The sequence below is a fragment of the Leptolyngbya sp. FACHB-1624 genome, from assembly GCF_047649235.1.
Taxonomy (GTDB): Bacteria; Cyanobacteriota; Cyanobacteriia; order Leptolyngbyales; family Leptolyngbyaceae; genus Leptolyngbya; species Leptolyngbya boryana.
In genome coordinates, this window is record NZ_CP180258.1 from 6082898 (window position 1) to 6140568 (window position 57671).

The 57671-nt window shown below is 46.7% G+C and carries 52 protein-coding genes and 5 pseudogenes (2 of these 57 running past the window's edge); 27 read left to right on the forward strand and 30 right to left on the reverse strand.

Annotated features, from left to right (window positions below):
• The 10 genes from ACMUEV_RS28915 to ACMUEV_RS28960 form a co-directional block, all read left to right on the forward strand.
• Positions 1 to 580, forward strand: partial view of a glycosyl transferase gene (locus ACMUEV_RS28915; protein ID WP_190649214.1) — the 3' portion only. Its footprint begins 407 nt before the window's first position; 580 of the gene's 987 nt are visible here — the last part of the coding sequence; its start codon lies off the left edge, out of view; its stop codon occupies positions 578 to 580.
• 51 nt (positions 581 to 631) lie between these two features.
• The gene (locus ACMUEV_RS28920; RefSeq protein ID WP_190649215.1) at positions 632 to 1630 is read left to right on the forward strand and encodes a glycosyltransferase family 2 protein; all 999 of its coding nucleotides are present in this window, start codon (positions 632 to 634) and stop codon (positions 1628 to 1630) included.
• A 2-nt stretch (positions 1631 to 1632) separates the two neighbouring features.
• Positions 1633 to 2937: a glycosyltransferase gene (locus ACMUEV_RS28925; protein ID WP_190649217.1), complete on the forward strand. Its 1305-nt coding sequence runs from the start codon at positions 1633 to 1635 to the stop codon at positions 2935 to 2937.
• Positions 2938 to 2947: 10 nt separating this feature from the next.
• Entirely contained in the window at positions 2948 to 3955 is a 1008-nt protein-coding gene (locus ACMUEV_RS28930) for a glycosyltransferase family A protein (RefSeq protein ID WP_190649219.1), read from the forward strand.
• Positions 3956 to 4022: 67 nt separating this feature from the next.
• Entirely contained in the window at positions 4023 to 5426 is a 1404-nt protein-coding gene (locus tag ACMUEV_RS28935; RefSeq protein WP_242044292.1) for a hypothetical protein, read from the forward strand.
• 27 nt (positions 5427 to 5453) lie between these two features.
• Entirely contained in the window at positions 5454 to 6992 is a 1539-nt protein-coding gene (locus ACMUEV_RS28940; RefSeq protein ID WP_190649221.1) for a hypothetical protein, read from the forward strand.
• Positions 6993 to 7013: 21 nt separating this feature from the next.
• Positions 7014 to 8231, forward strand: coding sequence for a glycosyltransferase family 4 protein (locus tag ACMUEV_RS28945; protein ID WP_190649223.1), 1218 nt, complete (start codon positions 7014 to 7016; stop codon positions 8229 to 8231).
• A gap of 102 nt (positions 8232 to 8333) precedes the next feature.
• On the forward strand, positions 8334 to 9380 hold the full coding sequence (locus ACMUEV_RS28950) for an MraY family glycosyltransferase (protein WP_190649225.1): 1047 nt from the start codon (positions 8334 to 8336) through the stop codon (positions 9378 to 9380).
• Positions 9381 to 9424: 44 nt separating this feature from the next.
• Positions 9425 to 10606, forward strand: coding sequence for a glycosyltransferase (locus ACMUEV_RS28955; RefSeq protein ID WP_190649227.1), 1182 nt, complete (start codon positions 9425 to 9427; stop codon positions 10604 to 10606).
• Positions 10607 to 10635: 29 nt separating this feature from the next.
• Positions 10636 to 12672: a glycosyltransferase gene (locus ACMUEV_RS28960; protein ID WP_242044293.1), complete on the forward strand. Its 2037-nt coding sequence runs from the start codon at positions 10636 to 10638 to the stop codon at positions 12670 to 12672.
• A 102-nt stretch (positions 12673 to 12774) separates the two neighbouring features.
• Here the strand turns inward: ACMUEV_RS28960 and ACMUEV_RS28965 are convergent, their stop codons facing one another.
• From ACMUEV_RS28965 to ACMUEV_RS28975, 3 genes are read right to left on the reverse strand one after another with little or no spacing between them, the layout of a single operon-like run.
• Complete coding sequence (locus ACMUEV_RS28965) at positions 12775 to 13431, reverse strand: cyanoexosortase A system-associated protein (RefSeq protein WP_190649229.1); 657 nt, start codon at positions 13429 to 13431, stop codon at positions 12775 to 12777.
• On the reverse strand, positions 13428 to 14291 hold the full coding sequence (gene crtA, locus ACMUEV_RS28970; protein WP_190649231.1) for a cyanoexosortase A: 864 nt from the start codon (positions 14289 to 14291) through the stop codon (positions 13428 to 13430). Before crtA ends, ACMUEV_RS28965 begins: the two co-directional genes overlap by 4 nt.
• Before the next feature lie 4 nt (positions 14292 to 14295).
• Positions 14296 to 15165, reverse strand: a complete 870-nt coding sequence (locus ACMUEV_RS28975; RefSeq protein ID WP_190649234.1) for an HpsJ family protein — start codon at positions 15163 to 15165, stop codon at positions 14296 to 14298.
• Positions 15166 to 15356: 191 nt separating this feature from the next.
• Here ACMUEV_RS28975 and ACMUEV_RS28980 point away from each other — a divergent pair, with 191 nt between their 5' ends.
• The 5 genes from ACMUEV_RS28980 (at position 15357) to ACMUEV_RS29000 (ending at position 20965) form a co-directional block, all read left to right on the forward strand.
• Positions 15357 to 16004, forward strand: coding sequence for a YdcF family protein (locus tag ACMUEV_RS28980; RefSeq protein WP_348251648.1), 648 nt, complete (start codon positions 15357 to 15359; stop codon positions 16002 to 16004).
• Positions 15991 to 16617 carry a WcaF family extracellular polysaccharide biosynthesis acetyltransferase gene (locus ACMUEV_RS28985; protein ID WP_190649237.1) on the forward strand — a complete coding sequence of 209 codons (627 nt, stop codon included), beginning with the start codon at positions 15991 to 15993 and terminating at the stop codon, positions 16615 to 16617. Before ACMUEV_RS28980 ends, ACMUEV_RS28985 begins: the two co-directional genes overlap by 14 nt.
• A 36-nt stretch (positions 16618 to 16653) precedes the next feature.
• Positions 16654 to 17445 (forward strand): DUF4114 domain-containing protein, encoded by a 792-nt coding sequence (locus ACMUEV_RS28990; protein WP_190649239.1) that lies wholly within the window; start codon positions 16654 to 16656, stop codon positions 17443 to 17445.
• Positions 17446 to 17571: 126 nt separating this feature from the next.
• Positions 17572 to 20085, forward strand: coding sequence for an EAL domain-containing protein (locus tag ACMUEV_RS28995; RefSeq protein ID WP_190649240.1), 2514 nt, complete (start codon positions 17572 to 17574; stop codon positions 20083 to 20085).
• Positions 20086 to 20173: 88 nt separating this feature from the next.
• Positions 20174 to 20965 carry an IS5 family transposase gene (locus ACMUEV_RS29000; protein WP_415354614.1) on the forward strand — a complete coding sequence of 264 codons (792 nt, stop codon included), beginning with the start codon at positions 20174 to 20176 and terminating at the stop codon, positions 20963 to 20965.
• Positions 20966 to 21193: 228 nt separating this feature from the next.
• Here the strand turns inward: ACMUEV_RS29000 and ACMUEV_RS29005 are convergent, their stop codons facing one another.
• Positions 21194 to 22093, reverse strand: coding sequence for a transposase (locus ACMUEV_RS29005; protein WP_415354616.1), 900 nt, complete (start codon positions 22091 to 22093; stop codon positions 21194 to 21196).
• Between the two features lie 929 nt (positions 22094 to 23022).
• Here ACMUEV_RS29005 and ACMUEV_RS29010 point away from each other — a divergent pair.
• From ACMUEV_RS29010 to ACMUEV_RS29020, 3 genes are all read left to right on the forward strand, one after another.
• Positions 23023 to 25521 (forward strand): NACHT domain-containing protein, encoded by a 2499-nt coding sequence (locus tag ACMUEV_RS29010; RefSeq protein ID WP_190647055.1) that lies wholly within the window; start codon positions 23023 to 23025, stop codon positions 25519 to 25521.
• 297 nt (positions 25522 to 25818) lie between these two features.
• Complete coding sequence (locus ACMUEV_RS29015) at positions 25819 to 26097, forward strand: IS1 family transposase (protein WP_190647056.1); 279 nt, start codon at positions 25819 to 25821, stop codon at positions 26095 to 26097.
• A gap of 52 nt (positions 26098 to 26149) precedes the next feature.
• The gene (locus tag ACMUEV_RS29020) at positions 26150 to 26353 is read left to right on the forward strand and encodes a hypothetical protein (RefSeq protein WP_190647057.1); all 204 of its coding nucleotides are present in this window, start codon (positions 26150 to 26152) and stop codon (positions 26351 to 26353) included.
• On the opposite strand, the pseudogene ACMUEV_RS29025 reads toward ACMUEV_RS29020, so the two are convergent.
• Positions 26310 to 26468, reverse strand: a pseudogene (locus ACMUEV_RS29025) (IS1 family transposase); the annotation flags it as partial. The gene ACMUEV_RS29020 and the pseudogene ACMUEV_RS29025 sit on opposite strands and share 44 nt — an antisense overlap.
• A gap of 421 nt (positions 26469 to 26889) precedes the next feature.
• On the opposite strand from ACMUEV_RS29025, the pseudogene istA (ACMUEV_RS29030) reads away from it, so the two are divergent.
• Positions 26890 to 27945: pseudogene (gene istA / locus ACMUEV_RS29030) on the forward strand (IS21 family transposase); the annotation flags it as partial.
• Positions 27946 to 28324: 379 nt separating this feature from the next.
• On the forward strand, positions 28325 to 29122 hold the full coding sequence (gene istB, locus ACMUEV_RS29035; protein WP_415354657.1) for an IS21-like element helper ATPase IstB: 798 nt from the start codon (positions 28325 to 28327) through the stop codon (positions 29120 to 29122).
• A 353-nt stretch (positions 29123 to 29475) separates the two neighbouring features.
• Here istB (ACMUEV_RS29035) and ACMUEV_RS29040 read toward each other — a convergent pair whose 3' ends face one another.
• Together ACMUEV_RS29040 and ACMUEV_RS29045 are read right to left on the reverse strand one after the other, a co-directional pair.
• Positions 29476 to 29823: an IS4 family transposase gene (locus ACMUEV_RS29040; RefSeq protein ID WP_190651118.1), complete on the reverse strand. Its 348-nt coding sequence runs from the start codon at positions 29821 to 29823 to the stop codon at positions 29476 to 29478.
• A gap of 15 nt (positions 29824 to 29838) precedes the next feature.
• Entirely contained in the window at positions 29839 to 30882 is a 1044-nt protein-coding gene (locus ACMUEV_RS29045; protein ID WP_190651121.1) for an IS4 family transposase, read from the reverse strand.
• A 1320-nt stretch (positions 30883 to 32202) separates the two neighbouring features.
• Between ACMUEV_RS29045 and ACMUEV_RS29050 the strand changes: the two genes are divergently transcribed.
• Positions 32203 to 32715: a hypothetical protein gene (locus tag ACMUEV_RS29050; RefSeq protein WP_190651124.1), complete on the forward strand. Its 513-nt coding sequence runs from the start codon at positions 32203 to 32205 to the stop codon at positions 32713 to 32715.
• 382 nt (positions 32716 to 33097) lie between these two features.
• Here the strand turns inward: ACMUEV_RS29050 and istB (ACMUEV_RS29055) are convergent, their stop codons facing one another.
• From istB (ACMUEV_RS29055) to ACMUEV_RS29105, 11 genes and pseudogenes are all read right to left on the reverse strand, one after another.
• A complete protein-coding gene (istB, locus tag ACMUEV_RS29055; RefSeq protein ID WP_415354657.1) occupies positions 33098 to 33895 on the reverse strand; it encodes an IS21-like element helper ATPase IstB in 798 nt (265 codons plus the stop codon).
• 379 nt (positions 33896 to 34274) lie between these two features.
• Positions 34275 to 35330 (reverse strand): annotated as a pseudogene (gene istA / locus ACMUEV_RS29060) (IS21 family transposase); the annotation flags it as partial.
• A 163-nt stretch (positions 35331 to 35493) separates the two neighbouring features.
• The gene (locus tag ACMUEV_RS29065) at positions 35494 to 36357 is read right to left on the reverse strand and encodes an IS256 family transposase (RefSeq protein WP_415354712.1); all 864 of its coding nucleotides are present in this window, start codon (positions 36355 to 36357) and stop codon (positions 35494 to 35496) included.
• A gap of 31 nt (positions 36358 to 36388) precedes the next feature.
• Positions 36389 to 36529 carry a hypothetical protein gene (locus ACMUEV_RS29070; RefSeq protein WP_190647058.1) on the reverse strand — a complete coding sequence of 47 codons (141 nt, stop codon included), beginning with the start codon at positions 36527 to 36529 and terminating at the stop codon, positions 36389 to 36391.
• A 399-nt stretch (positions 36530 to 36928) separates the two neighbouring features.
• Entirely contained in the window at positions 36929 to 37897 is a 969-nt protein-coding gene (locus tag ACMUEV_RS29075; protein WP_199329183.1) for a DUF362 domain-containing protein, read from the reverse strand.
• Positions 37898 to 37990: 93 nt separating this feature from the next.
• Positions 37991 to 38736 (reverse strand): IS1 family transposase gene (locus ACMUEV_RS29080; protein WP_415354656.1). Its coding sequence is split into 2 segments (ribosomal slippage): positions 37991 to 38481 and positions 38481 to 38736, totalling 747 coding nucleotides; the frame shifts between segments, so codons are not numbered across the junction.
• A 315-nt stretch (positions 38737 to 39051) separates the two neighbouring features.
• Positions 39052 to 39828, reverse strand: coding sequence for a hypothetical protein (locus ACMUEV_RS29085; protein ID WP_199329718.1), 777 nt, complete (start codon positions 39826 to 39828; stop codon positions 39052 to 39054).
• On the reverse strand, positions 39809 to 40219 hold the full coding sequence (locus tag ACMUEV_RS29090; RefSeq protein WP_199329719.1) for a hypothetical protein: 411 nt from the start codon (positions 40217 to 40219) through the stop codon (positions 39809 to 39811). Before ACMUEV_RS29090 ends, ACMUEV_RS29085 begins: the two co-directional genes overlap by 20 nt.
• Positions 40220 to 40494: 275 nt before the next feature.
• Positions 40495 to 40674 carry a hypothetical protein gene (locus ACMUEV_RS29095; protein WP_348251658.1) on the reverse strand — a complete coding sequence of 60 codons (180 nt, stop codon included), beginning with the start codon at positions 40672 to 40674 and terminating at the stop codon, positions 40495 to 40497.
• Positions 40675 to 40960: 286 nt separating this feature from the next.
• Positions 40961 to 41302 carry a hypothetical protein gene (locus ACMUEV_RS29100; protein ID WP_190653338.1) on the reverse strand — a complete coding sequence of 114 codons (342 nt, stop codon included), beginning with the start codon at positions 41300 to 41302 and terminating at the stop codon, positions 40961 to 40963.
• A gap of 5 nt (positions 41303 to 41307) precedes the next feature.
• The gene (locus tag ACMUEV_RS29105) at positions 41308 to 41706 is read right to left on the reverse strand and encodes a hypothetical protein (RefSeq protein WP_199329720.1); all 399 of its coding nucleotides are present in this window, start codon (positions 41704 to 41706) and stop codon (positions 41308 to 41310) included.
• A 14-nt stretch (positions 41707 to 41720) separates the two neighbouring features.
• On the opposite strand from ACMUEV_RS29105, the gene ACMUEV_RS29110 reads away from it, so the two are divergent.
• The 3 genes from ACMUEV_RS29110 to ACMUEV_RS29120 all read left to right on the forward strand — a co-directional run bounded on the left by ACMUEV_RS29110 (position 41721) and on the right by ACMUEV_RS29120 (position 43642).
• Entirely contained in the window at positions 41721 to 41888 is a 168-nt protein-coding gene (locus ACMUEV_RS29110; protein WP_415354713.1) for a DUF4058 family protein, read from the forward strand.
• Between the two features lie 82 nt (positions 41889 to 41970).
• A complete protein-coding gene (locus ACMUEV_RS29115; RefSeq protein ID WP_415354714.1) occupies positions 41971 to 42828 on the forward strand; it encodes a peroxiredoxin-like family protein in 858 nt (285 codons plus the stop codon).
• Positions 42821 to 43642: a class I SAM-dependent methyltransferase gene (locus ACMUEV_RS29120; RefSeq protein WP_190653339.1), complete on the forward strand. Its 822-nt coding sequence runs from the start codon at positions 42821 to 42823 to the stop codon at positions 43640 to 43642. The genes ACMUEV_RS29115 and ACMUEV_RS29120 overlap by 8 nt, the downstream gene beginning before the upstream one ends.
• Before the next feature lie 26 nt (positions 43643 to 43668).
• Here ACMUEV_RS29120 and ACMUEV_RS29125 read toward each other — a convergent pair whose 3' ends face one another.
• Both ACMUEV_RS29125 and ACMUEV_RS29130 read right to left on the reverse strand, forming a co-directional pair.
• Complete coding sequence (locus ACMUEV_RS29125) at positions 43669 to 43980, reverse strand: hypothetical protein (RefSeq protein WP_190653340.1); 312 nt, start codon at positions 43978 to 43980, stop codon at positions 43669 to 43671.
• Positions 43981 to 43995: 15 nt separating this feature from the next.
• On the reverse strand, positions 43996 to 44919 hold the full coding sequence (locus tag ACMUEV_RS29130) for a hypothetical protein (protein ID WP_190653341.1): 924 nt from the start codon (positions 44917 to 44919) through the stop codon (positions 43996 to 43998).
• A gap of 146 nt (positions 44920 to 45065) precedes the next feature.
• On the opposite strand from ACMUEV_RS29130, the pseudogene ACMUEV_RS29135 reads away from it, so the two are divergent.
• Positions 45066 to 45890, forward strand: a pseudogene (locus ACMUEV_RS29135) (IS5 family transposase); the annotation flags it as partial.
• A gap of 12 nt (positions 45891 to 45902) precedes the next feature.
• Here the strand turns inward: ACMUEV_RS29135 and ACMUEV_RS29140 are convergent.
• A pseudogene (locus ACMUEV_RS29140) lies at positions 45903 to 46142 on the reverse strand (IS701 family transposase); the annotation flags it as partial.
• Between the two features lie 52 nt (positions 46143 to 46194).
• Here ACMUEV_RS29140 and ACMUEV_RS29145 point away from each other — a divergent pair.
• Positions 46195 to 46398, forward strand: a complete 204-nt coding sequence (locus ACMUEV_RS29145) for an NB-ARC domain-containing protein (protein WP_190650336.1) — start codon at positions 46195 to 46197, stop codon at positions 46396 to 46398.
• A gap of 18 nt (positions 46399 to 46416) precedes the next feature.
• On the forward strand, positions 46417 to 46788 hold the full coding sequence (locus ACMUEV_RS29150) for a hypothetical protein (RefSeq protein ID WP_190650334.1): 372 nt from the start codon (positions 46417 to 46419) through the stop codon (positions 46786 to 46788).
• An 85-nt stretch (positions 46789 to 46873) separates the two neighbouring features.
• On the opposite strand, the gene ACMUEV_RS29155 is transcribed toward ACMUEV_RS29150, so the two are convergent.
• The 9 genes from ACMUEV_RS29155 to ACMUEV_RS29195 form a co-directional block, all read right to left on the reverse strand.
• Positions 46874 to 48070, reverse strand: coding sequence for a cupin domain-containing protein (locus ACMUEV_RS29155; RefSeq protein ID WP_190650332.1), 1197 nt, complete (start codon positions 48068 to 48070; stop codon positions 46874 to 46876).
• 33 nt (positions 48071 to 48103) lie between these two features.
• On the reverse strand, positions 48104 to 49570 hold the full coding sequence (locus ACMUEV_RS29160; RefSeq protein WP_190650330.1) for an MBL fold metallo-hydrolase: 1467 nt from the start codon (positions 49568 to 49570) through the stop codon (positions 48104 to 48106).
• Positions 49567 to 50703: a quinone oxidoreductase family protein gene (locus tag ACMUEV_RS29165; protein WP_190650328.1), complete on the reverse strand. Its 1137-nt coding sequence runs from the start codon at positions 50701 to 50703 to the stop codon at positions 49567 to 49569. Before ACMUEV_RS29165 ends, ACMUEV_RS29160 begins: the two co-directional genes overlap by 4 nt.
• A 27-nt stretch (positions 50704 to 50730) precedes the next feature.
• On the reverse strand, positions 50731 to 52506 hold the full coding sequence (locus ACMUEV_RS29170; RefSeq protein ID WP_190650326.1) for a hypothetical protein: 1776 nt from the start codon (positions 52504 to 52506) through the stop codon (positions 50731 to 50733).
• Between the two features lie 32 nt (positions 52507 to 52538).
• Positions 52539 to 54299 (reverse strand): 2OG-Fe(II) oxygenase, encoded by a 1761-nt coding sequence (locus ACMUEV_RS29175; RefSeq protein ID WP_190650324.1) that lies wholly within the window; start codon positions 54297 to 54299, stop codon positions 52539 to 52541.
• 64 nt (positions 54300 to 54363) lie between these two features.
• Positions 54364 to 55314, reverse strand: coding sequence for an FkbM family methyltransferase (locus ACMUEV_RS29180; RefSeq protein WP_190650322.1), 951 nt, complete (start codon positions 55312 to 55314; stop codon positions 54364 to 54366).
• Positions 55315 to 55326: 12 nt separating this feature from the next.
• The gene (locus tag ACMUEV_RS29185) at positions 55327 to 56781 is read right to left on the reverse strand and encodes an MBL fold metallo-hydrolase (RefSeq protein ID WP_190650321.1); all 1455 of its coding nucleotides are present in this window, start codon (positions 56779 to 56781) and stop codon (positions 55327 to 55329) included.
• A 213-nt stretch (positions 56782 to 56994) separates the two neighbouring features.
• Positions 56995 to 57327: a Nif11-like leader peptide family natural product precursor gene (locus ACMUEV_RS29190; protein WP_190650319.1), complete on the reverse strand. Its 333-nt coding sequence runs from the start codon at positions 57325 to 57327 to the stop codon at positions 56995 to 56997.
• 11 nt (positions 57328 to 57338) lie between these two features.
• On the reverse strand, positions 57339 to 57671 hold the 3' portion of the coding sequence (locus tag ACMUEV_RS29195) for an FkbM family methyltransferase (RefSeq protein WP_190650317.1). It continues 384 nt past the right edge of the window; the window shows 333 of its 717 coding nt (coding positions 385-717); its start codon lies off the right edge, out of view — the gene reads right to left on this strand; its stop codon occupies positions 57339 to 57341.

Genomic DNA, 57671 nt, shown 5'->3' on the forward strand with positions numbered 1-57671 from the left:
TGAAGATCAACTAGATCAAGCATTACCGACACAAACATTTCCTACGTTGAGATCGCGCCGACTAGAATACTTCAACCTGCGGAAACTTACAGATATCCATGCAGGTTCTCAGGGCTGGAAGCTCGTTTTAGATTCAGACATGCTGTTTTTCCGTCGTCCCGATTTTCTGCTCGATTGGCTAAAAGCTCCCGAAAATCCTTGCTACATGGTAGATATTGATAATGCATACGGATATTCCGATGCATTGATGACTCAATTAGCAAGAGCAGCTATTCCGGATCGGGTGAATGTTGGAATTTGTGGACTCAATAGCACATCGATCGACTGGGAGGAACTAGAATATTGGTGCAAAACGTTGATCGACACAGAAGGCACGAACTACTATCAAGAACAAGCATTGACTGCAATGCTCATCGCACGCTTTCCAAATGAGATCGCTCCTGAGAAAGAGTATGTATTGATGCCCAACCGATCTGAAGTGCAGACTCCTCAAGCGGTGATGCACCATTATGTTGCAGACTCAAAGTTCTGGTATTTCCGCTATGGCTGGCAGCAAATTGTCCCTACTAAAGTTGCTTGATCTTCTCAAGAGCTACTTTGCTATAAATTCACTCTGATTGATAAAACGCTTATGTCATCCTTAGTTTCTATTCTAATTCCTGCTTACAATGCTGCGGATTGGATTGCTCAAACGATTCAATCTGCTCTTGAGCAAACTTGGTCAGATACTGAAATTATCATTGTGGATGATGGCTCAAGCGATCGTACGTTAGAGATTGCAAAAACATTTGCGAGTAGCAAAGTTCGTGTTCTGACTCAAGCCAATCAAGGAGCCGCCGCCGCCCGTAATCATGCTCTCCGTCTCGCGCAGGGAGATTATATTCAATTCCTGGATGCTGATGATCTAATCGCTCCTGACAAAATTGAGCAGCAACTCAAACTCTTGCAAACAAGCCCACCAAACTGCATTGCTTCTGGGAGCTGGGCACGGTTTTATCGCGATCCCGCTACCGCAACCTTTAAGCCCGAACCCTTGTGGCAAGACATGGAACCCGTTGATTGGTTAGTTTGTGCCTGGAATGGGCATTGGATGATGCATCCGGCTGCATGGCTTGTGCCTCGATCGATTGCCGAAGCCGCTGGGTTGTGGGATGAAACTTTATCCCTCAATGATGATGGGGAATACTTCTGCCGAGTGGTTTTAGCCAGTCGATTTGTCAAGTTTTGTGCTGAAGCAAAAAGCTATTATCGCTCTGGTATTCCAGGCAGTTTGAGCGATTGGAAATCTGATGCTGCTTATGCTTCAGCTTATCGAGTGATCGAACAATGCAGCCAGCAGATTTTGCACTATGAAGATAGCTCTCGTACCCGTGAAGTCTGTGCAACTTTGTTCCAACGGTTTATCTACGAAACTTATCCTGCTGTTCCCATTCTGCGGCAACAGGCACAACAGCAGGTACAAAACCTCGGCGGTACGCCGTTAAAGCCAACAGGCAGCCCAATGTTTCAGCGCTTATCTAGCTTGATGGGTTGGCGAATGGCGAAATGGATTCAACAATTGCTTTATCAAAGCGGTTATCGTCTTCAGAAACGCAATTCTACCGCTATCACTCAACCCTCTGTATCGTAATCATGGCTCGAATTCTGATTTTAATTAGTGGACATTTGTGTAATGCTCCTCGTCCTCAGAAAGAAGCTGATGCTTTAGCGGCAGCAGGTCATGAGGTAATGATTGCGGGGATGTGGTTTGATGACAAGTTTGCCGATCGAGATCGACAATTGCTCTCAGGCAAATCCTGGTCGTTTCATCCGATTGTGGATTTTCGCGGTGTGACGTTCGCACAAAAGCTTCAACGTTTAAGAATGCGCTTACAAGCGAAGCTAGCGCGAGAATTGTTTCAAAAAACGGCGATCGCATTACCAGACCTGCTGGGATATGGAGCAAAAGCAATGTTGCAGTTTGCCAAAACCCATCGAGCAGATCTCACGATCGTTCACTCGGAAGTCGGACTTTGGGTTGCTCAGCAATTGCGACAGCAGAGCTATACCGTTGGCGTTGACTTTGAAGATTGGTTTTCGGAAGATCTCCTGCCATCCGCGAGAGCAAGTCGTCCAATTGCTTGGATTCGAGCTTTAGAAGCAGAGTTAGCTCGCCACTGTACTTACTGCTTAGCTCCTTCTCAAGCACTGGCAACTGCGATCGCGAATGCGTATCAAAGTGCTCCGCCCGTCGTGATTTATAACTCGTTTCCTTGCGGAGAACACCTTCCAAATCAGCTGCAATATCACGATCGAGAGAATTTACAGAACCCCTCCTTGCATTGGTTTTCTCAAACTATTGGGCCTGGACGGGGGCTAGAAACTTTACTCGCAGCGCTCCCTCATTTGAAAGCAACCGTAGACATCCATTTGCGAGGAAATTGCCCTGCGGTGTATCGAGACTGGCTGAAAGCCAATATTCCTGACGGATGGCAAGATCGCATCTGGATTCATGATACGGTTGCCAACCATTTGTTACCCGCTCGAATTGCTGAGCATGATATCGGTCTTGCCCTAGAAACCAGTACGATTCCCAGTCGTGATCTTACTGTCACCAATAAACTCTTTCAATATCTACAAGCGGGACTCGCTGTCATCGCAACGGATACTGCCGGACAGCAAGAAATATTACGCCATGTTTCTCAAGCCGGACATCTGATTCCTAGCGATGACACGATCGCGCTCGCTACTGCAATTAATCAATGGGTACAGCAGCCCGAACAATTAGCGATCGCAAAAGAAGCGGCTGTCCAAGCCAGTATGGCTCTCGCCTGGGAGACCCAAGCCCCTAAACTAGTTCGTCAAGCAGAAGTCGCGATTCGCTCAGAGCACAACTCTGAAAAAAATGCGGCACAACCAGGGTGTACTTCACTGTCTCAATCTTCTCCAACCGTATAACGATTCTCTTATGTCCAACATTACTCTTCAAATCAATCTCGCGCCAAGCGATTGGCTTCATGCTTGTCACATCTTGCCGCACCAACTTCGCCAATTTGCGGGGCAAGTTGATGAAGTTCTACTTACGTTGGATTTACATCGTAGTATTGGCAGATTTTCCGAAGGTTGGGAAGAGCGACTGCCTAAGATTGAAGCTTTAATTCAGGAATGCTGTCAGCAATATACCCATGTGCGATCGCTGACAGTCGATTATTCTCCTGAAGCGATCTCAGCCGTGAGTCAGGCATTCTTTGGCGATCAGTTGATTCCTGCTAAGGACTTTCGAGGAGGGCCATTCTATTCATATTTCTATGGTCTTTATTCTGCGAGTCATGACTATGTTTTTCATATTGATTCGGATCTAATGTTTGGGGGCGGGAGCCAAACCTGGATTCAAGAGGCAATCCAGTTTCTGCAAAACCATCCCAACGTGTTAGTCTGTGGGCCTTTACCGGGTGCACCCTCGGGTAGTGAAACGCTGTACTCCCAATCTGCACACCGATTCCCCTACTCTTCTCTCGCGTTTCAACTCGATGAGATGAGTACTCGCTATTTTCTATTCGATCGTGCTCGTTTCCGGCAGCAGATTGGGGCTTTGCCGTTGCCTTATGCTGCACCTTGGGGTTTTATAAAAGCCATTTTAGAAGGCAATCCTCCTTATCGCTTGCCTGAGGATATTTTGAGCAAAATGATGGCAAAGCAAGGGCTACTGCGGGTGGAATTTCTAGGGCAGGAGCAAGGCATGTGGTCGCTGCATCCGCCCTACCGTTGCGCTGATTTTTACGATCGCTTACCAGAACTGATTCAACGCATCGAGACGGGTAACATTCCTGATGAACAGAGGGGCTATCATGATGTCAATGAAAGCCTCATTGATTGGAGTATTGCTCGCGAAGCGTTAAAGCAAAATCGCTGGTGGAAGCGTCTCGCTAAACGATGGCAGCAATCCCAATTACAAATCAGTCAAGCGAAACAGTAAATAGACGAAGACATTTGCGTATACGCGATCGCAATATCGATCGCAAGCAAAGCCTACGGATAGTGGAATGAAGAATGCTATTGTTCAATTCACTATGCAGATCAGCGATCGTAGCCCTTCCGATTCTACAGTCAGTCAATCTCCACGGCGACGAGTTCTGATCGTCAGTCCCCACTTTCCCCCGACAAATGCCCCCGATCATCAACGGATTCGGGTGGCTTTGCCTTATTTAAGTGAATTGGGTTGGGAAGCAGAAATTCTCGCAGTTCAACCCCATCATGTTCCTCATCCCGTTGATCCAAAATTAGCTGAGGCATTGCCCACTGACTTACCGATTGTCCGTACCGAAGCCTTACAGCGACAACATACAAGTTGGATTGCACTCGGGAATGTGGGCTGGCGTTGTTTACCCTATTTTCAGCAGCAGGGCGATCGCCTTCTGGAAACTAAAGCCTTCGATTTAGTATTCTTCTCTACAACTATTTTTCCAGTCATGACGCTGGGAAAACGCTGGCATCATCGCTTTGGTATTCCTTATGTGCTCGACTTTCAAGATCCGTGGCGTAGCGATTACCACCTGAGCGGCAATCCAAAAAAACAACAAGACAAGCCTCCTGGTGGATGGCTCAAGTATGGTATGACCCAGTTTTTAGCTCGCCTCTGTGAACCCCAAGCGATGCAAACTGTGAATCACATCATTAGTGTTTCTCCCACCTATCCACAAATCCTCCAACAACGCTATCCTTGGCTCCAGTCAGATCAGTTCACCGTATTGCCCTTCGGTGCGCCGGAGCATGACTTTGCCCAACTACCCCAACTCAACATTCGCCAATCGATTTTTGATCCCAATGATGGCAAGAAACATTGGGTTTACGTCGGGCGTGGGGGAGCAGACATGGCAACAGCCCTTCGTATTCTGTTCTTAGGAATTCAAACTTCGCGTCAAAGTTGTCCGGAGCTATGGCAAGACGTTCAGTTGCACTTTGTGGGGACAAGCTACGCGCCGGATCACCTGGCAGTCAAAACGGTTGAAGCGATCGCTCAAGAATACGACGTTGCAGATCTGGTAACTGAACATACTCGTCGCATTCCTTACTTTGAAGCACAACAGTTACTTGTAGACAGTGATGCCATCCTGATGATTGGCTCCGACGATCCTAGCTATACTGCTTCAAAACTTTATCCCTGCATTTTGGCAAAGAAACCCATTCTAGCCATCTTCCATGAACAAAGTTCTGTAGTTAATATTCTGAATCAGTGTCAGGCTGGACAGGTCGTAACCTTTGCCCAAGATATTGATCCAGTCACCCGCTGCTCGGAAATGGCAGTTTGTTTAAACGAATTACTCAAATTACCTCGCTACTATCAACCATCGACCTGCTGGGATGCCTTTCGTCCCTACACAGCAAGAGAAATGACACGCCAGCTCTGCGAAGTATTTGAGCAAACCGTGCAGCGCGCAGCGGCATAGAGCTACATAGCGGAGAGTAATCTGAGAATGGCACAAGTCCAGCAAAAAAATCAGATGAAGATCGTCTTCTGGATCGGCATTGGCGCACTCGTCATGGCGAACTTTAAGGCACTGCGACAGGTTGCGCCAGCTACCGCATTAGGAGCAGTCTTCATCGGAATTGCCTGCATGTTTCCCATGTATCTATGGTGCGCGGGAAAGGTGCGTGGGATGCCGATTTTCCCATTTTTTACCCTGACCTACCTATGGACATTTTGCCTCCCACTGCTGAGCTCAAATCCTAATGTGCTCATGTATTCGCCAGCGGATCACCTATATGCCAGCATGACAACTGTTACCTTCTTAGGCTGCGGTACGTTTATCTGGTGGCAATTTGTCAAAGCGCCAAACCAAAATAGCCAGCCAATTCTTGCACTGCCCGCTAAAGGTGCTGAAACCTTCTTTTTCTGGATGCTAGGTGTTCAGCTACTCTTCAATATGTACTTTTTAGGGGCTTGGTTTAGTATTCCTGGTAGTTTGTTTTCGTTGGTGCGAGGAATTATTTTAGGACTCAGCACATTAGGAGTTTTTGTCCTGTGCTATCGCAGTGGTAGGGGGGATTTGTCTAAATTTAGAAATAGCTTACTCTTTTTTCTGATTGCTGCGATTATTTTGACCAGTGCTGCGACTTTGATTCTCAAAACCGCTCTGACTCTCTTTCTGATGAGCATTGTCGCTTATGTGATCGGTGGGCGTAAGTTACCTCTGCTTGCATTAATCATCGGCTTAGTCTGCATTATCCCCTTGCACTATGGCAAGCACCCAATGCGCCATCAATACTGGAACGGTCCTCCCCGTCATGTTCAGCCGTGGGAATATGCTGCCTGGTTTCAAGAGTGGCTGGGACATTCTCAAGGTGAACTCTTTGCCAAACCTCAACGCTGGGATCCACCGAAAGAAAAAAAGGAATCGTTTGTCGATCGCTCTAGTGTGATTCACATGCTATTAATGGCGCAGAATAAAATTCCACGGCTGTATCCTTACATGAATGGTGCAACCTATGCCATCATTCCACAGTTAATGTTACCTCGCTTTTTGAGTCCGAATAAGATTCGCAGTCATGAAGGAACGCACATGTTAAATGTGCATGTAAAACGTCAAACCTATCAAGAGACGTTTAAGACCGTAATTGCCTGGGGACTTTTGCCAGAAGCTTATGCCAATTTTGGGTTTATAGGGGCGTTGCTAATCGGTGGTATTCTTGGCTCCTTCTACGGATTCGTAACTCGTGTAGGAATTGACGCTCCCACGTTTTCTTTTCGGACATTGTTTTGCATTTTAGTCATTAGTTTTGCTCTGGCATCGACTGAATGGACAGCAGGCGTGTACTCAGCGACTCTCCAGCAATCCTCGATGCCTTTAATTGGAATGCGCCTAGTCCTGATGAAACGGTATCGCCTCCGCCCACCTGAAAAATATCAATCGAGTGAAGCTTCATTGTTATCGAGGTTGCAATCGCTCAATGAGCAGGAGCGACAATATCTCCTTCAGTACTTAGATCAACCTCTGCCTCAACAGAAACCTTAAAGATATTGACCATCCTTTACCATGAAAAAACTAGCCATCATCACTTCTCATCCAATTCAGTATTATGCTCCGTGGTTTCGTTATCTTGCAGCATTGTCTGATCTCTCGATTCGAGTGTTTTATCTTTGGGATTTTGGTATTACTCAAAAAGCAGATCATGGCTTCCAACAAGCGATTCAGTGGGATATTCCTCTCCTCACAGGCTATGACCATGAATTTGTCCCAAACATAAGTTCAAGTCCGGGTACTCATCATTTCTGGGGACTCTACAATCCGACACTCAATTCCCGAGTTAGAGCCTATGCACCGGATGTGGTGCTCTTGATGAACTATAACTATGTCAGCCTCTATCAGTTCTTGGCAAGCTGGCACGATACTCCGATTCTCTTTCGTGGAGACTCTCACCGCTTAGTTCCCGAACGGGGCTTAAAAGCGTGGTTGCGGCAACAGTGGATTCGCCAAGTCTTTCGCCGATTTGATGGAGTGCTTTATGTAGGGCAGGCGAATTATGACTATTTTCGCGCTCACGGTGTGCCTAGCGATCGCTTATTCTTTTCTCCTCATGCGATCGACAATGAGCGCTTTAGCAGCGAACATGCCACTGCACACGAACAAGCTCAACAATGGAAACAAGAATTGGGAATTCCATCTCACCACCGTGTGATCTTATTTGCAGGTAAACTGATTCCGAAAAAACGTCCTAATGATTTGCTAGAGGCTTTTTTAGAAGCAAAATTACCAAATACTTCTCTACTCTTGGTTGGTTCAGGAGCATTAGAATCCGAACTGCGATCACGAGCTGCTTCCCACGATCATGTTTTCTTTGCTCCCTTTCAAAATCAGAGTTTGATGCCACGCACTTATGCGATCGCAGATGTGTTCGTTTTACCCAGCTATGGAGGTGGCGAAACGTGGGGCTTGGCAGTGAATGAAGCAATGTGTCTAGCGAAACCCATTATCGTAAGCAATCATGTGGGATGTGCAAGTGATCTGGTAGAGCAAGGGCAAAACGGCTGGATCTTTCCAGCAGGAGATACGGGGGCATTGAAGCGTTGCTTGCAGGAAGCTTTGAGCGATCGTAATCTTCTTATCCAACAGGGTGAACAAAGCTTGCACAAGATTCAACACTATAGCTATTCGCAAGTGACGACAGGACTCAGACAGGCATTGTCTCAACTTGGGATTCTATCAAAGCCTGAGGATGAACATAAGTTATACATTCAGCAATCCTATTCGTAAACTTCATCGTCAACGTCCGAAACGCAAATTGGAACTATCAATCAAATTGCTTGAGTCTTCACGATGATTGTTCTTCTGAGTTTCTCCTTTTCTCTTTGCTTCGTGTTACTGATCACGCCATTTGTTAAACGCTTAGGATCTCAGTGGGGGATTTTAGATCAGCCTGATGCCCGGAAGCTTCACCAAATCCCGATGGTGCGGGTCGGTGGTTTGGCAATTCTTCTGGGAACATTGCTCTCCTGTGGCTTGAGCCTAGCTCTCAGTATTCCATCCACATCTCAAGAGTGGTTGCCAGTGATGGGAGTGTTACTGGCAAGTGTCGGTTTTTTTGGGATTGGGTTTGCTGACGATCGCTGGCAGCTTTCGCCCTATTGGCGGTTGCTCTTACAGGCAATTGTTGTCGCCGTCGTCTGGCTGATGGGCGTTCAAATTCACACGCTACCTATTCCTCTGGTTGGGACAGTACCATTGGGAATGTTGAGCTTTCCCATCACCTTTTTGTGGTTGGCAGGTGTAGCAAACGCCATTAATTGGATGGATGGCATGGATGGATTGGCAACCGGAATTACAGCGATCGCCGCGGCGATGTTTGCGCTACTCGCTTGGCAACATCAAGACATGCCTGTATTGATTCTAGCTTTATCACTAGCAGGAGCCGCTCTCGGTTTTTGGCAATATAACCGCAAACCTGCTCAACTCTATATGGGAGATGGGGGTTCGTTTTTTATGGGGGGCATGCTAGCTGGAATTGGGCTGTTAAGCATGAACAATTCAGGATTTATAGCAAATGCCGTTCCTTACATTGTCCTTGCTGTACCCATTGTGGATATGGTGCTGGTCATGCTAGCTCGCATTATGAACCGCAGGTCTATTTTCTTCCCAGATCAACGCCATATTCATCATCGGCTACTGCGCTTAAATCTGTCTCAATCAATAGTGGTCTGGACAATTTACAGCTTGGTGCTGTGGTCTGGTTTAGGTGCAAATTATCTACTCGTCAGTGCTTGGGGTTGGAGTAGTGTGATAGGTGTTCTATCAATGCTTGCATTCGTCAACCGTACTAGCTTAAAGCTTCTTCCACTTAGCTTTCTGGAATCCTCAGGCATCAATAAAGAACTGAATCTTTACAGCCAGAACAAATCCGTTTAGAGCAATTCCCTTCGGTATTACCTTCTGTCTTTTTTGAGTTCAATATGAGCGCTTCTTCACTGCATTCTTCTCGGTCGCTCTTACATTTCTGGGCTCCCGGTTTATTTGATTTCAAAGGTGGAATTCAGGTTTTTTCCCAATTCCTATTAGCAGCCTTGCAGGATCTTTATCCTCAGATGCAGTGCCATACGTTTCTGATGCACGATTGCCTCCATGAGCCGATTGATTCAGAACAAACCCAATTCCACTACTGCGGGCATTTTCCTTTGAAATTAAGAACCCCCGCCTTTGGAGCACAGGTGTTAGCATCAGGATTATGGCAAATGCCAGATTTAGTGCTGACGACTCATCTCAATTTCACCGTAGCAGCTTACCGACTGAAGCAAATTGCGAGAGTTCCTTACTGGACGATCGCGCATGGGTTTGAAGCTTGGGACATTGATCGCCCTCACGTTCTTCAAGCGTTATCTCATGCCGATCGCATTCTAGCAGTGAGCAACTATACTCGCGATCGCTTATTAGAAAATGGCAGAATTAATCCTGAACGAGTGCAGATTTTGCCCAATACCTTTGATGCAAGTCGGTTTCGGATTGCGCAAAAGCCAACTGATCTGCTACAGCGTTATGGGTTAAGTCCTGACCAACCCATCATTCTCACGGTCAACCGTTTAGCTGCAGAAGAATCATTTCATAGCTATGATCAGGTCTTACACGCTTTACCGTTGATTCAGAAGGCGGTTCCCAATGTGCATTATCTAATCGTGGGCAAAGGGAACGATCGAGAGCGCCTGGAAAACCTGATCCAGTCTAAACAACTTCAAAACTGTGTGACATTAGCCGGATTTGTGTCCGATGAGGAACTCCCGAACTACTATAACCTGTGTGATGTCTTTGCAATGCCGAGCAAATTGGAAGGCTTTGGGATTGTTTATCTAGAAGCAATGGCATCGGGCAAACCCGTTGTGGGCGGAATGGATGGAGCAATGGATGCCCTAGACCAGGGACGCTTAGGTGCAATTCTCAATCCAGATGATGTGCCATTGTTAGCAGAAACACTCATCCAGATTTTACAAAGGCACTACCCTAATCCGCTGTTGTATCAACCCCATGCACTTCGAGAAAAAGCGATTCAGACCTTCGGAATGGCTGCCTTTCAACATCGACTAGCACACCTGATGCAAACCTCTCCGATTGTGCAAAAGACTCATCTACTTCAGCCAACTTAATGGTTGTATATGACTTACGAGGCACGTGAATGAAAATTCTTCATATCATTCCTTCAGTTTCTCTGATTCGGGGAGGACCAAGTCATGCAGTTCTCGAAATGGTTTGGGAATTGCGACAACAAGGCATTGATGCCGTCATTGCGACAACAAACGATGATGGAGATGGATTACTGCAGGTTCCCTTAAATCAGTGGATTGACTATCCAATCAGTGCAACGGAAGCCGACAAGACGGTTCCCGTTCAATTTTTTTCTCGCTTTTCGCCTGCGCTGACTTCCATTCGAGAGTTTACCTTTTCCTTTTCATTGACACTTTGGCTCTGGCAACACATTCGCGAGTATGATTTGCTGCATATTCATGCTGTGTTCTCTTATCCTTCTGCGATCGCGATGAAGATCGCGAATCTAGCTAAAGTTCCTTATATTATTCGTCCTTTAGGTTCTCTTGCTCAGTGGTCACTTCAACAAGGGGCTCAGAAAAAGCAGCTTTATCTCCGCCTGATTCAACAGGAGATTCAGCAGGCAAACGCCTTGCACTTCACTTCAACCCAAGAGCAACAGGAAGCTAATGCATCAGGACTCACTTTTTCTAGCTTTGTCTTGCCCCACGGATTGACCTTGCCTCTTTCTATCCCTGAGGCTAAGACACAACTGCGAGATTGGCTGAATCTTCCTTCTGAAGATCCTGTCATTCTTTTCCTGTCTCGCTTGCATCCTAAAAAAGGCTTGGATGCTTTGATTGCTGCGTTAGGTCAATTGTCGGATCAGAGATTTCAATTCGTGATTGCAGGCAGAGGAACGCCAGAGTATGAGGCAGAACTGCAGCAAAAACTCCAAGTCTCAGGGATGCACGATCGCACGCATTTCGTCGGATTTGTGAGTGGCGATCGCAAACATCTACTTCTTCAAGGCGCTGATCTCTTTGCGTTGCCTTCCCATTCTGAAAACTTTGGCATTGCTGTGCTAGAAGCAATGGCAGCAGAGCTTCCAGTCTTGATTACGCCAGAGGTGGCATTAGCAGATTTAGTACAGCGTGAACAGTTAGGATGGGTCGTGTCCCAAGATCCCAGTGAGCTTGCTCATACGATCCAAGCTTGTCTTGAAAATCTGAAAGTCGCTCGGAGTATGGGCGAACGAGCTAGCCAACTTGTGCAATCGCAATTCACTTGGCGATCGACCATTCAGCAACTCATTCACCATTATCGAACCTTTGCTCAACCCTCTTCTATTCCTGCTCAGTCAACTATGCTTGATGCGATTACGCCCGTAATTCTCACCTACAACGAAGCTGCCAACATCGATCGCACCTTACAACGCTTGAATTGGGCGAAGCGGATTATTGTTGTTGATAGTTACAGCCAGGACGAAACACTACAAATCCTAGCGAAATATCCTCAAGTCGAGCTATTTCAGCGCTCCTTCGATACTCATGCGAATCAATGGAACTATGGGTTAGAACAAGTGCAGACGGAATGGGTTTTGTCTCTCGATGCTGACTATTGTTTGAGTGAAGAACTCACAGCAGAAATGGCAACTCTATCGCCCGACTCGCAGTTTGACAGCTATTTCCTGCCGTTCAAATACTGTGTGTTTGGTAAGCCGTTACGTAAAACGCTGCTACCTCCCCGTGAAGCTCTTTTTCGCAAATCTAAAGCCGTTTACGTTGATGACGGACATACCCAATTATTAAAAGCTGAAGGCTGTTCTAGTGTGCTCAATGGTCCCATTTATCATGACGATCGTAAGTCCTTTAGCCGTTGGCTCTGGGCACAAGACCGTTATGCTTCGCTAGAAGTACAAAAGCTCCTTTCCACTCCTCCATCCGAACTCAGTGTTGGCGATCGCATTCGTCAAACTAAAGTACTTGCTCCTCTAGTTGTGTTGCTTTATTGCCTAATCCTTCATCAAGGATTATTTGACGGTTGGAGAGGCTGGTTTTATGCATTCCAGCGAGTGCTTGCAGAAATGATTTTATCAGCACGTTTAATTGAGGCAAGTTACAGGCGAAATACAATACAGACGACCAATGAGCCTGTGCTGACCCGTCCACTGGAATCTACCAGCTAAATTGATAGCGCAGAATTGGTAGAGTGCAGATTAGATAGTCCAGACTCATCATCTGGACTATTTTTTGATCTTAATCTGTCATGGCTATAGCAACCGTCATGATTAATCCGATCTCCAACTCGAAACCAGTGTTTTCCAACTCTGTTCTAGCGTGGCATGGGTAAGATGAATGTTCTGTTCTACAACAGGAGTAGAAATTTGTATCCAAAAGCAGCGGCGTTCTAATAAGGGGCGTTGACTGATCAACCAATTGAGCCACTGCTCTGGCTGCAACGCTTGACGATAAGCATTTTGCCGAAACTGAGTTTGTGTCACTGTGGTATGCCCATTCAAGTTCAGACAGCTTTGGAGATAAGCTTGGTTCTGTTGCGTGAAGAGTCGATAAAAGCCTTGAGTAGATTGCCGATCTTCAAATGAAATTGGCGTTTTACCCCATGACTCATCCGTGTCCGCGATGAACTGACCGATATCTCCTTCCGTCTCAACAACATAACGAACAGCAATCTGTAAAGAGCGATCGCCTTGTCGATAAAGATAACGTTGTCCTGATACGATTCGATTGTATTTCGAGTTCGAGGGGGATGGTTCGATCGATTGAGTCTTCTGAGCTTCCCAACCGGGCAGAGAGAGATGATTGGGTAACGAAGCTTCGGGATTGGCTGGTGGAGAAGAGGTCGGTTTGACGACCACGTAGAGTAGCGTCAATGTTACGCTGAGGGCGATCGTTTTAAGAAAAACGGAGCGAGAATGCGAGGTCATGACGGATCAGAATCATTAGGAATTTTCTCATTTGCAACCGTTTCGCTCTCTTCTAGCAACCAGTGGCTAAGACAGGCAAAAGCAACGATCGCGACCGTTGAAAAGATTTGGCTACCTTGCTCTCCATGCCAATACTCAAAAGTTGAGCGGTTATCGATCGCAGTAACCATGAGGGCAACACGGAGTGTGACCAAAGCCCAAGCCAGTAGAATTGCAATCGGGAAGAGGTTGCGACATCGCCAGCCGTATACTGGAAAGACTAACTGCACAAGAATTGATAATTGCAACAGTAAAAATAAAATATTGATTCCTGTACAAGCGTATTCTACTCGCACCATTCCCTTCGTCGAAGCGATTTCGGTGCCTTTATAGACGACATTGAATCCGATGTAATGTAGAACAAAAGCAGTACTTTTAGCAATCAAAGCTTGAATTTTGCTCCCGATCGACCACTCAACAAATCGCTCTACACTACCCGGCGGAATAACTAAGGTCAAGATAATGAGTATTTCTCGCCAGTATTGGCGCAGTCGAAATCCAGAGGCAATCAATCCGAATGAGAGTGCAGCCCATGCTGGAAATAGGCGAATGAATTCGGGTTCTGCCTGTAGTAACGATAGGCTCTTGACCAAAAGTAACCCCATGAGTAATGCACCCAATCCGCTCGCGAATCGACTGCTTTGGAGGTGCAAATGAAATCGCTTATGCCATAAAAGCAGCACGATCGCTATCCAAAACAAAACATTCAGAATGAACTGATCCGTGCTCCCTGCCCATTTCCAGGTCAGCAAAAGATGGAGAAGAATTAATCCTCCTCCAATGATAGCTAACACTTGATTTGGAGAATGTTGATCCATCATAGTTCTAGCGACGACGGCGACGACGTGATGGAGGAAGCTTCTTCGCGATCGTAGGGTCAAGCTCTTGAGCCTTATCCTCATACGCATTGGCAAAACGCCGTCGTGCCCAGCCTGTTACATACCAAGTGTAGAGAAAGAGACATCCCGCAATTAGGGCTTCAAGAATCAGCTTGATGCTATTTTTAGTCAAGTTCTCTTTTACGTTTTTACGCGCTTCGGTTGCTTGATTTTCGGCAGTTTCACGCGCTTTTTGGAGATTTGATAAAATCTGTGCTTTCGCTTCCTCCGGGTTCTTCGGTGCATTCGGCAAGTTCCCTGTCTTCTGATCCGGGATTGGAATCAAATTTTGAAGCTGGGAAGAGTCTGCTTTCTCAAGCTGGCTTCTCGTATTATCTAATTGCAGCTTTTGTTGTCTAATTTGAGTACTGATCTGGTCATTGTTATAGCTACTGATTCGCATCGTGTTGATCACAGTTAATGGAATCATGAGGAGTAAAACAACACCAAACAACAACGTACTCCATGAAAGGGTACGGAGAATGGGGCGTTCGAGACGACGGCGCGCGGCTGTTTCACCATAGAACACTAACATAAAGGCAAGCATAGGCACAGGAACTAATCGAATAAGATCCCCTGTGATTCGATACTCCCAGACCGGATTGGTTAGGTTTAAGGGAAGTAAAATATACAGCAAATCGACAAACGAAATTGACAACAGCCCATAGCCAATGCTGCGCAAGACAGGCAGCGTTTTCAGGAAATAGATGCCGCTTGATGTGCTTTCAGTCGTGGGCATAGGAGAAGGAGTGGCAATTGATTCTCTGTCATCGCGAGGATCTTCAGCCGCACCTTGAGAATTTTGAGAAAGCGTCATAGTTCAACCTGAAATCACGTTGTTCTGATTCTAGGTAGAGCATGTTTGATATCGAGCGTATCTTGTTTGCAATTCAACGTATACAGAAATTAAACACCTACACAAACTCGATCGCAATCAAACTTATTCAACACTAGACATGAATTCGCTTATAGCAAACACTTTATTGCCGTTATGAGCATCGTTAATTTATGTCGATGTCTTTCTCGCTAGAAAAAATTACTGATGCTCATCAAGCTCTATGTAGACGATTGTGCTGGGCAGGCGCAATCCTTCTACTCGGACTTCTCAGCTACTTACCGATACGGCTGATAATTTCGACTCTACAAGCACCAAGTCCCCAGGCAATTTTGACATTAGGAGGGGGAGATGAGCGGGAGATCTTTACCGCAGAATTTGCGAAAACCCATCCTGATCTCAAGATCTGGATTTCGTCTGGAATGGATACGGAGAAAGCCGATCGCCTGTTTCAAGCAGCAGGAATTGATCGAACACGCATTGATTACGATCGCCGAGCTACGGACACGATTACTAACTTCACAACCCTGGTCGATGTGCTACAGCAGCATCACGTTCGCCATATTTACCTGATTACTTGTGATTTTCACATGCCGAGGGCAACCGCGATCGCGACCATTATTCTTGGACATCGTGGCATTCGTGTTACCCCTGTAGTTGTTCCTTCTCATAAGCCTCCTGAATCTCCCTTACGAGTTGGTCGAGACATTGTGAGATCAATCGTATGGGTATTCACAGGACAAACGGGATCTGGGTTTCGCTCTCAAGGTTTCATCGCTCAACTCAACTATCAAATTTTTGGTTCCAATGCTAAACGTTAATCTTGCCAACTATCACCCAGGCGACTACACAGCAGGTGCTCCTTTCTGGCAGCAACTGCTGTGGTATTTCATCGGCTCACCGATGGTTCAGAGTTACTGGTTGCCGTGGTCTTGGTTGAAGGTTAGCGTACTACGTGCCTTTGGTGCCACGATCGGGTGTCAGGTTCGGATTAAGCCGGGTGTTCGGGTTAAATTTCCCTGGCGGCTTACGGTCGGTGATGCTGTTTGGATTGGCGAGAATGCTTGGCTCGATAATCTCGCACCGATTACGATCGCGAGTCACGTTTGCCTATCGCAATCTGTGTATCTTTGCACGGGCAATCATGATTGGAGCCATCCCCACTTCAGCCTCAAAATTGCTCCAATCACGATTGAAACAGGGAGTTGGGTAGCAGCGGGTGCCCTGATTGGGCCGGGTGTCACAGTGGGTCAAGGTGCCGTTTTGAGTTTGGGAAGTGTTGCCAGACGATCACTTGATCCCATGACAATCTATGCCGGGAACCCAGCTTGCCCCCTGAAACAGCGCGTCATCCGTACTGACTCTGACAACGGCGATCTCAGCCATTCGCCCCACTGCGATAGAGAACCAGTCACTCTGACGAATTCCTTTTAATGCTTTGAGTTCATCAATTAATTAGGAGATTATTCTGTGACTTCAACTACAATTTCTGTTGGCCCTATTCAGCACTATGTGCCGGGTTCAACTTGGTTCGATCTGACTAAATACGATAATTTGGCAACCCAAGAGCGGGTTGCCGTCAATCTCTCGTCCAGTAACCTCTGGCTGGTTGACAGTAGCAAGCTCTTTTTGAGCAGCGATTATGCTCCCCGTATCGCCTTTCTGAATGAAGGAGCCGGGTATCGCTCTCCGATTCAGATCTCGGCAACTGGAAATACGCTAGGCGAAGCAACTGTCTTTTCTGATCTGTCTGGTATTGACAGTGTCTTGTCCTCGGCTAATGCCCCTCTAAGACGGGGAGACTGGGTTCAGCTCTCCGAACTGAGCGCTGGAACTCAGATCAACTTCTCTGTTATTCCCAATGGAGTCGTAAATCCTGGTGCTACGCCGCTCAGTACCGATTCTCAGACTAATCCTGTTAGTCCTTACAATCCAAGCAGTCCTGTTTTCTGGCTTGCTTATGCAGATCCGAAAGCAAACGTTCCCGTATTTATCCTTGGGTATGAAGACATTGCAGGTGCTGGCAGTGACAATGACTTTAATGATGGACTGCTTGTTCTGGATTTAGGTCTGGAAAACTTCAATCAAATTTTCAGTTCGGCTAACCTGGGACAGGATTCGACCATCAGTCTCAAAAACGCTCAACCTGTCCCAGTTCCTTTTGAAATGCATAGTAGTATCGGACTCATCCTGATTGCTGCACTTCTAGGACATAAACTTTGGAGCCGTTGGATTTCTGCTCAGCGGACTACACAGCGCTAATCATCAGAGTTGCCTGCAAGCAAGTTGAATCATTGGCTAAATTTCACCATTATTCAGAACCGCTGCCAGTTACCGGGTGTATTTGCTGTTAACCGTATTGGATTGTGCTTTCACAGATTGACAATTATGTTGCGATTTTTCACTGCTTTCGGACAAAATTTTCTTCGTCGGTTGAGACAGCTATTTCAACCAGAACAGCCTTCGCGATCGACCGCAGAGGTGCAACTGACGCTCGTGACTCAGTTCTATCCCCCGGATTTTGCTGCCACAGGGCAATTTATGGATGAACTTGCTCAGAACTTGTCGAAGCAGGGAATTGAGGTACAAGTCTTTACGGGACAGCCGAGCTATGCGTTTGATACTCAAACGGCACCTGATACTGAGTGGATGGACAAGGTATTGGTGCGGCGATCGCGTTTTCTAAGAGGGGGTTCTCGAAAGTGGGCAGGTCGGACTGTAAGCAGTTTGGCGTTTTGCGCTCATGCCATCTGGCACTTGCTCAAGCCAGAGCATCGCGGCAATGTCTTGCTGCTAACCAGTGAACCACCATTTTTGCAAGTAATTGGCTGGATGTTGAAGCTACTGTTCAACATCCCATTCGTGACGCTGGTGTATGATCTCTATCCCGAAGTCGCAGTCGAACTGCGCGTTTTGTCCCAAAATCATTGGCTGATTCGGTTTTGGGATGCTGTGAATCGTCGGGTGTGGAATGCCGCTGATGCCATCGTTGTTCCTTGCCATACGATGCGCGATCGCATTGTGGCAAAAGTGCCAGAAGTCGCAGATAAAATCACGATCATTCATAACTGGGCCGATCCAACTTGGATCAAACCGATCGCCAAATGCACAAATGCCTTTGCTCAAGAACATCAGCTTGTCGATACCTTCACGGTACTGTATTCAGGCAACATGGGACGCTGCCACGATATGGATACCATATTGGGCGCTGCGATCGAGCTAAAAAATGAACCTGTGGAATTCTTGTTCATTGGTGGAGGCCCCAAACAAGCAGCCGTAATGGAGCAGATCAAAGCATTGAAGCTAACCAATTGTCGGTTTTTGCCCTACCAAGACAAATCCTTGCTGCCTCAATCCCTAACCGCATGTGATTTGTCGTTAGTGAGCGTAGATACGGGCATGGAAGGATTAGTCGCGCCTAGTAAATTCTACTCCGCATTATCGGCAGGTCGCCCAGTGGCGATTATTTGTGAAAAGCATTCTTATCTGCGATCGCTAGTGGCAGATGCAAACTGTGGTGCTGCTATCAACAATGGGGACAGCAAAGGGCTCGCAGGCTTTATTCGGTATCTTGCCAAAGATCCAGAAATGACCCAGCGCATGGGACAATCAGGGTATCGCTACATTCAGGAATACTTTACTCCCTTCGCGATTAGCCAACAATACTACCGGATTTTGCGCCGCGCAGTGGTCAAGAATGCCGATCTGTCTGATGCTCTGAATCAATCTGAGTTTCGGGTCTACTACCAACCCGTTTTAGACCTACGGAGCGGCAAAATTTGGGGCTTAGAAGCCGTGGTTCGCTGGCAACATCCAACCCGTGGGCTGATTTGCCCAGCAGAATTTGTTCCGGCTGCCGAAGAAACCGGATTGATTATTTCCCTCGGATGGTGGCTTTTAGAGGAAGCTTGCCGGCAGCTACAATTGTGGAGATCGCAGAGTAATTACGATCTCAAGCTCTGCATTAATTTAAGTAGCCGTCAGTTTTTCCACCCAGACTTAATTCCTCAAATTGATCGTGCTTTGGCAACTTACCAACTTCCAACCTCTTGCCTGATGCTAGAAGTTGACGATCAAGTTGCGATGGAAGATGCTGCTGCGACTACTTCTATTCTACTCCAATTGCAAATTCGCCAAATTCCGGTTTGCATTGACAACTTTGGAGAAAGCTACACAAGCCTGGATTATCTCCATCGTTTTCCAGTTGCTGCTCTGAAGATTGCCCCATCTTTAATCGGACGTATTGGGCCAGATAAGGGCTTGTCGAATCTACTAGAAACGATTGTCATCTTAGCGAAGGATCTAAACATGCTTGCGATCGCAAAAGGAATTGAAACAGAAGAGCAACTCCAACGAGTCAAGGAAATTGGTCTCCAATATGGGCAAGGATTCCTCTTTTCTCCACCAGTCGATGCTGAGAGTGCAAGTGTGGTGGTGGATTCCTTACAAAGCGGCCTCTCTACTGTGCCCGACGCTTCCACTACAGAAATGATGCTTTCTCCCTCGTCTCAAAATGCCTCCCTGGTTCTGGTTGTCGATGATGATCGCTCCATGCGCTCCATTCTGAAAGGCATCATTGCAAAAGAAGGGTATCGAGTCATTGAAGCCAAAAATGCGGAAGAAGCAATCTCACTCTTTCAAACCCATCAACCGAACTTGATTCTACTGGATGCACTGATGCCGGATATGGATGGATTTCAGTGCTGTCAACAACTGCGGTATTTACAAAACTCATCGAATGATGGAGCGATCGCAGTTCAACCCGTTCCCATTCTGATGATCACTGCCTTGGATGATTCTACGTCGGTCGATCGCGCTTTTGATTCTGGTGCAACGGACTACATTACAAAACCCATTAACTGGGCTGTTCTACGTCAGCGCTTAAACAGATTGCTCAGTTAGAGGATGTTTTAAAAGACAATTGAGGCTGTAAAAAAGCTCTCCGGTCATAAGCTGTAAATACGTAAAAGCACAGCACCGAGAGAGCTACATGAGTAAATCGTATCCCAGTAACCTCACTCCTGCCCAATATGAATTGTTGAGCGACCTGCTACCTGATGCAAAACCAGGGGGACGACCGCGAGAAGTAGACTTATGGGACATTCTCAATGCAATTTTTTATGTTTTAGTCGAAGGAGTGCGGTGGCGAGCGTTACCTGGAGATTTTCCAGCTTGGCAAACGGTCTACACTTACTTTCGTAATTGGCGTAAGGATGGAACCTGGTTGAGCATTCACGACCGTCTCTATCGCTGCATCCGCATCGAAGTCGGGCGCTCTCCGAGCCCATCTGAAGCAATTGTCGATAGCCAAAGCGTGAAAAGTGCGGCAGGAGTGCATGCAGCAATCGGATTTGATGCAGGTAAGGTGATCAAAGGGCGCAAGCGATTCATCACGGTCGATACGCTGGGATTGATCTTACGGGTCTTTGTCACTGCTGCCAGCACCCCAGAACGCGCCGGCGGCAAAACTGTTCTCCAGCGGGTGCGACAACGCGGGAAAGCCGTGTCTCGTCTACACACGATTTGGGTGGATGGCGGCTTCGATGGCTTTCCCTTTATGCACTGGGTGGTCACCATCTGTCGTTGGATTGTCCAAGTGGTCTTACGCCCGGAACAAACCAAAGGCTTTGTCCTGCTCAAAAAGCGATGGGTGGTGGAACGAACTCTGGGCTGGCTGATGCACTGTCGTCGCTTAGTTCGGGATTATGAGTTACTTCCAGAAACTTCAGAGACTTGGATTTACTTAGCAATGATTCGGATCATGGTTAGGAGATTGGCATAAAATTTGACCGACTCCGACTTTTAAAACACCCTCTTAGCCATCAACGATTCATGAACAGCCATTAGACCTTTCCAGAAATTTACAAGCGTTACTGCTCCTGAATTTGAGGGCGATCTTACCAGGATAGTTACTGAACGCAATCCTGCGGGTTTGCGGCAGTTTCTATTAGAAATGAACTCTCAAGATTGAAGACTTACATTGGCATCACCTCCAGTTTTTCCTACTTGTTTAAACAGGCAGTTCAATCGCCCCTAATCGCAGTGGCACTAATCCACAAATGGCTAGGATTACCTCTGCATAATGGTCTTTTCTCAACCGCATCACCTCTTTGGCAGCGCGGAAGATTTTCAGATGACGCATCAGATGTTCAATCACAATCCGTTCGCCTGCAAAAATGCGATTGGCTTCGGTTTGAGCTTCACTGAGTTCACGTCCTTTGGGCTTCTTGTGCGGGGTGCGAGTACGGTCTGCCCCTTGATACGCTTTATCCCCCGCAAAGGTCTGCTGGGTGCGAAACCGCGATTGTTGTTGCCGAAATAAGGTGACATCCGCACTCGGACCGGGATGAGCAACGATGGCATCAACAATATCGCTGCCATCGGGCAAGCCAATCACCGATTGTTTATAGGTCGTCTGCTTCTTTTTGCCAGAGTAGTGTTGCTTCTGGAGGTCTGAGTCACCCGGACGTTGACGCACCTGCTCAGTGCTATCGACAATCAACTCCCACTCCACCAGCATCTCGGTGATCACTGACCAAGCTGCCTCGCAATCCTCAAATTCCTCACACAGACTCGCAGGCAGCGCTTGACGCAAAAACTCCACCCAATAGTGCGTCACGGCATGAGCTTGACTCGAACTCACCTCAAACGTTAAACCTAAAATTTCAAAGGTCGGATAGTGTCGCAAGTAGTACAAGCACAGCAGGATCTCGGTTTCAGTCCTCAACATGGTGGGACGACCTGCGCCAGCAGCATTGACTCGAATCTTGCGAGCATCCTGTTGGGCAATGGATTCCGCTTCTAACTGTTGCAGATAGCTGATTAACGAGGACAATTGCTCATATTCAATTCCCAAAAGGGAGCGACTGCGATGCGGAGAAGTCTGGATATAATGAAATAGATTTTTCATGGGATGGTGAGCGGTAAAAATTCCGTTTTACCATCTTTTTTCTGCCTAATTTAATTTTTGAATACGTCTATTGTCAATGAATCCTGTGCCGAATGTTTTGAGGAATTGTACTTTACAAAATCCCTCAAAACATTCGCGTTTATTCTAAAGAGTTTGACGAATTAAATAGGAATTACAAACTAAAAAACAAGCAAATTTGTATTAGTAGTTTTTTACTTGTAGCTAACATTATTCTCTATTCAGACTACTTATTCAATCAATAAAATATACACTATCGATTTACAGCATGTTTAGACGCTATAAATGAGCATAATTTCACATTCAATTTCACATTTAATTCATATTTATTGTGGAACAGTTTGAGCAACCCAAAGCTAACCGAACACCTGATCTGCTTTCAGCATTGAGCTTAGTCTGAAAGGGAGTAGGTACCTTTGATAAATATTAGTTAAACTGCTTTTCTATCTCATATTGTCAGCTTATATTTAACTCCACTTTTTACTTACCACTGAATATTTATCAATGACTTGAGAGAAATTACTGAAATTTCGCTTCCTGTATTTTTTACTTTTTTAAGCTAGCAAAGATATCAATAAAATTTTCAACTTTCATTTGATCTTTTTAATGATTTTCCGGATTATAAAGTCAATTGTATGGAAGGAGAATTAAGTGCCAACGCCCTACATCTTCATGAGGACTAAAAACACGATTGAATCGGTAGTACAATACCTATTCCTAGGGTAGTGCGATCGCGATATCGTGATATTTCTCTGACTCCTCGCGGTGTTCCTTGTTGCGATTAATTCATCTGTATCAATTGAGCTCGACCTTTGTTAAGCAAAGGGAATCCAACCTCACTTCTAATCCAAGAGCTGTTTCTAAGTTAATACAGCGATGAACCTTAGCAATGAACAGATAAAGGAGAACCTATGGCAAAGCGATCACTCAAAGCATCCAGTGCTGGCATCACAAGAGCAAAGCGTGCCTTTGAACGGCGTGAATGGACGCAGGAATATTTAGCGAGTGCAGTCGGGCTGCAGACTCGTCAGTCAGTCTGGAAATTTTTCTCGGGTCGTCCAATCGAGCGACATTTGTTTATTGATATTTGTTTTCAGTTAGATCTCGATTGGCAAGAGATTGCTGACCTGCCAAGTTGGGATGCTCCAGACGTGCAACCGATCGCTCAGGAAGAGATCTCCTCTACTCATACACCTCTAGAAATAACTCAAGAGCCGATAGAAATAGACGAATTTCAAAACTGGCAGTGGTTACAGGAAAAATTGTACGATCGGACTCAGCAACGCTGTAGTTCACTGCACACCATATTTAATGGCGAGAAGCCGCTAGAACAGCTCTATACTGATCTCTCATTATTGCCTGCTTTAACCTGCCATCGTTGGGTAGAAGCTACCGAACTCCAACAGCTTTATATTCGTCATCTATCGAATTCTCAGCAGTGTCATTCTCCAAGAAATACGAATCAGCTTCAGGACTCTACTCGAGATCTGAAACGGAGAGCCCAAGATCTCCTCGCTGAATCTCCTCATCTCTTAATTTATGGCAAGCCTGGGTCTGGTAAAACTACGTTATTACAATCTCTCGCATTACAACACCTCACATACGAGGATGCTTTGGCGCGAGTTCCCTTTTTCATTCCCTTGCGGCGGTTCACTGCTGAACTCAGTCGGTTACCGCATGAGGGTATAGAAAGCTTTTTATTTCAACAGTGCCAAGAAACAGGTCTGCGTTTTCCCGCATTCCAACAGATTCTTCGCGAAGGCAGAATCATTGTATTGTTGGATGGTTTAGACGAGCTTTCACAGAACGATCGCAACTGTCTTCATAGTGCTGTGCAGGACTTTGCTGAGACTTATCCTAACAATCGCATCGTGCTGACTTGTCGCTTAGGAGTTCCCGATATTTGCTATCGAGGATTTATGGCGGTGGAGTTAGCCGATCTCAGCGACGGTCAGATACAATGCTTTGTTCAAAAATGGTTTGCTGCGTTTGATACTGATCGCCAAGATAGTGCAGAGATTGCCCAACAGTTTGTAGACCATCTATTACAGCCTCACAATTATCGCTTACACGACATTGCCAAAACTCCCCTGCTTTTGCATGTGCTCTGTTGGGTCTTCCGGGAACAACAACTATTTCCCACACGGCGATCGCGCCTATATCAAACGATTTTGGAATTACTGCTGTTCCGTTGGGATCGCTTACGAAACATCGATCGAGAAGCCAGTTCAGTGCCACTAGAGCTGGCTGACTACATGACTCTTTTGAGCCAGATTGCTGAACTTCGCTTTGAGGTAGGACAGTACTTTTTTGAGAAAAAAGACATTCTCTCTGCGATCTTCGATTACTTAATACAATTGCCAGAAGTCTCTTCGAGCTATGAAGCACTGTTGTTAGAAAGTGAAGCTATCCTCAGAACCCTCACGGTTAACACAGGATTATTGGTAGAGCAAGCTCACGAAGTTTATTCTTTTTCTCATCTCGCCTTGCAAGAATATCTCACAGCACGACGAATTTTTGCACAGACCCGAACGAAACTTCCTCCGTCTACTATCGATTCAAGTTCATCTTGCTATCCAGAATTACTGCCTTCTCTCGCTCAGAAACTTCAGCGGAGTCGCTGGAAAACTCAGCATCCTTTCTACCATTTGGCAAGTCATGTTTTCGACTCACGGTGGCACGATGTCATTCTTCTGACGATTGATTTATTGTCGAATAGTGAGTTGCTGTTAGAGTTACTGAAACAACAGGTCGATCGCTCAGTTCAATCCAACGTAAATCTGCGATCGTTCTTGCAATGGCTCGATCAAAAAGCCTCTGCGCTCTCTTCTTCCTCGCATTCCATGAGTGCATTACGTGCCTTTTACTACAGTTGCAACCAGGATTTGGAATTCGTTCTTGCCACCAAGTTGGATGGAAGTCTACTCACTAAACTCCCTCCAAACTTGGCATTAGAAGCAAGACTAAGTCAGCTTTCGCACAATATTGATCAATTTCTAGAGTCTCCAGAACCGCAACAAGCACAGTGCATCTCTTCCATGCTGAACCTGAAGCATCCGTTATTAGAGCCGTCTATCTATGTAGCCTTCAACCAGGCTAGGGAAGTTTTCCGAGCGGCTGAACAACAACCAATCCAGCTAGAACTGTGGTGTCGAACTCAGGGGATTATCTGGGCAGAACAACTGAGAGAGTTATTGATGCAAATCTGTGATCTGGGTTGCGAGTGGAAATTTACGTCAGAACAACATCAACTCAAGTCCTATTACTGGGCTAATGTATTTTTAGTTGATTGTCTACATCGAGCCAATTCCCTTTCTAGTGAATTCCAGAAAACCTTTAAAGCAAAACTGTTATCACTGCGGGAACTGCGCCGAGTTGATCTTCAGATTTTCTCTTCTCGGGCTGGTTAACTGCTAGAACTGAAGGAGGAAAGTAAATTCTTAGAGAAGTATTGTATCTTTAAGAATCCCCAAACAATTAGAGATAGTGCGTCAAACTAATGTGGGATAGGTAGAAATATCGTACCAAGCCCAAGCTCGCGATGTTCATCCTGCTCGTTGTGCTGCGGTGGATTTGAAGCAGCTATGCTGCCAGATCTAGTTAAAGTAGCTCACGACTAACCGAGTCGTGACTTTCGCTTGTTGATAGTGCATTAAATTAATGTGGGGTTGGTAGAGTAGAGGTGGATCTTCACAGGAAGCCAATCGATGGAATGTCCTCTATGCGGTCACGCTAAAGCTTATAAACATGGCAAGATGCCCAACGGTCATCAGCGCTATCTGTGTCCTGCTTGCAATCAAACGTTTTTGGAGAACTTTGACAGTCTTTACTACCGCCGTCATGTGAGTCCAGAGCAAATTCGGCAAGTGCTACAAACCCACAGTGAAGGCAGTTGTCTCCCGTCAATTACATTGGCACACCCACGAGATGCGCAACGAGATACAAAGTGTAACGCTGGATTGCTGTCGATGAGCGGATCAGAGTGAGATCGCCAGAAAAAGGAGGTAGCGATATTCAGAAGCATGGAGGCAAGCTACAATGTCCGAAATCATGCTCAATTCGACCGAAGCCGGGATTGAACTGACGAGTCATCCAGATGACAATCCCGCTACACCGCCTTGGTTAGCAGAAGTGCTGTTGTTGGGAGAATACTGGCGCACCACTGGACCACTCGACCGATTGCAACAGGCGTTGCACATTAATAGGATGGTGACCCAGGAATCGGAACCGTTCCCAGCTTGAGATAGTGCAACAGCAACCGAATCGAATAGCGCAACATCTCCTTTGACTTGGAATAGCAAAATGTTTTGCGGTGCAGTCGAGCCAGATAGTGCCGTAACCGACTATTTTCTCCTTCCTATGGCGCGACAATTGTATTGGCTCAACTGACAATTACGTTGCCCACCCCAAATTTTCCAAATAAGAGAACACCTTCTCATTTGCAAACCGGATCAGATCGAGCAGCTTGATTCAGCAATCTTGATCCAACGAGATCTTCAAAGAAAAGACACTAGGATGCGTCCAAACTTGCAATTCGAGACTTCCTAGTGTATGGCGCGACAATTGTATTGGCTCAACTGACAATTACGTTGCCCACCCCAAATTTTCCAAATAAGAGAACACCTTCTCATTTGCAAACCGGATCAGATCGAGCAGCTTGATTCAGCAATCTTGATCCAACGAGATCTTCAAAGAAAAGACACTAGGATGCGTCCAAACTTGCAATTCGAGACTTCCTAGTGCCCGTATCAATAAAATATCAACAGGTTCAACTGTACATGAACGCGAAACAATCGGGACATTCCCGACAAACCTCGGCAGCCAAAGCTGGGATTTCAAGACGTACCGCCCAGCGGATTGAAAATGGGACGCATCGACCCAAACGCGGACGACCGAGAGATTGGAAAACCCGCAAAGACCCACTCGATGGGCATTGGGAAGCAGACTTGCTTCCGATGCTAGAACGAGAACCTCGCCTACACCCCATCACGTTGTTTGAAACGCTGCAAGAGTTATATCCCGGACAATATGACGACAAACTGAGAACCGTAGAACGACGGGTCAAAGATTGGAAAGCTCAACACGGGAAACCGAAAGAAGTGATGTTCAAGATTCAGCATTCTCCGGGAGTCCTGGGACTGTCTGACTTTACGCACCTCAAGGGTGTCACCGTAACAGTCAGAGGACAAGCGTTTCAGCACATTTTGTATCACTATCGACTGGCGTTTAGTGGGTGGCAATATGTGCAGGTAATTCAGGGTGGGGAGAGCTTTGTGGGCTTATCCCAAGGCTTACAAAATGCGCTGTTTGCCTGTGGAGGAGTGCCCCAGCAACATCGCACCGATAGTCTCAGTGCGGCATATCGCAACACGGGTAGCCGCAATCCGCAATTGACGCAAATGTATGCCGCGATCTGTGACCACTACCGGATGCAACCGACTCGAAACAACCCAGGCGTGGCTCATGAAAACGGTTCCATCGAGTCGTCTCATGGGTACTTCAAACGCCGATTGTGTCAGGCGCTGTACCGTCGAGGCAGCTTTGATTTTGAGAGTGTCGCTCAGTATCAGGTGTTCATCGAATCGGTGATAGCAAAGCTCAATGCCAAGTGCCAGCAAAAATTTGAGCTGGAACGTTCCACTTTGCAAAGCTTACCGCAATATCGGACGGCGGATTATGAGGTTTTAAGTAGTCGAGTCAGTGCCCACAGTACCATCAGTGTGCGTTGCATTCTTTACAGTGTGCCGTCTCGACTGATTGGGCAGCAACTGACATTACATCTCTATCACGACCAGATTGCGGGCTTTGTCGGCACGACTCAAGTCGTTGTGTTGCCTCGTCTTCATGTCCATGGCAGTGCAACGATTCGACGGGCGCGCTGCATCAACTATCGCCATATCGTCGAGAGTCTGCGTCGAAAACCCAGAGCATTTCTGCACTGCCAATGGCAGGAAGACTTACTGCCCGATGCCGACTGGCGCGAACTCTGGCAACAGATGAAACGCGGCACTGATCCCGATACTGCTGCTCGTTGGATGGTTGAGGCCTTGTACATTGCAGCCACTCAAGACCGAGAAGTCGAAGTGGCGAACTATCTCAAAACTGAGCTTGCAGCCGGTACATTCACCCTCTCTCGTCTCCAACATCGATTCAATCTGATGAAATCCCTACCTGTTCCCGAAGTTGCTTCAATGCAACACGCACTATCGAGCTATGACCAACTCTTCCAAACACAGAAACAATCCCCAGTCCCAGTTGAGTCCCTACCAAACCCTGACGACGGTGCTCAAACGCCTCAAGTTGAGCCACTTCCTGTCCGATTGGCAGACGGTCGAACATCAAGCCACTCAGGAGAATTGGAGCTACGCTCAATTCCTCTTAGCACTCGCCGAAGGGGAAGCAACCCGTCGCGACCAGGCTCGGATTGCCCGCGCGCTCACCGAAGCGCAATTGCCTTGCGGAAAATCCTGGTCTAATTTTGAGTTCGCTCATGTTCCTAGTCTCAATCCGGCAGTGGTGATGCAATTTGCCGAATCGACCAGTTGGTTGCAAACTGCCTCCAATATCCTCATCTTTGGACCGAGTGGAACTGGGAAAACACATGTCAGTTCGGCACTAGGGCGTTCCATGATAGAGTTGGGCAAATGGGTGAAGTTCCTGCCTGCCACCACGCTCGTTCAGCAACTTCAGCAAGCAAAACTACAACTGCAATTACCTGCTTTTCTTGTCAAACTCGATAAGTACGATCTGCTGATCATTGACGACTTGGGCTATGTCAAAAAGTCAGAGGCGGAAACCTCGGTGCTGTTTGAGTTGATTGCTCATCGCTATGAACGGCGCAGTCTACTGATTACAGCCAATCAACCTTTCAGCCAGTGGGATAGCATCTTTACGGACTCGATGATGACGGTCGCTGCCATAGATCGCTTAGTCCATCACGCGACCATTCTCGAAATGCAAGCCGAGAGTTTTCGCAAACAAGCCGCAATCTCACGCACTCACACGACTTAATTCAGCACTCCTATCCTGAACTCACTTTACCTTGAGGCTCTGCTTAAAAGTGCAGAAGTTCTTCCGTCCAGCCTGGATTTCAACGATTCAGTTTGACAATTTGTGCTGCTTTTTTGTCCCTGTACTACTCAGCTTGAGTCCATCTTCAGTCCATCCGAGTAGTACAGCATTTTTAGTTGTCGTTTGGAAACGTGATCATCTACACCTTACTTTCAACTTGGATGCGAACACTACCTGATTCCATTGATTTGAAGTTGAATTTTGTAGCAAAAAGGAGGAGAAAATTGATGCTCTAAATGTGCCAATGTAATTGACGGGAGACACTCGGTAAACCCCTAGCTCGGCTCTGACTATTACCCACAAGTTTGGGGGAAGAGGTGAGAGGCGAACCGAGTTGCATTTTGCAGCACCGACCATCCCCTCCAGATAACCGTTGGGCCAGGGTCTCCATCGCCCTTGCGAGCTAAGAAGCCACCGAGTTTCGCAATCGCTATCACGGCTTGAGCGACACGGAAGTCAGAGAGCTGAGCATCGCTGGAGTGATGGGTCAGCAACATCAGCGTCTGGATCTCAAGTTCAGTCAAAATCGTCCGGGCTGAAGCAGTGGGGGTAGTTCTCTGCATCCAGGTCATCCAGAACAGTCGCCATGCCACAATGCTCATCAACGTGATGTATCGATTCAAGCGCTCGGCTGATTGCAAGCGACACTGCTCGACTTAGCAACCGTGCTGAAGAATTTTATGAAAGACCTCAATCTGCCAGCGACAACAGTACCATTCCACTTTTTCCAGTGCCTGCTCGAATGAATTGACCGCAATATTGGTCAAAAGCATCCATTCGATCTGGTCTTCGGCATTGGGGGCATCCACTTCCGTCACATAGACTGCATCCAGCATTACCGGCGGCAACGGATAGAATAACGACTGTTTCGGGCGTTGTGTGGGTGCTAAAGTCACCGTTCCAAATCGAACGGCAAGGGTAGTGGTGCGTTCCGGTTTAGAGCCGCTCGACGGCACCGTGATCTGATAGCATCCCGCCACAGGTTGTGCTTGCAGTTGTTCCCACAAGCGAGGAAATTCGCTGTCTTTGAGATGCCGATTCCAAGCAGCCCGAATCACAAATTCTGAGTGACAACGTTCGGCAGCGACAAACAGCTCGTAGATGTCACTTTCTCCGTCACAGAGTGTAATCACTCTCGTGTTCTCAGGTTTGAATGATTGAACAAACTTAAGACCTTGAACCCAGCGGTAGCTTTCCTTATGCTCAATTGATGTGTTCTTGCGTTCGCGCTCGCTTTGCTGATTGTATCCAGCTCTTGCCCAACCGATTTGATGCAGTAATCCCAAAGGCAGTCCTTGAGGCGTAACCGCAAGAATGTTATGTGTCACCAAACCAAGGCTAGCAGAACGACGATCTCCGATCGGTCCTAGCCCTTGGGTTTGTTTGTGAGTTGAAAAGTTCAAATACGAGGTATCTTGAATTGCTAGCACAACTGCTTCCTGCTTCATCCGCTCCACGGTTCGAGCTTGATGAGAATTCAGAATTTGTTCACTTATGACCTTCTCGTTCTGAAAGAATCGGTAGGCTGCTTTTGTGGCTGCCCAATCTTCACTTGCCTGGTTGATGGGCGCTTCTGGAGTTGCTGACAAGTCCGCTGCCAGCTTCCTCAACCTTGTGTTCAGTCGCTGGTCGCCCAGATTCACCTGCGCAAATTCCCATTCACTCCAGGATTGCTCTTTGTTATGCTCGCTGATGCTCATGTACTCCCTGTGCAAAGATTAAAGCTAGCATTTCTGCTCACATTTATCTCTGGTTATCCCTCAGTGAAAGCCGCACTTGTGGGTAATAGTCAGGGCTCTGCCGGAGGTTGCTTACTTCCCAAAGCTTGAGATGTATAGCACTTTTTCATGGGCAATTAAGATTGCTATAGTAGCAATCCTGTGATGAAGATATAGAAGATTAGAAATCAGGATTATGTTCTTGATCCCAGCATTCACCATCTCGCCATATTCTCACTGTTTTTTCGCAGTCTTTTTGGCTTTGAAGCCATGGAATAGATGTGGGATGAACAGTGGAGTATGTAGAGCTTAAGGTACTTAAGCTAGGAAGAATATAGAACCAGAGAATTGCCAAAATTACTGTTATAGACGTTGTGCCTAACAACGCAAGTGAGTTTGATATTTGCGTATGACTTGCTGATGGTTTTGAAGAAAACATTGGAGTGTGGCTCATCCACAATAGCTCTCGTAATTTGGAGGAATTTGAAACTGGCTTCATAGTCTTGCTACCACTTAAAGAAACAAAAAATAGCGATAGTCCCCCTGCACCTTAAAGATAGTTCTGCCTATCGCTATGATTCAATTTTCATATCTTGTATATAGCTTCGGCATCCGAAAAAGCTAGCGTTCTATTTTCTACAGTTTTCAGCAAGATTACCAGCCTATACGGAGTAGGTTTCTATGGGAATTCTCGTAGTGTTTTCGTCAAAACGCTCTTTTTAGAGAAATAGGCGGGATCAATTAAACATAAGATGGAGAGAAGCTCTTTAATTCTACAGCCAGGTTATGCTAGCGCCCTGGCGAGTTGTTCTAGTCTTTTGAGTATGACCTAGCTCAAGAGACTTTCGTGGGGAAAGCGACATTCAAGTGATGAATTGGATCGCCGAGAAAGTAGCGCAAACCCTGGAACGAATCAGGCGCTTCACCATGATTGTGCAGGATAATTGCTCAATTCCCAGGTGAGACATCGTGCATGAAGACTAGCAACGCTGGCAAGACCAAAGAGGATGGCCGTGTTTCCTACCTCCGTACAGCGCCCAAATGAATCTACCAGCAGGATTTAAGCCGTTAAATTTCACGCTTACAAGGACACGCATTCTCGCCGTGATTCAGATAGTTCCTCCTACTATTTCACGACCTACCAAGGAGCCAATAATACTTGTCTTGAAGTTGATAAGTATGCCCACGCGATGCGCAAGGAGTGCATGAAGAAAAGCTAAGAGCGAGATTTAGAAGCGGTTTCAAGGATCAATGTATGCGATAGAAAAAGACATCAACTGCACTGCTTGGAGGCAGGCAACGATGTCTGAAAAGAATGTTAATCTTACTGTAGCAAGTTTAGAAGTGACTACCACTGAGCAAGCCAATCCTGCCATTCCAACTTGGTTCGCAGAAGCTTTACTGCTAGGACAATACTGGCAACACTGTGGATTACTAGAGCGCTTGCAGCAACAGGCGCATGTGAATCGAGGACGGATGGGCAAGTATGAAGTGTGCGACTTTGTGCTATTACTACTAGCTTATGCGGTGAGCGGTTTGACGAGTTTAGAAGCATTTTTTGAACAATTGAGTAGTGTTGCATCTGTGCTGATGTCAGTCTGGGGTCGGCAGCATTGTCCGGTTGCTTCTACCTTGAGTCGATTCCTCGCTGATGTCGATAATGATGCCGTTGAAGCTTTACGCGAACTTTTTGAGAGTGCCCTACTTGAACACTCACCCATCGGCCCAGAATTGGGCGTGACAGACCGCAGTGGCAAGCGATGGATGGTCTTTGATATCGATGGCACGACGAAGGCTGTTCGGCATCGAGTGTGACTGACTCAAAATACTCATCCTGTGCTGAAGCGTCGAAGTCGAAATGCCTGCAAGCCAGGTGTCTCCCGTCAATTACATTGGCACATTTAGAGCATCAATTTTCTCCTCCTTTTTGCTACAAAATTCAACTTCAAATCAATGGAATCAGGTAGTGTTCGCATCCAAGTTGAAAGTAAGGTGTAGATGATCACGTTTCCAAACGACAACTAAAAATGCTGTACTACTCGGATGGACTGAAGATGGACTCAAGCTGAGTAGTACAGGGACAAAAAAGCAGCACAAATTGTCAAACTGAATCGTTGAAATCCAGGCTGGACGGAAGAACTTCTGCACTTTTAAGCAGAGCCTCAAGGTAAAGTGAGTTCAGGATAGGAGTGCTGAATTAAGTCGTGTGAGTGCGTGAGATTGCGGCTTGTTTGCGAAAACTCTCGGCTTGCATTTCGAGAATGGTCGCGTGATGGACTAAGCGATCTATGGCAGCGACCGTCATCATCGAGTCCGTAAAGATGCTATCCCACTGGCTGAAAGGTTGATTGGCTGTAATCAGTAGACTGCGCCGTTCATAGCGATGAGCAATCAACTCAAACAGCACCGAGGTTTCCGCCTCTGACTTTTTGACATAGCCCAAGTCGTCAATGATCAGCAGATCGTACTTATCGAGTTTGACAAGAAAAGCAGGTAATTGCAGTTGTAGTTTTGCTTGCTGAAGTTGCTGAACGAGCGTGGTGGCAGGCAGGAACTTCACCCATTTGCCCAACTCTATCATGGAACGCCCTAGTGCCGAACTGACATGTGTTTTCCCAGTTCCACTCGGTCCAAAGATGAGGATATTGGAGGCAGTTTGCAACCAACTGGTCGATTCGGCAAATTGCATCACCACTGCCGGATTGAGACTAGGAACATGAGCGAACTCAAAATTAGACCAGGATTTTCCGCAAGGCAATTGCGCTTCGGTGAGCGCGCGGGCAATCCGAGCCTGGTCGCGACGGGTTGCTTCCCCTTCGGCGAGTGCTAAGAGGAATTGAGCGTAGCTCCAATTCTCCTGAGTGGCTTGATGTTCGACCGTCTGCCAATCGGACAGGAAGTGGCTCAACTTGAGGCGTTTGAGCACCGTCGTCAGGGTTTGGTAGGGACTCAACTGGGACTGGGGATTGTTTCTGTGTTTGGAAGAGTTGGTCATAGCTCGATAGTGCGTGTTGCATTGAAGCAACTTCGGGAACAGGTAGGGATTTCATCAGATTGAATCGATGTTGGAGACGAGAGAGGGTGAATGTACCGGCTGCAAGCTCAGTTTTGAGATAGTTCGCCACTTCGACTTCTCGGTCTTGAGTGGCTGCAATGTACAAGGCCTCAACCATCCAACGAGCAGCAGTATCGGGATCAGTGCCGCGTTTCATCTGTTGCCAGAGTTCGCGCCAGTCGGCATCGGGCAGTAAGTCTTCCTGCCATTGGCAGTGCAGAAATGCTCTGGGTTTTCGACGCAGACTCTCGACGATATGGCGATAGTTGATGCAGCGCGCCCGTCGAATCGTTGCACTGCCATGGACATGAAGACGAGGCAACACAACGACTTGAGTCGTGCCGACAAAGCCCGCAATCTGGTCGTGATAGAGATGTAATGTCAGTTGCTGCCCAATCAGTCGAGACGGCACACTGTAAAGAATGCAACGCACACTGATGGTACTGTGGGCACTGACTCGACTACTTAAAACCTCATAATCCGCCGTCCGATATTGCGGTAAGCTTTGCAAAGTGGAACGTTCCAGCTCAAATTTTTGCTGGCACTTGGCATTGAGCTTTGCTATCACCGATTCGATGAACACCTGATACTGAGCGACACTCTCAAAATCAAAGCTGCCTCGACGGTACAGCGCCTGACACAATCGGCGTTTGAAGTACCCATGAGACGACTCGATGGAACCGTTTTCATGAGCCACGCCTGGGTTGTTTCGAGTCGGTTGCATCCGGTAGTGGTCACAGATCGCGGCATACATTTGCGTCAATTGCGGATTGCGGCTACCCGTGTTGCGATATGCCGCACTGAGACTATCGGTGCGATGTTGCTGGGGCACTCCTCCACAGGCAAACAGCGCATTTTGTAAGCCTTGGGATAAGCCCACAAAGCTCTCCCCACCCTGAATTACCTGCACATATTGCCACCCACTAAACGCCAGTCGATAGTGATACAAAATGTGCTGAAACGCTTGTCCTCTGACTGTTACGGTGACACCCTTGAGGTGCGTAAAGTCAGACAGTCCCAGGACTCCCGGAGAATGCTGAATCTTGAACATCACTTCTTTCGGTTTCCCGTGTTGAGCTTTCCAATCTTTGACCCGTCGTTCTACGGTTCTCAGTTTGTCGTCATATTGTCCGGGATATAACTCTTGCAGCGTTTCAAACAACGTGATGGGGTGTAGGCGAGGTTCTCGTTCTAGCATCGGAAGCAAGTCTGCTTCCCAATGCCCATCGAGTGGGTCTTTGCGGGTTTTCCAATCTCTCGGTCGTCCGCGTTTGGGTCGATGCGTCCCATTTTCAATCCGCTGGGCGGTACGTCTTGAAATCCCAGCTTTGGCTGCCGAGGTTTGTCGGGAATGTCCCGATTGTTTCGCGTTCATGTACAGTTGAACCTGTTGATATTTTATTGATACGGGCACTAGGAAGTCTCGAATTGCAAGTTTGGACGCATCCTAGTGTCTTTTCTTTGAAGATCTCGTTGGATCAAGATTGCTGAATCAAGCTGCTCGATCTGATCCGGTTTGCAAATGAGAAGGTGTTCTCTTATTTGGAAAATTTGGGGTGGGCAACGTAATTGTCAGTTGAGCCAATACAATTGTCGCGCCATAGCACCCAGCAACGCTGAACTTGCGTCGTGGGAAACACTTGCCGTAAAGATTTCCAGAATCCTAATGCTCCGTCTCCGATTGCTAGCTCTGGCGGTTCTTTTAAGCCCTGGTCTTTCAGACGCAGCAGTAAGCTGTTCCAATTCAACTCGGACTCCCGAAATCCCAACTCAAGTCCCAGCAGTTCTTTGTGTCCCGTGTCGCTGACCCCAATGATCACCAACATACAAGAGCGGTCATCTTCGGCTCGAATGTTGAAGTAGATGCCATCTGCCCAGACATACACATACCGCTTGCCTTTCAAGCTGCGATGTTGCCACTGTTCATGTTCCTCAATCCATTTCGCTTTCAAGCGGCTAATCGTACTCGATGACAACCCGGCAGCATCGGCTCCTAGCAGCGAAGACAATGCTTCACTAAAATCGCCTGTAGACACGCCTTTAAGATACAACCAAGGCAACACTTCTTCCACCGAACGCGAACGTTTCAAGTACGGTGGAAGTAAGCTCGAATTGAACTTGATGCCGCTTCCCGTTCTATCTCGGACTTTTGGCACTTGGACAGCAACCTCTCCCACTCCGGTGACGATTGTTCGTTCGGGTAAATATCCATTGCGTACCACTGCTTTGCGTCCTTGTTCATCTCTTAACTGCTGGTACTGGCTCAGAAATGTACTCAGTTCTGCTTCGACTGCTTGAGCGATAATTTGCTGTGCGCCCTGTCGCACTAATTCTGTCAGCGCATCTGTGAATGTTTCTGTTGTCCCTGGCGTTTTGAATGCAATTAAGTTATCATTGTTCACGGTGTATTCCTCATCTGATCTTTTTTGTCTTTCAGCAGGATACGCCTTTTTTCTCCTTATTTTCCATACACCAGATCAGAGCATAACCCAGCAAAACCAGCCAGAGTTCATGCCGTTGACCACGCGCTGCACGGAACTCTGGAATTTGTTGCAGATGTTCTATCAGACTCATGAGCATTAGGGCAGAATAAACGTTGCTGTTCAGTTTAGTTTTTCTACTCTCACATTGAAACAGCCCTGCCGTTATTCGGAGCCGTGCCAGCACTGTTGCCTGCGTCTCATCCTAACTCAGCCGTGCCATTTCCTCGAAGATCTGAGCCAATTGCTCTAGCCGTACCGACAACTGTTGACACCGAAAGGCGGTGTCTTCCGCAGATCAATGGTTCATACGCTTCCTAAGGGTTGCGGGTTCTTGTAGAACGTGAATGATCAATCAGGCTATCTGGGACGGTTTTCTCTATCGTATTGTATGACTGTTGCCTTTTGCGATCGCTGCACTTCCAGTTGCAAATTTCCCTCTTCTCCATGACTAGAACCGTAATGCTGAGATTTTTCTTCCGGTATCCTTAAATTAAACTGTAATGAGTTTACGAATGCGATCTGCCATTGTTTGACTCGCAGTGTCTGACGTAATGATTTCGATCTGATCCGGATGAGTCGCTCCCAGTCCGAGTTCGACAGCACGGCGAATCTGTTCGAGCTGCCACACTGACCCACGCGAAACGGCTTCGGTCGTTCCCAATGCTCGAAGGATGCCGATCGCAACTACATCTACCGCAACACGGTCTGTTCCCGCCAGAATCACATTCGATTTCACTTGCTTTCCGGCTTCAGGACCCCCATTGACCAGCGCTTCTACCCCATCAAGCAACACAAGCGCAGGTTGGTACGCTTTGTTGATTTCCGCAATCATCAAGCGTTGGTGCAGCGAGGAATGCAATTCGCTCATGTAGTTGTAATTGTTGCCTGGAACATATTTCGCGACCATGCCCACACTATTTTTCAGAGATAGAGTGAAGTGTCCGCCAAAGCGATGTGTTTTTAGACAGCAGGTATTGACGATCGCTCCTGCATCGAGAATGGGACGGGCAAAGGCAAAGCCTCGACTCCAATGAGTTCCTTCAGCGGGAAAGAGCTTCCAATCGTCAGCGTTCAACTCGTCGAGGACGATCGTATTCACCCCATAGCGATCGGCAAGTTGAAACACACCCTTCGTTGTCATTGCTTCACGTGTGTTTGCCATACCGCTGCGATCGCCGATCATAATTTGTCCGGCTTTGGCGTTCTGGAATTCTTGAATTAAGGCTTCAAGTAATCGCGTGTCGGTAGCAGCAGGGGCTGGATCAGCCGTGTTGTAATTGGGTTTGAGGAAGACGGTTTTGCCTGCGATCGTGTCTAGTTGTAGTAAATCGATCGCCCGTCGAGTTCCGGCGACGCGATCCTCGGTTTTGATCAGGACAACCCGACTCATTTGCCCCTTAGATGCACTGGTAAGATTTGCTGCCTCAGCCGCATTGTTCACTTCAGTCGGAGTCGTCAAGGCTTTACAAGCAGTGGGAAATGTAGCGGCTCCCGCTGCTAATCCAGCAAACCGAAGAATTTTGGGTAGTGTTCTAGATGTGTGGGCATAACGTTATACTGCTCGCCCGAACTCATGACGGTTGATGAATAATCCAATCACAGTATCATGCATCTTCTCAGTCTTGGAAAAACAGATCGTCTTTCTGGCAAGTCGCTTGATCCGAGTTCTCAAAGTTAGATGCTTCCGCTCAATGCGCTGTGTGTTGGCTTTGCCAACCGTATGGTGCTGCTCATCTAGCAATCGCAAGTAAGCTCCCCAACTATCGGTGTAAAACCGCTGAATCGAAAAAGGAGCTAACAGTTGCTGAAGTTGCTTAAGAGCTGAGTCTTCATGGGTGGCTAGCACATAGGCAAGTACTTTTCCAGTTTGATGGTCAATCGCGTGCCACAACCATCGTTGATGCTGCTTTGACTCGACAAAACTCCACATCTCGTCCAGCTCCGCCGCCTCGACTCTGACGACCATGACTGCCGTGTTATCCGGTTGGTGCTGTTCGAGCAGACTTGTGTTTACTTGTTCAAGTTGGCTTGACTTTTTTTCAGCGTTTCAATCACAGTCGTTGGGCTAATCTTCAACACTCTGGCGGTATCACGAATACCACTGCCGTTGATTGCCATGTCACTGATTTGCGCTTTGACTTCAGGCAGTCGTCCTCGATAGCTAAAGTTCAAGATAAATGATCGTCTGGAACACTCTAAGTTACGGCAACAATACCGTTGTTTTCCAGCAGCACTGCGACCATGCTTAACGACATCCACACTCTGGCAATCGGGACATTGAACAGGTTCTAGGACCATCTCTAGACTCAGCCCTCTAACACATCGTTTTCATTCTGCCATATATCCACACATCTAGAACACTGCCGAATTTTGCGTCGGCTGATATAAGACGTGGACTCATCTGGTGCTGCCATGATCACTTTCCTACAAAGTGCCTACCGTTCCGGTGTAGCAAATTTGGAGGCGCTTTGGGATCAAAAAAGAAGTCTGGTCAAAAGTCTAGTCGTACTGCGGTCAATTTTGCTGTGCCAAAAGCGAAACTGCCTCATCGTTAACCGTCTCTATCTGGATTGAATGCTGACGGAACGCTTTCCCGTCAGCCACATTGTCATCTTATTGATCGGGCAATGGTAGACGTAACCACAACGGTAAATGGTCACTGACCTCATGCTCAAACTTGGCAAAAAACGATCGCCTCTCGCTGGCTGACAATTGCTCGATCTCTGGCATACCGAGTGCATCTCGAAACAATTCCACGAAATTAAAGACCCCATAATCAGGACCACGAGCTTGCGACCCCATTAGGGCATTCTCTTTGTAGGTCGGGAACCTTGGCTCACGGCTGAATAGAGCGATCTGATCGAATGTCTCACTGGAACGGGCATTGGTGCGAAATGGTTGCTGGTGCTGAGGATGAATGTCAATGAAGGGAAAGTTGACATTGGCAGTTTTGCCCATCGCTTGATTGAACGTTTTAATGTGCGCCTCGATTCGCAGTCGGTCTTGTGCTGGATTGTCAAAATCCAGATTGAGGTCGCCTAAAAGGATGTAGCTAGAGAACGCACCCTGTTCTTCTTTGACTCGCTCCATAATCCATTTCATCAGCGCATCAAACTCTTGCCGCCTGTCTTTGATGCTGTCCCCAAAATAAAGATGAGCATTGACAGCCATGAATTCGTAGGGAAGTGTCCCAGGATGTCCAGAGATACGAAAGCTGGCGCAGAAGGGTTGACGCACAAAGGTCAAAAAGACAGGTAACTGAATCTTCGCGCTTTTACGAATCTTGCCAGTCCGAGGATCAAGATGAGGTGCGATCGCGGCTTCCAATGCCTCCTTGTGTTCGATCAAAGTGGTGAGCAATTTGGTGCGATCACAATTTGGTGCGATCATAAGACGCATCCGAGACAATATTGCCGCGTTCAACCAGCGATCGGTTGTAGAGAAAGCCCAACCGCTCTCCCAATCCCGGCTCACCCGGAAATGCGCCCGTCACATCCGAAACCACAGCACCATAATCTGAACCCATCAATTCTTTTAGGCGATCAAACCCTTCGAGATCGTTCATAATCTCTTGCACAGATAACAGATCGAAGTGCTGGCAGACTTGGGCAAGAAACTTCCAGGTCGCCTCACTGCGTTGTCTTCTCGCACCCAGCTTACGAATATTGAAAGAGGCGAGAACGACCGAGCCATACTCCCGCTTGGGTAATCCATATCTGTAGGGGTCAGATGTCATCAGCGCATTGATTTTGTCCCAGTCATTCGTACTCAATTCGGTCATCGTTGCACCCAAGGCTCAAAAATATCCAAAGTAGGTGCATGATAGCCATGAATTGAGCAATTGCAACATCTGAGGATCTCCCAAGGGTTGAGAGCGATGTGCATTGCGGTTCCTACGGAGTTGCGCTCTGCGCTAATCGCGGCTCGTCCAGTTTCAACGCTCCCCCGATTGAGCGCCGAACTCGCTTTATCTCAGCCTGTCCAAGCATCAAGATCTAGCCTGAAGTTTTGTGGGTGCTGCAACCGGAAAGCACTTCCCTGCCTGATAAGATCCCCTTAGCAAAGAATGGGCGAATGTGCTTGATACGCTTTGACCGCAAGTTCGTAGGACGGATCAACCAGATCAAGCTGAATGCGCCGCAACTTACCGATCACTACGCCCATCACGATGACTCTGCCTTCGGTTACTCCTTCGCAGATATGAGTCACCATTCCTTGAATGGTCACATTCGGCAAGGAGCATGCAGAATGTCAAGTTGAGGTCGCCCCTCTACAGTTCTTAGTGTTTCCAGCAGCTCATACATTCGTCGTGAAAAATCCACTAAGGTTTGATTTGATGGCAGCAACACCTCCGCGTTTGAAGTTTCGCTGTGAACCTAAAGCGAAGCATGACGAACTGCTGAATTCTCTTGCCATCTCTACTATTGAAGGTATAACTGGAGCATAACAGGGTCAAGATTCCTAAGCAGATTGAGATCTTGCATCTTGACATCCATCATTAGTCACCCTTGAAGAACTCGCTTTACAGTGCGGCTGACACTTGTAATTCTCGCCAAATCGCCTGTAGAAGTTCACGCAGTTCTTGAACAGCAAACGGTGGTAGAAAGTCTGTAGCTAACCACCGGTATGCCAGTCGTTCTGCGATGCCAAATTCTTCCGCCTTTAACCATAAAGCAACGGCACTGACGACGGTAATGCCCAGGGTTCGTGTTTTCGTCACATCCAGATCTTCAAGCCCACGGGTTTCGCACTCGGCGGCGAGGTGATAAAGCTCCCGTGATCGTGCGAATTCTCCCTCTCGATGAGCAACCTCAGCAAGACTGGCATACTGTTCACTTTGAGTATGATGCTCCAACCAACTCATGTGTTTCACCTCACTGAGCTAATCATAATCAATTTTGCTCGAAATCCGACAACTGCGGCAATAGCAGGCAAATTACTGTTTCCACGACTCGCTTGAGCCACTTTCTCTTGCAACCGTCGTCGGACTTCGGCACTGCCCAAATCCGTGCCAGAGACTTCTAAACGAAAACAGGTCTCCAAATCATCGAGTGTCTGTCCGATGGGAGCAACATAATAATCTGCGCCAGTTCGGGTTTCTGCCCGTCGCAGTGCCACCAGACCGCGACTCAATTCAACTGCCGCTAATGCACACGCATAGGCTGCATCACGAGTGGCATCGTCTTGGTTCGCCCACGCATTGCGGGCGCGATCATCTGAGGGCAACCAGTCCACTTTAATCTGAAACTCTCGGTCATCGTCAATCATCTTAAATTCAGTCGGTGGAGTGTGATGACGATCTACAAGCTTTACTGCATCGGGTGTATGACAAGGGACGATATCAGCTAGCTATCGACTATACTCGTCAACTTCAGCCCAAACTGTCTGAATCAGACTGTCAGTGGGTAGAGACATTACTAAGATGTGCTAATGTGCTTACAATCGCATGACCTCTGTATGGACAAGTGAGCCAAGAACAGTGCCATAGGGGCAATTCGTTGTTTTACGAATATCAGCGGATCGGCACGATTGGTGTCAGATTGGCAATCTACTGCAACTGAATTTGGTAAACTTTTACTTCTTGAGGTCAGTTGTTTAGTCTTTCGGGTTCGCATCATGAAGCTGTACGATCGCTTGATTCAAACCCAGCGTCAACGCATTAGTGATGGTGCGATCGTGCCCATTTTAGACGGCTGTAACGCGCCTCGGCAACTGGTTTTGATTTGGTCGCAGTTGGGCGATTTCGATAACCTCGAATATGCTTGGTGGTTGAAGCGAGAGGCAGAAGTGCTGAGATCGACAGAAGTTGCAGTTCGAGCAGTGGGCATTGGAGATCGTGCTTCCGGCGAGAAATTCTGCGAATACACAGGTTTTCCTCCCGATTGTCTGTTTGTAGACCCTACTGCTGAACTCCACCAACAGCTTGAATTGTATTCGGGACTCTCGCTCAAGTTGCCATTGCTTTCGACAGAACAGAATGCCTGGTTCAATCTCCTGCTTATGTGTGCAGGCATTGGGAGTCCTGGAACTTTAACAGAAGTATTTCGGGGATATCGCGGAGATCGCACTGCACCACAGTTGATTGGCGATGATGAGACTGTAAAAGCTGCACCACTTCCGCCACTCAAAGGTTCTACTTTCCGGTGGGCAGGTGGCAGCGGTTTTCAACGTCCGTTTGAACTAGCAACCTTGCGACTTCGTAATATGACGGAAGTGCTGAGTCATTGGAAGACCTATGTGCCAAATTCTGCTTATCTGACTCAGCGCGGGGCAACGTTCTTGTTTAATGCTCAAGGTGAGTTGTTGTATGAGCATCGAGATCGCGCAATTCTGGGTTTTGCGGCTCAGATGAATCAACCGCTCGCGTTCTTGGAGGAACTCAGTGAGTAAAGAAGAGGCACTTGCCAGGGTAGAAGCTGTATTTAATGCTGCATCAGATTACTTTGATGCGCCAGCGTTGTCGTTTTGGAATCGTTTTGGACAACAGACGATTAATCACCTTGCATTGCGACCAGGCGATCGTGTTTTGGATGTGTGTTGCGGGTCTGGTGCTTCTGCGATTCCTGCGGCAGTTCGTGTGGGTTCGACAGGGCAAGTTTTGGGCATTGATCTAGCAGAATCGCTCTTGCAATTAGCGCGTGACAAAGCCCAACAGCAAGGATTGGAAAATATCAAATTTCAGGCTGGAGATTTTGAGACGTTGGGATTCCCGGATGAAAGTTTTGATGCGATCGTGTGTGTATTCGGAATCTTCTTCGTTCCAGATATGCAGGCGGCTGTTCGAGAGCTTTGGCGGATGCTGCGTCCAGGTGGGAAACTTGCGATTACTTCTTGGGGAGAGCGAGTGTTTGAGCCTGCGAATCGAGTGTTTTGGGATGCGATTGCAGTGGAACGCCCGGAATTAGTCAAGTCCTTCACGCCGTGGGATCGAATTCGTTGCCCTGATTTGCTCAGAGGTCTACTAGAAGAAAGTGGTGTAACTCAGATTGAGGTGTTCACTGAAATGGGAACCCACAATTTAACGACACCTGAAGATTGGTGGACGATGTGTTTGGGTGGGGGCTACCGAGGGACGATCGATCAACTCGATCCAGCCGCTAAGGAACGAGTGCGACAAGCCAATCTACAATTTCTGCGAACTTATCAGGTTCACGCATTAGAAGTTGATGTTTTGTATGCGATCGCGCAGAAATCAGAAGTTTAATTGATTCGACTCATTTCGGAACTGGTTCATTTCCATTGATTGCATACATCACGCATTGCATCGACCATGCCTCGGACGGCTTCTTTTCCGCCGAGATGTACGATCGCTGGGTACAGTGTGGCGAGGTCTTGCATGAGGTCAGCGCGGGTTCGATGGGCGAGGAGATGGAGATGAGATTGCCAGTTGCTGAGTGAGAGGATGGCAAGGGGAAGACGGGGAAGATAGATACTAAGAAGTTCAGCACAGGAAGGCTTGTGAGCAATGCTATAGATAATAGTGTAAGTTTGGGGCAGGAATGATTCAGGTAGTTGTTGAGCTAACTCAGTCAATATCTTCACTTGATCGGATTCATCTTACATCAACTGTATGAGCAAAAGTATCTCTGAAAAGTATGTAGAGTCGATCTGGGCGAGATTCATCAATGCGAGTATCTGCTCATACAAACTCCAAACATCTGAGCAAAACGATGCCATCAGCGGATTTTGCGCTAGTAGATCTGGTTCAGAGGTTTCCTGAATCATCCGCAACGCTGACAAAGCTTCTGAAAAGTAAGAAGAGTCAATTTTCGCTAACTCGATCAATAGCTTTGTTCGACTAGATTTATCCTGAATTGACCGTGCAACTGACAAAGCTTCTGAAAAGTAAGAAGAGTCAATTTTGGCTAATGTAACCAATACTGCTGCCCATTCAGGCGTATTTGTAATGAGTAATTTCTCTACTTGACTGGATTCATTTTGAATCGACTGCAAGAATGACAACAGGTGAGCACGGAACGCTGAATTAATTTTAGCTAAATGAAACCACATCCCCGGACGACTGTACTCATACTGGATTAACTCTATTGATTCTACGGCTGCCAATAATTTAGGAGAATCTACAGCCTCATTTTCTGCTAACGCAATTAACAACCTTGCCCGACTAATCTCGTCCTGAAACGACCCTGTGACTGCCAGCAACTGAGCAAAATTCACAGCGTCATTTGTCGCTAACTTTATTAGTACTCTTGCTCGATCAGATTCATCGTGAATCAACTCTGCGGCTGACAATGCTTCTGAAGAATACGTAGAGTCGATTTGTGCCAAGTCACAAAGCATCGCAGCACGTCTGTAATCATCCTGAATTAAGCGTGCAGCATTTAATGCCTCTAAAAAGTACGCACTATTATTTTTTACTAATTCTAAAAAAAACTCTGCCTTTCTCTCAACATTACGAATAGTCCTAGCAACATTCAATAAGCTTGGAAGCAACTCATTAATATCATTCTTCGCGACTTCCAAAAGAATTTGAACTTGATTAGACCTCCTGCACGAATCCTGAGCAGTGATTTGAACGTTGGAAAAGAGGGTTAGAAGCTGCTTAGGAGACCGATGCCATGTATAATCGCATTCAACATCTGCCGCCGAACTTATTCAAGCGCAAGTGAGGAGTCAAGCGCGAAACCTTCGAAAAAATGGTCGAAGTCCTCAAACCAAAGCTCATGCGCAAGGGGAAACGTGGCGGACAAGGCAAGTTTGGTGTCGAAGACCAACTGCTCATTGCGATGGAATATTGGCGAGAATATCGCACCATCTTACTCAATTCCCTACGGAGGGAAACCCTCCTACAGGATTGAGCGCCAGTTCCACATCGGGCAAAGTTGGGGAATTCATGAAACGACGGTTGGACACATTGTCCGCAAGATTGAAAAAATCTTGATTCAGTCGGGTGAGTTCTGCTTGCCAGGTAAAAAAGCGCTGCACTCAGCCCAGACCGAATGGAACATCCTCGTCGTCGATGTGAGTGAGAGTCCAATTGAACGCCCCAAAAAAAACAACGACCTTACTACAGTGGCAAGCAGAAATGGCACACGCTAAAAGCTCAAGTGGTTGTGGACTATCTCAGCGGTATGATTATCTGTACTGCTTTTGACAAAGGGCGAAAACATGACTTTCGCATCTTCAAGGGTTCGCAACTTCCGACTCAACTTGAGCAACTCTGGGTCGCAGACCGAGGCTATCAAGGCATCGCCAAGTTTCATGCTTACAGGTGTACTTCATTCAAAAAGTCGCGCAAGCGCTCCCTCTCCAAAGCGGAACGGCAATTCAATCGCCAATTAGCGCAAGTTCGCATCACGGTAGAACACACCTTTCGCAAGCTGAAGATCTTTCGCATCTTATCGGAGCGCTATCGCAATCGACGCAAGCGCTTTGGGCTACGCTTCAACCTGATTGCAGGCTTACTCAACTACGAGCTTACTCACTCAAACTGATTCGTGCAGGAGGTCTAATGCAACAACTGACCAAGGCGATTCAGTGAGACAGTGATGCAACACTTGATCACTCGACAACCCAACCGCACGAGCAATGGCAGGCAGTGACTTACGTGGCAAATCGCTAAGCATGCCGAGATGCAGATACTTGAATGCTTCAAAACTTCGCACGTCTACAAATAAGTCCCGGTAGACCTCGCAATAGTTGTCGATAAAGGTAACGGTGTTGACGGGTGCGCGTGGTTCAACCATCGGCTTACCAGGAATTTCAAGAACTCGTCCTTATTTTATCCTAACCAGAGTGATGAAAGAGGGATATGGGCGGGCACAAGAATTAACAACGTTGCAGCCGTGGGTGGTAGACGAACCGTGTCGATTGATCACGATCGTGGGCATGGGTGGGATTGGCAAAACCGCATTATCGATCAGACTGGCAGAACAGGTTCAGGAGGCGTTTCAGTTTGTCATTTGGCGATCGCTGCGGAAGGCCATTTCCGTCATGGAATGATTAGCGGATTTAATTGGGGTGCTGTCTTCACAGCGTGTGGAACTGCCAGAATCGCTTGATGGTCGAGTCTCTCGATTGATGGAGTATCTTCGCAAAGCTCGATGTTTACTAGTGCTGGATAATGCAGAATCCATTTTGGGCAGCGATAACCGAGCAGGTAGCTATCGTAGCAGCTACGAAGGGTATAGATATTTTTTCAAGTGCATTGCTGAAACTCGTCATCAAAGCTGTTTGGTTTTAACCAGCCGCGAAAGTTATGGGAAATGCCTGCTCAGGAAAGTCCATCCTCTCTCGTTCGCTGAGGTCGGCGGGATTGGGACAGGAAGCTGGACAAAATTTGATTCAGGAGAAAAGGCTTTGCTATTTCAGATCCTCAGTGTAAAGCACTGATTGAGCGCTACCCAGATAACCCGAGAACATCAAGTCGAAGCTTAATCTCAAGCTCTTTCAACGCTAAAATCGTCGCTTTTGTTATTCATGCAACAAAGCCGTTTGCTACTTTGAGTAACCCTCCGCGAATTAATCGCTGAACTAAGGTGACTTTTGCTTCATCAGTCAAAACATCAGGTAGTTCTTGAACAACAAATGTCTCAGTGTCAGCAATAAAGCGTAAAGCCGGTTCGATGTAGCTTAATCCCTTGATCGTGTTGCCCGGAAATTGAATGCTGACGTTAAATCCTTTCGGAATAATGCGGCATCGCATTCCAGATCGCTTGACGATCGTTGAATTGAGGTGAACTTGATCTAGAGCATCAATCTGGGCGAACTGCCCATCAGGAATTTGAGGGATTTGCCGAATGAAGCGATCCTCCATCATTTGCATCACTTCATCGATCTGAAAATTGTTCATTAAATGTTCAATCAAATCATACATCTGCGTCTTCAGACTCGACTTCAGATCTTCTTGATCGAGAAAGCCAATCGGTAGCGCTTTACGAAAGCGCTCATCTTTCATGCTCACTGCGGTTAAAGCAGTGACAATCAGATCGAACCATTGAGCGGGATAGATTCCAAGTGTAAGGTGTAGTGAGGAGGTTTCGGTGGTTTCTGCATGGTGAACGAAGCCCCGGGGAATATAAAGCAAATCGCCTGCTTCTAACCGCACCGATTCTATCGGTTCTCCTAAATGTTCTTCTGAGAATATCGGTTGAAAACTGCCAAGGAGTGGAGTGACTTGCGATGGATGATGCACGTACCATTGCTTAGAACCCTCAACCTGTAAGACAAACACATCGTGGGTATCGAAGTGGGGCTTTAATCCTTTAGAACTCTTGGGAGATAGATAAAGATTCGCAATGATGAGGTGATTCAAATCAGCTTGCAGCGTCTGACAAAGTGTAGCTAAAGGCTGCCAAAATTGCTGCAATCCGTTAATAATGAGGGTGTGTCCTTCCTGATATGCTTTGTAGAGTTGATTGAGGTTAAAACTACCGTCGGTATTGATATAGGTGCTGGGCAGAAGCTCCTGCTGATTTTTAACGACTCGAATCTCCGGAGGTTTGAGCCGGGAGAAGTTTAAAATAGCGTCAATATCTGCGATCGCACCCAGTTGAGCGTAATAGCTTTGATCTCTGTTCTTCAACAGCAAAGGCTTTTTCTCCCAGTAGTGAGCGAAGAAGTCTGTAGCGTCAAGGGGAGCGATTAAGTGATCGAAGTCAAATTGCGACACCATAGTTCTGATTCCGTGAGTGCGATCGCCTATTGTTTAAGCAGAATGATTAGCTGGTTGCTGGGATTTTTTGAGTCGAATCAGCAGATTGCCCAACTGGAACAGGGTGGGTTCAGACTTAGTGCTAGGTGGAACTGAGTCTGGAGATGTCCATTTTTTCAGTTCTTCGTAAACATTGTTACTAGCAATATAGTTGGGCGAAAACCTGAGTCGAATTGGGTCTGCGATGGAAGTCATATCAGGCGATACCGCTCCCCATTGGCTCATTGAATAGATGGAATGAAACCCTCGATATTCGCCACTACAGAGCAGATAATCCCAGTCTCGTTTTTTGTGAATTAAGCTACACAGACTCGATGCTGTGATGTAAGAGAATAGATTGGCATGCGGATTTCGTCCAGGTTTGATTTGGATTGTATCTTGTGAGAAATCAATGCTCCATCTTCGGCGATCGCGATTTGGAAAAGTAACTTCTATCTGATATATCACCTGCCAGTGACAATGTTCATAAAAGAGCGTGCGCTGATGCTCGAGAATAAACTGCAAAAAATCCTGACAAATTTCAGTTTCAATCGTTTGCTCTAGCGTCTCTAGTTCGATCTGTTCTGGATTAGGATCAGTGAGCGGATTACCAGCAATTACAGGTGCAAAGTCAACGAGATCACGATCATCTACTAGCATCTTGGCATAGTCAGAACCCGCAGGAAATTGCTCATACTGTCCTTGATTGAGAGTAAAGCAATCCCCTGGATTCAGTTGAAAGATCGTTTCTTTCAGGGTTGGAAAAGCAGTCTCAAGGTCGTGACAGAAGCGTTCTCGCGTGACAGGAAACACAGTCTGATTTTGCCAAGCTGACTCACCAATGTATTTGAATCCTTGTGCTCCGGGCGCAATCGCTTTTGGCTGAACTAGACTGATCAAATTGAATAGACAGCCATAGTATTGTAAAGGAAAAGCGAGCGGTTGATTTGCCTGATACTTTCCTTCCATGCTGATGTGCCAAGTGGTCAGCAAGAAATCGATCGTCGGAAAATTAGCTCGTACCGCTTGAATCGTGGGCGCTGCAAAGTAAGTATCAACTGTGTTCCAAAAGACCCCAGATTCGTCAGCAATGACCATGCCAAATTCTGGAACTTGCACCTCAGAACGAGTGGTCATCAATGTCGTCGCGCCTGCGCAAACCTTAGTAAAGTCGGCTAATGAATAGATCTGAGTATAGCCCAACTGACGTAAGCAGTCTTGCAGCAGAGGGTCTTTCGGGATCAAGACATCCATTGTTTTGGGGAGGTAGGCAAGCGATCGTAAATCAAAATGATCGAGATGCCGATGGGAAATGACCAGGAAATCAATGTCTTTCGGCAACTGCTCAACCATCACCTCGCGCTTGGGGCAAGACTCATTTAAGCCTTCGCAAAACGGATCCCATAGCACAGGATCCATCAGAATTTTGCAATTCTGCGTTTCAACGAGCAGACTCGCGTGACCGAGGAGATGAATTTTCATAGGGCTGATTCATAGCGATAAATGACTTTGCCAAATCGATCTGGATCATGATAGGTTCGTTCAAAAAATTCTTTGACTTGAGTTCCGGTAAACACAGAATCGATCACGACTCTCAACCGACCTGTCGCGTAATCGCGGAGCGCGCGTTGTAAGTCTTCAGTGGTTCCCAAGCAATTCCCGATGATTTGTAGATTATGCATCATCGTATATGCGAACAAATCTCGACCTAACATACCATGATATTCAAAAGGACGCTCGGTGATATGAGAATACTGATCGTATAAACCACAGGTGATATATTTACCGCGATTTGGAGCAAGTAAAGGAATGACTTTACCAATGTGCAAGTCAAAGAAGGGATCAATGATGCCGTCAAAGCCCCCCGTCTTTTGGCAGATTTCTCGGATCGCGTCAAAGTTGAACCAGTTCGAGACAGTTGGATCGATTTGAATCAGTTGCTTCACGCCGAGATCTTTTAACTGCGGTTCAAACCTGAGCGAGGTCGAAGTCGCATATATATTGACATCGAGATGCTTCAGGACATTGATTGCAAACAATGAGGTATTCGATTTTGCAGCAGTGACGAGAACATTCGCTCCTGGTTTAAGGTCGAGCTTGCGAATCATGCTGTAAGTAGTTTGCCCGCCGATACTAAAAGCTGCTGCAACTTCATCGGGCATCTCTGGCGGAATTTTGAGAAGTTGAGCCTGATGAAAGACCTGATATTCTTTCGATCCACTATTGGTTGGAATACCCGGTCTCAGTTCTGGAGCAGCAGGTTCGGGATAACAGCAATTCCCGATTACACGATCGCCAATTTGTAGCTGAGTCACGTCTTGTCCGACAGCTACAACTTCTGCGACAAACTCAGAGCCAAGCGTGAAAAATCGATCGCTTGGAGCCTTTACTGCCATTTTTAAGATGAATGCTTTGTCGCGATAATTGCAGGAGAAAGCACGTTTCCGAATCAGGACTTTTAAGGCGTTTTCAGGAGCATTTGGATCGAACGTAATATCACCCGTGTGAATCAGTCCACAGAAGATATCGATTCCTTCTAGAGACAGTTTGCCAACACTGTCAGGAGGCGTGACTAGAAGCTGAAATTGATGACCACAGATCGAAATATTTCGCATTGAATGACACCAAATGATGATCAGTTGTTAAGCATGAACTAATGCAGTTGTGGCTAAATAGGGAGGGAGCGCAAATTTTGCGATGTACTCGCAATGTGTAGCGCAACGGTAACGCGGATGAACTTCTGGTGAAGAGGAGCGCAAATCATGACGTGTCGGAGTACAGGATTCAGATAGGGCTAGATAAGCTAATGCAGTAGAGATTGATCGTTGAGCATCTTCATAGAGAGAAATGCCATAATGGTGATCTTGAATTTTCTGGATCGCTTTCTGATGAGTGCTAGCAGCATTAATCATGAGCAAGCCTAGGATGGTTAAAGGAGGAGTTGCTGGATCGATCTGCAGACTAGAGTAGAAGGGCATAACCGATGGGAATTGTCCTTGTTTATCCATAAAGTTGAGTAATCTCAGTTGAGCCGCTCTCATCGTTCGTCCTCTAAATCCCAACGCTGCCATCGTTAAAATTGCTAACGAAGTTGAGAAAGAAGGATCATACGTGCCAAACGAATAGTCTTGATTCATGCTGGCTAGCACTTCTTCTAAGAGATGCTGACGGAGATCCGTTTCATGTTCAGCGATCGCACAGGCAGTGACCCAATCGACCAAGTAGGGATTTGCAAAATATAACCCACTCCGATTTGCTATCCCTGCGGCTAGGTAGCTTGTGGAGGTTTTAGAGTCTAATCCTGCCTCTCGCCGAAGCGCTCTGATCATACAGGTCGTGGCATAATCTGCCTGGCACCAATGGCGACAACTCTCATCCACTTTCATCTTTCCAGGTTGTCGATCTCTCGACCACAACTGCGGATAGTACCCTCCCTGACCATCGGCAAAGCGTTCTAGTGCCTCTACAGATTCAGAATCCTGAATGCCTTGCAGGATTAAAGCAGAATCGGTCGCAGTAATTAAACGATCAGTATGAAATGCCCAGAGTAAATCCTGACGATGCTTGAGAAGATGCTGAGTGATGGCTTGCCGAGATTCCTGAGCTTGAACTGAGTCAGCTTGATTGAGCGCCTTGAGAACAAAGCCAAGCGGAACTAAATCGCCATAGGGAAAGGGAGCTTGTGGTCGTGGAGGATGACAGGTCATCGCTTGTGCATCTGCATCCTGAAGTAAAGAGAGCAATCCTTCTAAGCTTCGCGTTCTTGCCCAAGCAATTCGAGTCTCTGCGGCTTTCAGTAATCCAGCTTCTAGAGGAGGATCAATTGTGCCATGCTGTAAGAAAAATAGATTGCAATGTCCAGTTCGAGTGAAATGCGATAAGATTCCAGCATGAATGTGGACGGGTAGTCGATTCTGAAATTCTGCTACATAGTAGCTGCCTCGTTGCTCACCTCCTAAAAAGGTTACTCCCACTGCCTGAAGGAGTTCATAATGTTGTTGAGACGGTTCTTGATCGAATACTGCTTGGGCTTGTCCTAGCCCTGCTTGGATTTTGATGTGGAGTAAAACAGGCGAATAAGGAGCCGTCTCGCCTAAGCCCAAACAACCTGCTTCATCGACAGCAAACAGTGATAGTCGATCGACAAATCGATCGTAGAGAGACGTAGACTTGCGATCGTGAGTCCAATGTTTGCCTGATGCAACTTCGATTAGAGCAGATTGATCAGAATAGGCTAAAAAGTGCCCAATGTTTGCCAAAACGACATGACTATAGGGAGATAAGTCGATTGTCCCCGGAAGGTGGTACATCGCTTTGATTACAGATTCATCTGTAACTTGACGAATCGATGCAAGGTCAAACAGAACCATCCAATTGAGATTCGCAGGCAAAATGTGGAGAATTTCGGAGATCAGCATAGGATTAGGAAGATAAAGGATTGTAAGAAACGTTATGCCTGAGAATCAGTCTGACTCTCTGCTCGCCAGATCCAACCATTGATTGTGAACCGACTATCTGCAAATGCTTTAGACGGACAATTCACGGGCAGGACTTCGTGGATATAGCGACTCGGAAAGAAGACAATGCTATTGTTACGAGGTTCAATCAGTTTGTAGCCTAGTGTTCCAATCGTTTCGTGAAGAGAGCGATTCAACACTCTTAACTGCCCACCTGTAAAGGGTTTTGGCTCACGATAGAAATAGTAAACAAACGTAATGATACGTCCGGCTGTCTCAGGCACATTATCATCGACATGAGCCTTAAAATAATGACCATCATTGTGGGCAGTGAGTTGAACTTCTAACTGAGGCGAGAAAGGAGCGATTCCTAATTGCTTGAATAAGTCTGGTAATTTTTCTTGAATACGTTGAGTGATTAAGTCTACAATTTCCGGCAGGTGACTCTTACAGATGAGAGAATGCCGATGATGGAAATCGTAATCCTTTGAGATATCGCCTTGATGGGATTCTGTCAGAACTTGGCTAAATAAAAAGCTAGATTCACGCGTCAGCGCTGCTTCTAGACATTGATGATATTCTTCATCAGTGAGGAAATTATCAATCTGAACACTGATCTCGTTGACCTGCTGCCCTTGAGCAAATGACTGTTTGTTCAAGAGACGATGCGACACCCAGGCATAAGCTTTTGCTTCAATGGCGCGATCGGCTTGATACACAACTTTGATATGGTGCAAACCTCGCATAAAAACAACTTCACTGCAATTGCCCAAAAACTTGGAGAGGTTGAGTAAATGTGCAGGGAACTGATCTCGGTGGGTCTTTTCACGCACAAAGCCAGGATAGTCAAGCAAAGCCTCTTGCTTTTCAGGGAGACATAGCTCATGTGTAACAAGATACTGCAAAAACTCAGACCATTTGGGCTGGAGTTTGGGCTGAAAAGTTAAGTAACATTCCAATCCGATTTTGGGCGCGATTCCGGTTTCTCCGATGTCAATGTCGAGATCGATACGTTCGGTATAATGACTCAACTCTTGAAGCTGATTGTGCAAAGATACTGGACAGCCTGACCACCCTAGCGTCTCTAAATACTCAATGATTTGCCGAGTTGAAATACCCCGGATGCACAATCTTACCTGCTTAGCCCCACGTGCTAGCATTAACCCCACTTGAAAAACATAAGCTCCTAAAGGTAACGCATTGACAGCGCGGAAAGTCTGCTGTTCCAAAGCCGAAGAGAGGGGGGCACCTTGGAGAAGGCGAATCGCAGTTCGAGTCACCCAAGTATGAGCAGAGGGGTCTGCAAACGGGTCAGCATAAATCATATTCGAGCCGAAGAAGCAACTCGGAATAGGCGGATGACTGGATAACTTATGGACATCAAATTCTAGCCAGAAGTTACTGACCTTTTGATGCAAAGGAGAGAGAGTGTTATGCCAACAAGTTGCAAATTCGCGAATTTGTGCCCAGATCGGTTGTTGAAACAGCTCTGGCACAAACATATCAGGAGCTTCACCGCCTGCTAGCATTGCTTGTCCCAGTTCTCCTGCACTAATGCAGAGTAAGAAATCGGCTCTCGCGTTCGACTCGCCTAGTCGGCACTCAAATCCAAAAAAATTCGTGCTTTGGCTGGGTAGATATTGTGCGATCGCTTCAATCTGCTCCCAACTCTCTTGATCAATCAGTTGATCTGACACAAACGGCTTCGTTAGTGCTAGGTATTCAGTCAAAGGATGTTCTTGGGTACAAAGCATGATTGAAACTCAAAAAAATGAAGAATAAAATTCCAGGCAGGATGAAACGGCTCAAAATAGTTTCTTAAGAGCTAAGTCTAAGCAGTTCACTCGGTAGGAGCAACTCAATCAGATTTTTAATGTCATACTCCAATTGAGACGCACCCACTTGAAGTAATTCGATCGCACAATCTTGCAAGCTAAATACCTCCATTAAACTCGCTAATTTCAAAATTCTGGTTTTATCCCAAGCAAATTGTTTGGTCGATCGTAAATTCTTAGATTGCAAGTCTTCTACCCCGTCTCTGAGATATAAAGCTTGCGCCCATAGCACCTGACCCATCCGAGTATCGCCCAATGTACCTGTCGGCAAAGCAAGAGTATTGCGAGCATAGCGATACAGGTCTAAATCGAACAGCTTAAATCCCAAAGAACTCAGAAATAAATCAATCTGACTAAAAGTAGGTTGAGATCTTAGAGCATCGTGAAATAAAACTTCTAGACTCAAGCCTAAAACAGACTCTTGCAGTACAGTAGTTGCGCCCTTTAAGACATCTAATTCACTTCCTTCTACATCTAATTTCATAAAATCGATCGCGGGAAATTTCATGGACTGAGCAAACGAATCCAAATCAGTCGTTTCAAGTTCAATCGTCTTAACCACTTCTAATGCTTGGGCATGTTCAGATGGAAATCGTTGTAGAAATTGATGATTTGCAGGATAAAAACTAGAACCTCCTGGAAGGCGACAGAGAGAAAAAAGTCGTTGCTCTCGTTGTCGCCCTAAAGCAGCAGTATAAAACTGAACTTTAGGCTTAGAACTCAGTTGATTGAGTTGATTGAGTCGCTCACATTCTGCAACATCAGGCTCAAACCCAAGACAAACGAGTTGTTGATCATAGGCATTCCAATGCGGCTCGATTCCACCTCTCGCACCCACATCGCAAATGATCATCGGAGCATGCGCAAAAGCATGGAGACGCTTCACCAAATATTGCGTCATTTTAGGGTGGGTGTTGATGTGAGTATGCGCCATAAGTCCGTTACCCTAATAGAAAATGCGATCGCATTGAGCCGTTTGTCCCTGCGTGACATATCCATCTCCAATGCGCCAGGGAACTACTTCGGTAGAACATCCAAGCTGTGAAAGTTCATCAATGACTGCTTGAATCAAAGACTGATCATGGAGAGTATACTCTCCCGGTTCTGCCCAACTATGGGCATAGGGCATACAGACTTGTGCATCGACTATCTGACAAATCTCTGCGACTCCTTTTGGACCTAGCGTTGCTAGGTGGAAGCCTTCTGTTTTGTTCGTCACTGAAAAGATTTGAGGATTACTCAGGAGGTTGCCGATAATATCGACTCCCCAACTCGAAAGATCAGTTCCGATCGAGTTATAAGACAAAGGTTGAAAGTTGCTCAGGACTTGATCCACTGTGCCAAACGTCTTTCTCACATATTCCGCAACTTCTGTCATCGAACCCATCGGATCAGTTCCAGCATCAACTAAAAACCAAGAAGAATAGTAGGGAGTTTGGAGGAGATAGGTGTTGCCCCAATTACGCAGATCGGGATGTTTGGGAGTGTTGTACTCTGGAACAAGCGGTTGTTCTCCATAAAATGGCAAGACATGAATCTCAATATCCCCGATTGTGATTGGATCGGCGTACCAATCCACGGCAATGACATTCTGAAATCCCAAATTTTTAAGCTGAGCTTGCATATCTTCGCAAGTAATTGAGCCACGCGGAACTTTGGGAACGATGATAGGCAGGTCTGGTGGAAACATCATCAACGTAGGGTAATTCCAGTGGTCGTAGTGGCTATGAGAGATGAGAATGCCATCCACATAGCCTTCTAGAACGGCACGAGTGATGTCTTGCTGGATTCGAGATAAGCCGTATGTGGAGTGAAGTTGCGGGTCTACTAAAATTCCAGTTGTCTTAGTGCGATAAAGCAGTGCAGCATGTTGCAGCCGAATGACACCAGGTGTATCGATCAAAATGGGTTGTGCAGGTCGAGGCTGCTCTTGGACTACACTTGCTTTCATGAAGCGATCGAGTAAATTCACCATCGCATCGCTGACTTGCTGGCAAATCTGGTGATAGCTATATTTTGCCTGACCGCAGAGGTGCAGCAATTGATGAATTTCTAGTAGGGTTTCTGGCTTGCGAATGATTTCTGGTTTTTGAATCGGAAGAAAGGGAGCGAGCAGCGCATTGCTAAAGGAAAAAGATAAGACCGGATTGCGATCGGGAAAGAGCAAAGGCGTTTTGAGTGAAAAACTTTCAACAATATTGTTCGTATCGATTTCAAAAAAGGCCTCGGCAACGTTAGAGTGCGTTTCGGCAGCTTGAGCGATCGACGTTGCTAAATCATCTGACTCCAAAAAATGGTTCAGAATGTCTTGAATAAAGGGTTGAATCGTATAGCTCCCATAATCGCCAACTGTTAGAGCGCGAAGCTGAGATCCCCTTGTAAATGAAATAACGGATTCCATTTCAGTCCTCTTCATTAAAATCTGTTTAGGAAGTTGCTCAAAGATCAGACGCTGATGAAAATTACTTTGATACTGAATCTGCTCAGAAGATGTTTGAAAAGTCTCGTTCATCAGATTCACCCGCACTCGTGGCACTTGGGGCGAGAGAGAATAGAGCGAGAACCTAGTTGATCCTTTTCAAACATCCGCTCAACCAGGAAAATGAAACAACACTCACCATTTAATTTCGGTATGTGATCCGAACTGCGCGTTTAGCGTAAAAAGTCCTATATCTAGAGTAAATAGGGCTTCTCCACCTGCGATCGCTTCCAAATCCTCATCACTGAGTTCTAGTCCTTCCTCCTCTGATACTTGTTTTAATTGTGCTTGACGCGCTTGGACTGCAACCCATAATTCATCAGAAGTAAAGTTATAGCCTTTCTGATTCCCCAACTGTGTTGCCGCTTCTCGGTCATCCTCCTGCTGTAGAACAGCAACCAATTCAGCTTGTAAAATTCGATCCTCAACGACTCGTTGTATGAATTGGTTAGCAGCCTCTAAGCTCATGATCAGTGCCCCTATGATTCAGAATCCATGAGGTCTTGATTGAGATAGAGTACAACGCCACCAAAACTATGCTGAATTTCATATTGCTTAAACCCGAATTTTTGCATATAAGAATGCAGGTCTAAAGCTGTGTTTTCACCGTCATAGATCGAGATGCTATTGAAGGGATTCACTTCACTTTGCACCCATTTCATTTGACGTAGATACTCTCCCATCCCCTGCACAATTCGCAATTCTGAACCCTGAGTATTGAGGGAGAGAAAGTCATAGTCATCTTTCTGCAATCCGTGCTGCTCTAAACAAGTCGGTAAGGTGAGTGACGTTAATTCAATCTCTTCCAAGGT

Excerpts from the sequence above, each read along its gene's own strand:
- ACMUEV_RS28920 (WP_190649215.1), top strand. The coding sequence starts at position 632 with ATGTCATCCTTAGTTTCTATTCTAATTCCTGCTTACAATGCTGCGGAT.
- ACMUEV_RS28925 (WP_190649217.1), top strand. The coding sequence starts at position 1,633 with ATGGCTCGAATTCTGATTTTAATTAGTGGACATTTGTGTAATGCTCCT.
- ACMUEV_RS28930 (WP_190649219.1), top strand. The coding sequence starts at position 2,948 with ATGTCCAACATTACTCTTCAAATCAATCTCGCGCCAAGCGATTGGCTT.
- ACMUEV_RS28935 (WP_242044292.1), top strand. The coding sequence starts at position 4,023 with ATGAAGAATGCTATTGTTCAATTCACTATGCAGATCAGCGATCGTAGC.
- ACMUEV_RS28940 (WP_190649221.1), top strand. The coding sequence starts at position 5,454 with ATGGCACAAGTCCAGCAAAAAAATCAGATGAAGATCGTCTTCTGGATC.
- ACMUEV_RS28945 (WP_190649223.1), top strand. The coding sequence starts at position 7,014 with ATGAAAAAACTAGCCATCATCACTTCTCATCCAATTCAGTATTATGCT.
- ACMUEV_RS28955 (WP_190649227.1), top strand. The coding sequence starts at position 9,425 with ATGAGCGCTTCTTCACTGCATTCTTCTCGGTCGCTCTTACATTTCTGG.
- ACMUEV_RS28960 (WP_242044293.1), top strand. The coding sequence starts at position 10,636 with ATGAAAATTCTTCATATCATTCCTTCAGTTTCTCTGATTCGGGGAGGA.
- ACMUEV_RS28965 (WP_190649229.1), bottom strand. The coding sequence starts at position 13,431 with ATGACCTCGCATTCTCGCTCCGTTTTTCTTAAAACGATCGCCCTCAGC.
- crtA (WP_190649231.1), bottom strand. The coding sequence starts at position 14,291 with ATGATGGATCAACATTCTCCAAATCAAGTGTTAGCTATCATTGGAGGA.
- ACMUEV_RS28975 (WP_190649234.1), bottom strand. The coding sequence starts at position 15,165 with ATGACGCTTTCTCAAAATTCTCAAGGTGCGGCTGAAGATCCTCGCGAT.
- ACMUEV_RS28980 (WP_348251648.1), top strand. The coding sequence starts at position 15,357 with ATGTCGATGTCTTTCTCGCTAGAAAAAATTACTGATGCTCATCAAGCT.
- ACMUEV_RS28985 (WP_190649237.1), top strand. The coding sequence starts at position 15,991 with ATGCTAAACGTTAATCTTGCCAACTATCACCCAGGCGACTACACAGCA.
- ACMUEV_RS28995 (WP_190649240.1), top strand. The coding sequence starts at position 17,572 with ATGTTGCGATTTTTCACTGCTTTCGGACAAAATTTTCTTCGTCGGTTG.
- ACMUEV_RS29000 (WP_415354614.1), top strand. The coding sequence starts at position 20,174 with ATGAGTAAATCGTATCCCAGTAACCTCACTCCTGCCCAATATGAATTG.
- ACMUEV_RS29005 (WP_415354616.1), bottom strand. The coding sequence starts at position 22,093 with ATGAAAAATCTATTTCATTATATCCAGACTTCTCCGCATCGCAGTCGC.
- ACMUEV_RS29010 (WP_190647055.1), top strand. The coding sequence starts at position 23,023 with ATGGCAAAGCGATCACTCAAAGCATCCAGTGCTGGCATCACAAGAGCA.
- ACMUEV_RS29015 (WP_190647056.1), top strand. The coding sequence starts at position 25,819 with ATGGAATGTCCTCTATGCGGTCACGCTAAAGCTTATAAACATGGCAAG.
- ACMUEV_RS29020 (WP_190647057.1), top strand. The coding sequence starts at position 26,150 with ATGTCCGAAATCATGCTCAATTCGACCGAAGCCGGGATTGAACTGACG.
- istB (WP_415354657.1), top strand. The coding sequence starts at position 28,325 with ATGACCAACTCTTCCAAACACAGAAACAATCCCCAGTCCCAGTTGAGT.
- ACMUEV_RS29045 (WP_190651121.1), bottom strand. The coding sequence starts at position 30,882 with ATGAGCATCAGCGAGCATAACAAAGAGCAATCCTGGAGTGAATGGGAA.
- ACMUEV_RS29050 (WP_190651124.1), top strand. The coding sequence starts at position 32,203 with ATGTCTGAAAAGAATGTTAATCTTACTGTAGCAAGTTTAGAAGTGACT.
- istB (WP_415354657.1), bottom strand. The coding sequence starts at position 33,895 with ATGACCAACTCTTCCAAACACAGAAACAATCCCCAGTCCCAGTTGAGT.
- ACMUEV_RS29070 (WP_190647058.1), bottom strand. The coding sequence starts at position 36,529 with ATGAGTCTGATAGAACATCTGCAACAAATTCCAGAGTTCCGTGCAGCG.
- ACMUEV_RS29085 (WP_199329718.1), bottom strand. The coding sequence starts at position 39,828 with ATGATCGCACCAAATTGTGATCGCACCAAATTGCTCACCACTTTGATC.
- ACMUEV_RS29090 (WP_199329719.1), bottom strand. The coding sequence starts at position 40,219 with ATGACCGAATTGAGTACGAATGACTGGGACAAAATCAATGCGCTGATG.
- ACMUEV_RS29100 (WP_190653338.1), bottom strand. The coding sequence starts at position 41,302 with ATGAGTTGGTTGGAGCATCATACTCAAAGTGAACAGTATGCCAGTCTT.
- ACMUEV_RS29105 (WP_199329720.1), bottom strand. The coding sequence starts at position 41,706 with ATGATTGACGATGACCGAGAGTTTCAGATTAAAGTGGACTGGTTGCCC.
- ACMUEV_RS29145 (WP_190650336.1), top strand. The coding sequence starts at position 46,195 with ATGAAAGAGGGATATGGGCGGGCACAAGAATTAACAACGTTGCAGCCG.
- ACMUEV_RS29155 (WP_190650332.1), bottom strand. The coding sequence starts at position 48,070 with ATGGTGTCGCAATTTGACTTCGATCACTTAATCGCTCCCCTTGACGCT.
- ACMUEV_RS29160 (WP_190650330.1), bottom strand. The coding sequence starts at position 49,570 with ATGAAAATTCATCTCCTCGGTCACGCGAGTCTGCTCGTTGAAACGCAG.
- ACMUEV_RS29165 (WP_190650328.1), bottom strand. The coding sequence starts at position 50,703 with ATGCGAAATATTTCGATCTGTGGTCATCAATTTCAGCTTCTAGTCACG.
- ACMUEV_RS29170 (WP_190650326.1), bottom strand. The coding sequence starts at position 52,506 with ATGCTGATCTCCGAAATTCTCCACATTTTGCCTGCGAATCTCAATTGG.
- ACMUEV_RS29175 (WP_190650324.1), bottom strand. The coding sequence starts at position 54,299 with ATGCTTTGTACCCAAGAACATCCTTTGACTGAATACCTAGCACTAACG.
- ACMUEV_RS29180 (WP_190650322.1), bottom strand. The coding sequence starts at position 55,314 with ATGGCGCATACTCACATCAACACCCACCCTAAAATGACGCAATATTTG.
- ACMUEV_RS29185 (WP_190650321.1), bottom strand. The coding sequence starts at position 56,781 with ATGGAATCCGTTATTTCATTTACAAGGGGATCTCAGCTTCGCGCTCTA.
- ACMUEV_RS29190 (WP_190650319.1), bottom strand. The coding sequence starts at position 57,327 with ATGAGCTTAGAGGCTGCTAACCAATTCATACAACGAGTCGTTGAGGAT.